The organism is Enterobacter sp. Ap-867 (assembly GCF_011752855.1).
GTDB lineage: Bacteria > Pseudomonadota > Gammaproteobacteria > Enterobacterales > Enterobacteriaceae > Cedecea.
On sequence record NZ_VWWS01000012.1, the window covers coordinates 1 to 57,671 of the forward strand.

General features: G+C 55.6%; 46 protein-coding genes, 2 tRNA genes and 2 pseudogenes (1 of these 50 running past the window's edge). 20 read left to right on the top strand and 30 right to left on the bottom strand.

All coding sequences use genetic code 11. The annotated features are described in order from the left end of the window. From F3J26_RS22620 to F3J26_RS21590, 3 genes and pseudogenes are all read left to right on the top strand, one after another. A pseudogene (locus F3J26_RS22620) lies at positions 1–267 on the top strand (hypothetical protein); the annotation flags it as partial. Positions 268–846: 579 nt separating this feature from the next. Next, on the top strand, positions 847–2,136 hold the full coding sequence (locus F3J26_RS21585; RefSeq protein ID WP_166995908.1) for a serine/threonine transporter: 1,290 nt from the start codon (positions 847–849) through the stop codon (positions 2,134–2,136). A gap of 65 nt (positions 2,137–2,201) precedes the next feature. Then, on the top strand, positions 2,202–3,569 hold the full coding sequence (locus F3J26_RS21590) for an L-serine ammonia-lyase (RefSeq protein WP_166995909.1): 1,368 nt from the start codon (positions 2,202–2,204) through the stop codon (positions 3,567–3,569). A 191-nt stretch (positions 3,570–3,760) separates the two neighbouring features. On the opposite strand, the gene F3J26_RS21595 is transcribed toward F3J26_RS21590, so the two are convergent. Then, positions 3,761–4,945 (bottom strand): aminotransferase class I/II-fold pyridoxal phosphate-dependent enzyme, encoded by a 1,185-nt coding sequence (locus F3J26_RS21595; protein WP_166995910.1) that lies wholly within the window; start codon positions 4,943–4,945, stop codon positions 3,761–3,763. A 182-nt stretch (positions 4,946–5,127) separates the two neighbouring features. Between F3J26_RS21595 and xni the strand changes: the two genes are divergently transcribed. Then, on the top strand, positions 5,128–5,898 hold the full coding sequence (gene xni, locus F3J26_RS21600; RefSeq protein WP_008458422.1) for a flap endonuclease Xni: 771 nt from the start codon (positions 5,128–5,130) through the stop codon (positions 5,896–5,898). A gap of 43 nt (positions 5,899–5,941) precedes the next feature. Here the strand turns inward: xni and rlmM are convergent, their stop codons facing one another. The 4 genes from rlmM to F3J26_RS21620 all read right to left on the bottom strand — a co-directional run bounded on the left by rlmM (position 5,942) and on the right by F3J26_RS21620 (position 8,966). After that, positions 5,942–7,042 carry a 23S rRNA (cytidine(2498)-2'-O)-methyltransferase RlmM gene (gene rlmM, locus F3J26_RS21605; protein WP_008458424.1) on the bottom strand — a complete coding sequence of 367 codons (1,101 nt, stop codon included), beginning with the start codon at positions 7,040–7,042 and terminating at the stop codon, positions 5,942–5,944. Continuing rightward, positions 7,035–7,430: a DUF423 domain-containing protein gene (locus F3J26_RS21610; protein ID WP_008458426.1), complete on the bottom strand. Its 396-nt coding sequence runs from the start codon at positions 7,428–7,430 to the stop codon at positions 7,035–7,037. Before F3J26_RS21610 ends, rlmM begins: the two co-directional genes overlap by 8 nt. A gap of 45 nt (positions 7,431–7,475) precedes the next feature. Beyond that, positions 7,476–8,393 (bottom strand): glycine cleavage system transcriptional regulator GcvA, encoded by a 918-nt coding sequence (gcvA, locus tag F3J26_RS21615; protein ID WP_008458428.1) that lies wholly within the window; start codon positions 8,391–8,393, stop codon positions 7,476–7,478. 345 nt (positions 8,394–8,738) lie between these two features. Further along, positions 8,739–8,966 (bottom strand): YgdI/YgdR family lipoprotein, encoded by a 228-nt coding sequence (locus F3J26_RS21620; protein ID WP_008458430.1) that lies wholly within the window; start codon positions 8,964–8,966, stop codon positions 8,739–8,741. A gap of 196 nt (positions 8,967–9,162) precedes the next feature. Between F3J26_RS21620 and csdA the strand changes: the two genes are divergently transcribed. Both csdA and csdE read left to right on the top strand, forming a co-directional pair. Beyond that, positions 9,163–10,368, top strand: coding sequence for a cysteine desulfurase CsdA (gene csdA / locus F3J26_RS21625; RefSeq protein WP_166995911.1), 1,206 nt, complete (start codon positions 9,163–9,165; stop codon positions 10,366–10,368). Then, complete coding sequence (csdE, locus tag F3J26_RS21630) at positions 10,369–10,800, top strand: cysteine desulfurase sulfur acceptor subunit CsdE (protein WP_166878328.1); 432 nt, start codon at positions 10,369–10,371, stop codon at positions 10,798–10,800. Here the strand turns inward: csdE and tcdA are convergent, their stop codons facing one another. Both tcdA and mltA read right to left on the bottom strand, forming a co-directional pair. After that, positions 10,801–11,610: a tRNA cyclic N6-threonylcarbamoyladenosine(37) synthase TcdA gene (gene tcdA / locus F3J26_RS21635; protein WP_166995912.1), complete on the bottom strand. Its 810-nt coding sequence runs from the start codon at positions 11,608–11,610 to the stop codon at positions 10,801–10,803. It lies immediately after the preceding gene. A 71-nt stretch (positions 11,611–11,681) separates the two neighbouring features. Beyond that, complete coding sequence (gene mltA / locus F3J26_RS21640) at positions 11,682–12,779, bottom strand: murein transglycosylase A (protein WP_008458439.1); 1,098 nt, start codon at positions 12,777–12,779, stop codon at positions 11,682–11,684. Between the two features lie 211 nt (positions 12,780–12,990). Here mltA and F3J26_RS21645 point away from each other — a divergent pair. Further along, a tRNA-Met gene (locus F3J26_RS21645) sits at positions 12,991–13,067 on the top strand. A 63-nt stretch (positions 13,068–13,130) separates the two neighbouring features. Continuing rightward, a tRNA-Met gene (locus F3J26_RS21650) sits at positions 13,131–13,207 on the top strand. Positions 13,208–13,295: 88 nt separating this feature from the next. Here the strand turns inward: F3J26_RS21650 and amiC are convergent. Beyond that, positions 13,296–14,546: an N-acetylmuramoyl-L-alanine amidase AmiC gene (amiC, locus tag F3J26_RS21655; RefSeq protein ID WP_166995913.1), complete on the bottom strand. Its 1,251-nt coding sequence runs from the start codon at positions 14,544–14,546 to the stop codon at positions 13,296–13,298. Positions 14,547–14,774: 228 nt separating this feature from the next. Between amiC and argA the strand changes: the two genes are divergently transcribed. Beyond that, positions 14,775–16,106, top strand: a complete 1,332-nt coding sequence (gene argA, locus F3J26_RS21660; RefSeq protein WP_166995914.1) for an amino-acid N-acetyltransferase — start codon at positions 14,775–14,777, stop codon at positions 16,104–16,106. Between the two features lie 37 nt (positions 16,107–16,143). On the opposite strand, the gene recD is transcribed toward argA, so the two are convergent. From recD to rppH, 13 genes and pseudogenes are all read right to left on the bottom strand, one after another. Next, the gene (gene recD, locus F3J26_RS21665; RefSeq protein WP_166995915.1) at positions 16,144–17,985 is read right to left on the bottom strand and encodes an exodeoxyribonuclease V subunit alpha; all 1,842 of its coding nucleotides are present in this window, start codon (positions 17,983–17,985) and stop codon (positions 16,144–16,146) included. After that, positions 17,982–21,527, bottom strand: coding sequence for an exodeoxyribonuclease V subunit beta (recB, locus tag F3J26_RS21670; protein WP_166995917.1), 3,546 nt, complete (start codon positions 21,525–21,527; stop codon positions 17,982–17,984). Before recB ends, recD begins: the two co-directional genes overlap by 4 nt. After that, positions 21,527–24,412 (bottom strand): pitrilysin, encoded by a 2,886-nt coding sequence (gene ptrA / locus F3J26_RS21675; protein ID WP_166995919.1) that lies wholly within the window; start codon positions 24,410–24,412, stop codon positions 21,527–21,529. Before ptrA ends, recB begins: the two co-directional genes overlap by 1 nt. Before the next feature lie 149 nt (positions 24,413–24,561). Beyond that, positions 24,562–27,933 carry an exodeoxyribonuclease V subunit gamma gene (recC, locus tag F3J26_RS21680; protein WP_166995921.1) on the bottom strand — a complete coding sequence of 1,124 codons (3,372 nt, stop codon included), beginning with the start codon at positions 27,931–27,933 and terminating at the stop codon, positions 24,562–24,564. Positions 27,934–27,940: 7 nt separating this feature from the next. Then, positions 27,941–28,078: pseudogene (locus F3J26_RS22800) on the bottom strand (prepilin-type N-terminal cleavage/methylation domain-containing protein); the annotation flags it as partial. A gap of 27 nt (positions 28,079–28,105) precedes the next feature. Continuing rightward, complete coding sequence (locus tag F3J26_RS22805; RefSeq protein WP_353621178.1) at positions 28,106–28,282, bottom strand: prepilin-type N-terminal cleavage/methylation domain-containing protein; 177 nt, start codon at positions 28,280–28,282, stop codon at positions 28,106–28,108. Next, positions 28,264–28,698, bottom strand: a complete 435-nt coding sequence (locus tag F3J26_RS21690) for a DUF2509 family protein (RefSeq protein WP_008458454.1) — start codon at positions 28,696–28,698, stop codon at positions 28,264–28,266. Before F3J26_RS21690 ends, F3J26_RS22805 begins: the two co-directional genes overlap by 19 nt. Beyond that, positions 28,695–29,255 carry a prepilin peptidase-dependent protein gene (locus F3J26_RS21695; RefSeq protein WP_166995924.1) on the bottom strand — a complete coding sequence of 187 codons (561 nt, stop codon included), beginning with the start codon at positions 29,253–29,255 and terminating at the stop codon, positions 28,695–28,697. The genes F3J26_RS21690 and F3J26_RS21695 overlap by 4 nt, the downstream gene beginning before the upstream one ends. Further along, positions 29,249–29,716: a prepilin peptidase-dependent protein gene (locus F3J26_RS21700; RefSeq protein ID WP_166995926.1), complete on the bottom strand. Its 468-nt coding sequence runs from the start codon at positions 29,714–29,716 to the stop codon at positions 29,249–29,251. Before F3J26_RS21700 ends, F3J26_RS21695 begins: the two co-directional genes overlap by 7 nt. A 185-nt stretch (positions 29,717–29,901) precedes the next feature. Then, entirely contained in the window at positions 29,902–30,696 is a 795-nt protein-coding gene (gene thyA / locus F3J26_RS21705) for a thymidylate synthase (RefSeq protein WP_008458459.1), read from the bottom strand. Positions 30,697–30,702: 6 nt separating this feature from the next. Beyond that, positions 30,703–31,575 carry a prolipoprotein diacylglyceryl transferase gene (lgt, locus tag F3J26_RS21710; protein ID WP_008458462.1) on the bottom strand — a complete coding sequence of 291 codons (873 nt, stop codon included), beginning with the start codon at positions 31,573–31,575 and terminating at the stop codon, positions 30,703–30,705. Positions 31,576–31,907: 332 nt separating this feature from the next. Continuing rightward, positions 31,908–34,154: a phosphoenolpyruvate--protein phosphotransferase gene (gene ptsP / locus F3J26_RS21715; protein WP_008458464.1), complete on the bottom strand. Its 2,247-nt coding sequence runs from the start codon at positions 34,152–34,154 to the stop codon at positions 31,908–31,910. 12 nt (positions 34,155–34,166) lie between these two features. After that, entirely contained in the window at positions 34,167–34,697 is a 531-nt protein-coding gene (rppH, locus tag F3J26_RS21720; protein ID WP_008458467.1) for an RNA pyrophosphohydrolase, read from the bottom strand. Between the two features lie 687 nt (positions 34,698–35,384). Between rppH and mutH the strand changes: the two genes are divergently transcribed. The 3 genes from mutH (at position 35,385) to F3J26_RS21735 (ending at position 37,634) form a co-directional block, all read left to right on the top strand. Then, positions 35,385–36,071, top strand: a complete 687-nt coding sequence (mutH, locus tag F3J26_RS21725; protein WP_008458468.1) for a DNA mismatch repair endonuclease MutH — start codon at positions 35,385–35,387, stop codon at positions 36,069–36,071. A 158-nt stretch (positions 36,072–36,229) separates the two neighbouring features. Further along, the gene (locus F3J26_RS21730; RefSeq protein WP_008458470.1) at positions 36,230–36,448 is read left to right on the top strand and encodes a YgdI/YgdR family lipoprotein; all 219 of its coding nucleotides are present in this window, start codon (positions 36,230–36,232) and stop codon (positions 36,446–36,448) included. 142 nt (positions 36,449–36,590) lie between these two features. Then, the gene (locus tag F3J26_RS21735; protein WP_008458473.1) at positions 36,591–37,634 is read left to right on the top strand and encodes an NADP(H)-dependent aldo-keto reductase; all 1,044 of its coding nucleotides are present in this window, start codon (positions 36,591–36,593) and stop codon (positions 37,632–37,634) included. 33 nt (positions 37,635–37,667) lie between these two features. On the opposite strand, the gene lplT is transcribed toward F3J26_RS21735, so the two are convergent. Then, positions 37,668–38,864 carry a lysophospholipid transporter LplT gene (lplT, locus tag F3J26_RS21740; protein ID WP_166995928.1) on the bottom strand — a complete coding sequence of 399 codons (1,197 nt, stop codon included), beginning with the start codon at positions 38,862–38,864 and terminating at the stop codon, positions 37,668–37,670. Further along, positions 38,857–41,016, bottom strand: coding sequence for a bifunctional acyl-ACP--phospholipid O-acyltransferase/long-chain-fatty-acid--ACP ligase (gene aas, locus F3J26_RS21745; protein WP_166995930.1), 2,160 nt, complete (start codon positions 41,014–41,016; stop codon positions 38,857–38,859). Before aas ends, lplT begins: the two co-directional genes overlap by 8 nt. A 661-nt stretch (positions 41,017–41,677) precedes the next feature. On the opposite strand from aas, the gene galR reads away from it, so the two are divergent. Continuing rightward, positions 41,678–42,688, top strand: a complete 1,011-nt coding sequence (gene galR / locus F3J26_RS21750) for an HTH-type transcriptional regulator GalR (protein WP_008458479.1) — start codon at positions 41,678–41,680, stop codon at positions 42,686–42,688. On the opposite strand, the gene F3J26_RS21755 is transcribed toward galR, so the two are convergent. Then, positions 42,685–43,134, bottom strand: a complete 450-nt coding sequence (locus tag F3J26_RS21755) for a GNAT family N-acetyltransferase (RefSeq protein WP_166995932.1) — start codon at positions 43,132–43,134, stop codon at positions 42,685–42,687. The two genes, galR and F3J26_RS21755, sit on opposite strands and share 4 nt — an antisense overlap. A gap of 150 nt (positions 43,135–43,284) precedes the next feature. On the opposite strand from F3J26_RS21755, the gene F3J26_RS21760 reads away from it, so the two are divergent. Further along, positions 43,285–44,316 (top strand): LacI family DNA-binding transcriptional regulator, encoded by a 1,032-nt coding sequence (locus F3J26_RS21760; RefSeq protein ID WP_166868188.1) that lies wholly within the window; start codon positions 43,285–43,287, stop codon positions 44,314–44,316. Here the strand turns inward: F3J26_RS21760 and lysA are convergent. After that, a complete protein-coding gene (gene lysA / locus F3J26_RS21765; RefSeq protein ID WP_166995934.1) occupies positions 44,308–45,570 on the bottom strand; it encodes a diaminopimelate decarboxylase in 1,263 nt (420 codons plus the stop codon). The genes F3J26_RS21760 and lysA overlap by 9 nt on opposite strands. Before the next feature lie 230 nt (positions 45,571–45,800). On the opposite strand from lysA, the gene F3J26_RS21770 reads away from it, so the two are divergent. Continuing rightward, entirely contained in the window at positions 45,801–46,724 is a 924-nt protein-coding gene (locus F3J26_RS21770) for a LysR family transcriptional regulator (protein WP_166878279.1), read from the top strand. 1 nt (position 46,725) lies between these two features. On the opposite strand, the gene F3J26_RS21775 is transcribed toward F3J26_RS21770, so the two are convergent. The 4 genes from F3J26_RS21775 to F3J26_RS21790 all read right to left on the bottom strand — a co-directional run bounded on the left by F3J26_RS21775 (position 46,726) and on the right by F3J26_RS21790 (position 51,311). Next, on the bottom strand, positions 46,726–47,892 hold the full coding sequence (locus F3J26_RS21775) for an MFS transporter (protein WP_008458489.1): 1,167 nt from the start codon (positions 47,890–47,892) through the stop codon (positions 46,726–46,728). A 203-nt stretch (positions 47,893–48,095) separates the two neighbouring features. After that, positions 48,096–48,794 (bottom strand): aspartate/glutamate racemase, encoded by a 699-nt coding sequence (locus F3J26_RS21780; RefSeq protein WP_166878276.1) that lies wholly within the window; start codon positions 48,792–48,794, stop codon positions 48,096–48,098. A 93-nt stretch (positions 48,795–48,887) separates the two neighbouring features. Then, on the bottom strand, positions 48,888–50,009 hold the full coding sequence (gene wzz(fepE), locus F3J26_RS21785) for an LPS O-antigen length regulator Wzz(fepE) (protein WP_166995936.1): 1,122 nt from the start codon (positions 50,007–50,009) through the stop codon (positions 48,888–48,890). Between the two features lie 351 nt (positions 50,010–50,360). Beyond that, the gene (locus tag F3J26_RS21790) at positions 50,361–51,311 is read right to left on the bottom strand and encodes a LysR family transcriptional regulator (protein WP_286180347.1); all 951 of its coding nucleotides are present in this window, start codon (positions 51,309–51,311) and stop codon (positions 50,361–50,363) included. A gap of 242 nt (positions 51,312–51,553) precedes the next feature. Between F3J26_RS21790 and F3J26_RS21795 the strand changes: the two genes are divergently transcribed. The 4 genes from F3J26_RS21795 to F3J26_RS21810 are packed head-to-tail and all read left to right on the top strand — an operon-like array spanning position 51,554 to position 55,940. Next, positions 51,554–52,915: an MFS transporter gene (locus tag F3J26_RS21795; protein WP_166995939.1), complete on the top strand. Its 1,362-nt coding sequence runs from the start codon at positions 51,554–51,556 to the stop codon at positions 52,913–52,915. Positions 52,916–52,941: 26 nt separating this feature from the next. Then, positions 52,942–53,445 carry a formaldehyde-activating enzyme gene (gene fae / locus F3J26_RS21800; protein WP_008458495.1) on the top strand — a complete coding sequence of 168 codons (504 nt, stop codon included), beginning with the start codon at positions 52,942–52,944 and terminating at the stop codon, positions 53,443–53,445. A 9-nt stretch (positions 53,446–53,454) separates the two neighbouring features. Continuing rightward, on the top strand, positions 53,455–54,498 hold the full coding sequence (locus tag F3J26_RS21805; RefSeq protein WP_166995941.1) for an aldo/keto reductase: 1,044 nt from the start codon (positions 53,455–53,457) through the stop codon (positions 54,496–54,498). After that, the gene (locus F3J26_RS21810; protein WP_166995943.1) at positions 54,495–55,940 is read left to right on the top strand and encodes an NAD-dependent succinate-semialdehyde dehydrogenase; all 1,446 of its coding nucleotides are present in this window, start codon (positions 54,495–54,497) and stop codon (positions 55,938–55,940) included. The genes F3J26_RS21805 and F3J26_RS21810 overlap by 4 nt, the downstream gene beginning before the upstream one ends. 49 nt (positions 55,941–55,989) lie before the next feature. Here F3J26_RS21810 and F3J26_RS21815 read toward each other — a convergent pair whose 3' ends face one another. Beyond that, a complete protein-coding gene (locus F3J26_RS21815; protein ID WP_502706590.1) occupies positions 55,990–57,117 on the bottom strand; it encodes a multidrug effflux MFS transporter in 1,128 nt (375 codons plus the stop codon). A 93-nt stretch (positions 57,118–57,210) separates the two neighbouring features. Between F3J26_RS21815 and F3J26_RS21820 the strand changes: the two genes are divergently transcribed. Further along, positions 57,211–57,671, top strand: the 5' portion of a protein-coding gene (locus F3J26_RS21820) for an AraC family transcriptional regulator (protein ID WP_008458499.1). It continues 313 nt past the right edge of the window; 461 of the gene's 774 nt are visible here — the first part of the coding sequence; the start codon lies at positions 57,211–57,213; its stop codon lies beyond the right edge, outside the window.

Consider the following 57,671-nt stretch of genomic DNA (forward strand, 5'->3'; position numbering starts at 1 on the left):
ACATCCCCCACCGGAGAAAAAATACCGCTGGAGGTTTCTCTCACCTTACCGGGTTATAAAACGGAAAACGGAAGAGAAGCCAGAAATCTGCTGTTGAATTCGTTACCGGCTGGCCATGTTATTTTACCTCCCGGCGAGTTTGTTGTTCATCGTCGCTCACAGGTTGATTTTAAAGTCCGGAAACCCGGCGTTGAAACGATGGTGAAATCCCCAGGTTCAACCTGGAAGGGAGTCGTGACGCTATTGTTTGATGCTCAGGCGGACTAGGGAACGGGAAACCGAACGTTCTGTCGAAGATGGGTTATTCGGCGTATTGCGCGATAGCGCTGCTGAAGGATCCGTCTTCCTTTTCCCCCCACAAACTTGATAAACAGATCTTCTCTGCCAACCGCCTGCGTTTGAAGCCATCCCTCGGTACCGATACTAAGCTGCCATTTAATCGATTGCGCTCACACTTAAAAGCACAAACATTGCGACCTGAAGCAAATACTCGTTGAAAAATGCTGTTTTAGGCACTTTCTTTGGCAAAAACCGAGTTATTTGGTCAGGTTTAATTTATTGCATCATCCACAAGTGCTAGGCTTCGCGACCATAAATGTCATGTTGATGTCTATGAACAGATTGTTATGCGGATTTGTTGCTTAACAAACGTAGATTATCGCATTTGGGATCGCGATCACTGATACAGTGATGACATAAATGTATCTTTCCGCCCGCCGATAGTTACGGGCCACAACTACTTCAAAAACGCGCCCGGCCAGAATTTAGTTTCAGCAGTTAAGCCACACACATCGCGTTAACTGCGAATTTTTAAACATTGCACGAAACTTTCCTTTGGAGATGTAGATGGAAACCACTCAAACCGGCAGTATTGTCTCTGCTGAGAAAAAAGGCGCATGGCGCAAGACCGACACCATGTGGATGCTGGGCCTGTACGGTACAGCTATCGGTGCAGGCGTCCTGTTCCTGCCAATCAACGCCGGCGTTGGTGGCCTGATCCCGCTGTTCATCATGGCGATTCTGGCTTTCCCAATGACGTTCTTCGCACACCGCGGTATGACCCGCTTCGTGCTGTCCGGTAAAAACCCGGGCGAAGATATCACCGAAGTTGTAGAAGAGCACTTTGGTGTTGGTGCAGGTAAGCTCATCACCCTGCTGTACTTCTTTGCTATCTACCCGATCCTGCTGGTTTACAGCGTGGCTATCACCAACACCGTGGACAGCTTCATCACCCACCAGTTGGGCATGACTGCACCGCCGCGCGCTATCCTTTCTTTGATTCTGATTGTCGGCATGATGACTATCGTGCGCTTCGGCGAGCAGATGATCGTCAAAGCGATGAGCATCCTGGTGTTCCCATTTGTTGCGGCTCTGATGATTCTGGCGCTGTACCTGATTCCAAACTGGAGCGGTGCGGCGTTTGAAACCCTGTCCTTCAGCGCAAGCCCGGCAACCGGCAGCGGCCTGTGGATGACCCTGTGGCTGGCAATTCCGGTCATGGTGTTCTCCTTCAACCACTCCCCTATCATCTCCTCCTTCGCCGTGGCTAAACGCGAAGAGTACGGCGATGGCGCTGAGAAAAAATGCTCCAGCATCCTGGCTCGTGCACACATCATGATGGTGCTGACCGTCATGTTCTTCGTGTTCAGCTGCGTGCTGAGCCTGAGCCCTGCTGACCTGGCCGCGGCAAAAGCGCAGAACATTTCTATCCTGTCTTACCTGGCTAACCACTTTAATGCACCGGTTATCGCCTGGATGGCGCCAATCATTGCGATGATTGCCATCACCAAATCCTTCCTCGGCCACTACCTGGGTGCACGTGAAGGCTTTAACGGCATGGTCATTAAGTCTCTGCGCGGCAAAGGTAAGAGTATTGAAATCGGTAAACTGAACAAAATTACCGCGCTGTTTATGCTGGTGACGACCTGGGCAGTGGCGACGCTGAACCCAAGCATCCTCGGGATGATTGAAACCCTGGGCGGCCCGGTTATCGCGATGATTCTGTTCCTGATGCCGATGTATGCTATTCAGAAAGTACCGGCGATGCGTAAGTACAGCGGCCATATCAGCAACGTCTTTGTTGTGATTATGGGCCTGATCGCTATCTCCGCTATCTTCTACTCGCTGTTCAGCTAAGCAAGCTAAAGAGTCGCCCGCCAGGGCGACTCTCCTCCCCCAAGTCACTTACGCAGGGAAATCTTATGATTAGCGTATTCGACATTTTCAAAATCGGTATTGGCCCCTCCAGCTCACATACCGTCGGCCCGATGAAGGCCGGTAAACAATTTTCCGATGACCTGATTGAGCAAGGGATCCTGCGCGATGTCACTCGTGTAGTTGTGGATGTCTATGGCTCTCTGTCCCTGACAGGTAAAGGCCACCATACCGATATAGCCATTATTATGGGCCTGGCGGGTAACCTGCCGGATACCGTCGATATCGACGCTATTCCGCACTTCATCCAGGATGTAAACACCCACGGGCGCCTGATGCTGGCCAACGGTCAGCATGAAGTTGAATTCCCGGTGGACTGCTGCATGAACTTCCATGCCGACAACCTGGCGCTCCACGAGAATGGTATGCGCATCACCGCTCTGGCTGGCGACAACGTGCTGTATTCTCAGACCTATTACTCTATCGGCGGTGGCTTCATCGTTGATGAAGCCCATTTTGGTGCGCAGAGTGAAAACCCGGTCAGCGTGCCGTATCCGTATCAGAATGCTGCAGACCTGCAAAAACACTGCCGTGAAACGGGCTTATCGCTTTCCGGCCTGATGATGCAGAACGAACGAGCCCTGCATAGCCAGGAAGAGATCGACGCCCACTTTGCGGCGGTCTGGGAAGTCATGAGCAGCGGAATTGAACGCGGTATCACTACAGAAGGCGTGCTGCCGGGTAAAATGCGCGTTCCGCGCCGTGCTGCAGCCCTGCGTCGTATGCTGGTGACCACCGATAAAAACAACTCTGACCCGATGGCAGTTGTGGACTGGATCAATATGTTCGCGCTGGCGGTGAACGAAGAAAACGCAGCCGGTGGCCGTGTGGTCACCGCGCCAACAAACGGGGCCTGCGGTATTGTTCCGGCTGTGTTGGCTTATTACGACAAGTTCATTCGTCAGGTGAACGCTAACTCCTGCGCCCGCTATTTCCTGGCCGCCGGTGCTATCGGTTCTCTGTATAAAATGAACGCATCTATCTCCGGCGCGGAAGTAGGTTGTCAGGGAGAAGTCGGCGTAGCCTGTTCAATGGCTGCGGCAGGCCTTACTGAGCTGCTGGGCGGTAGCCCTACTCAGGTGTGTATCGCTGCGGAAATCGGCATGGAGCATAATCTGGGGCTGACGTGTGACCCGGTTGCAGGCCAGGTTCAGGTTCCGTGCATCGAGCGTAACGCCATTGCGGCAGTTAAAGCCGTGAATGCTGCACGTATGGCTATGCGCCGCACCAGCGAGCCTCGCGTCTGTCTGGATAAGGTTATCGAGACAATGTATGAAACGGGCAAGGACATGAACGCCAAGTATCGCGAAACCTCTCGCGGTGGCCTGGCGCTGAAAATTGTCGCCTGTGACTAAAAATTAAGGCTCCCGGCTGGGAGCCTTTCAGACGACTGACCAACTTCCGGTGAAAAAGAAAGATCCGCCGACTGGTTAAAGAATAGGAAAATCACTTCATTGATTTTCGGCTGATAACCACAAAGAGGGAAAAACCACGCTTTTTCCTCTTTGTCAGCAACCTTTAAGGCTCCCGCTTGGGAGCCTTTTTCTTAGAGCGCCGCTTTCAAACGCTTCACGGCTTCCACCAGTTGCTCATCCGTTGCCGTCGCGTAGGAGAAACGCAGCGTGCGTTTATCCGCATGATCGCTAAAGAAGAACTCTCCCGGCACGTACACCACGCCTTTCTCCAGCGTTTTTTGTAGCCAGGCCGTGGTATCAAAGTCGTAGCGGAAAGCGGCCCAAAGGAACATCCCACCCTGCGGCTGGTTAAAGGTAATGTGCTCGCCAAGCTCTTCTTCCAGCAGACGCGACAGCGTCAGGCACTTCTGCTTATAAGCCTCACGAATCAGCTCAATCTGCGGCTCAAGACGCCCCAGTTTCAGGTAAGCCGCCGCCAGCGCCTGTGTAAACGAGTTAGCGTGTAAATCAGTCGCCTGCTTAATGATGGCGACCTTTTGCTTCATCCACTCCGGGAGAATAATCCAGCCGACACGCAGCCCCGGAGCCAGAATTTTCGAGAACGTTGAGGTATAGACCACGTGATCTTCATGCCCTAACTCTGTGGCGACCTGAATCAGAGTCTTCTCGCGGCGATCGGTAAAGCTAATCGCCCCGTACGGATCGTCTTCAATAATCACAAAATCATGTTCGGCAGCCAGTTTCACCAGCTTTTCACGACGCTCAGCGCTCAGCGTTGTGCCGCTTGGGTTACCAAAGGTTGGCACCAGATAAACGCCTTTCACTCGCGTGGTTTTCAGCAAAGCTTCCAGCTCATCGACAATCATGCCGTGCTCGTCCCCACCTACGGATTCAACCTTCGCGGCGGTCAAACTGAGGATTTGCAGCGTGGCCAGGTAGGTCGGGCGCTCAACGACGAAAACGTCACCTTCGTCTGCCAGCGCACGAATCAGCAAATCCAACGCCTGCTGGGAACCAGAGGTGATGAGCAACTGGTCGCTGCGCGTAGTAATCCCGCGAGCCTTGCACAGCTCAACTAGCTGGTCCCGCAGCTCGGAATTGCCTTCGGTCAGGCCATACTGAAAAGCGTCGTTAAAGTTCTCTTCCAGCACTTTACGGGTCGCCAGCTCCAGCCCTTGTCTGTCAAACAGCTCACTGGAAGGAATGCCGCCAGCCAGTGAAATCACGCCGGGCATTTTGCTGTGCTTAAGAAGTTCGCGGATGGCCGAGGGTTGCAGGTTTTGAATGCGTTGCGCGAGGTGTTTAGTATTACTCATATTGATGTTCTCTATTTTTTTATGCGTTAGAAATATACATAGCCCGCTAACAACTACGCAATGGCTTTCCACCCGGCCCCGATAAGGTTTTGCGAGAGGCATTCCTGAATGCTGCGATGAGAATAGCTCATCATGGCGGGAAGTGTTAGGGTAGGCCCATCAGAGTGACGAGTTAATTTCTTATGGCTATTCATTTACTTATCGTCGATGCCCTGAACCTGATTCGCCGCATACATGCGGTGCAGGGTTCGCCCTGTGTCGATACATGTCTGCATGCGCTGGACCAGCTTATTGGCCACAGTCAGCCTACTCATGCGGTGGCAGTGTTTGATGACGAAGAACGTCGCGAAGGCTGGCGGCATCAGGTTCTGCCCGACTACAAAGCGGGCCGTTCGCCAATGCCAGACGACCTGCATGCCGAAATGCCGGCTCTGCGGGATGCTTTTACCCGTCGTGGCGTTCAGTGCTGGCATTCAAAAGGCAACGAGGCGGACGATCTTGCGGCTACGCTGGCGGTGAAAGTCGCCTCCGGCGGCCATCGGGCAACCATTGTGTCCACCGACAAAGGCTATTGCCAACTGCTGGCCCCAACGCTGCAAATTCGCGATTACTTCCAAAAACGCTGGCTGGATGCGCCCTTTATTGCTCAGGAATATGGCGTTCAGCCGGAACAACTGGGGGACTTCTGGGGGCTGGCGGGCATCAGCAGCAGCAAAATTCCCGGCGTGCCCGGTATTGGCCCGAAAAGCGCCACACAGCTCATTAACCAGTTTTCTGACCTGGAAACGCTCTATCAGCGGCTCGATGAAGTCCCGGAAAAATGGCGTAAGAAGCTGGAGCTGCACAGAGAAAGTGCGTTTATCAGCCGCCAGGTGGCAAGGCTTGAGACGGATTTACAGCTCGACGGGAACTTACAGCAGCTAAGGTTGCCTGGTGCATTGCCTTCTGCATAACGCAAAAGAACTCCCCTTGCCCGGATGAGCAAGGGGTTGGTCATTAACGCTCGTCGCGACGGCCACCCACGGCCGCCCACCAACGGCGGATGTGAACGGTCACTTCTTCACGATCGTGGTAAAGCTGGCGGGCTTTGATTTCCGCGTTAATGCCGTTGCTCTCGAGGATTTCGCGGATCTGCGCCAGGTTTTGCGACACCTCTTCGTAGCGCTTTTTCATCGGCAACTTGAGGTTAAAGATAGTCTCACGGCACCAGCCGTTTACCAGCCAGGTTGCCATTAAATGGGCTACTTTCGCCGGTTTTTCCACCATGTCGCAGACCATCCAGGAGATGTTGGTGCGGGTCGGGCGGTATTTGAAGCCATCTTCGCGCAGCCAGGTGACCTGTCCTGTGTCCATCAGGCTCTGCGCCATCGGGCCGTTATCGACGGACGAAACCCACATATTGCGTTTTACCAACTGATAGGTCCAGCCGCCCGGGCAGGCACCCAAATCCACGGCGTACATGCCGTTGGCCAGACGCTCGTCCCATTCATCGGCGGGAATAAAGACGTGAAACGCCTCTTCCAGCTTCAGCGTGGAGCGGCTTGGAGCATCCGCCGGGAACTTGAGGCGCGGGATGCCCATATAGAACGGCGAATTGTTGGTGGTGTAGGAGTAACCTGTGTAACAGCAGCCGGGGGCGATAAAGAACACATGCACAACCGGACGCTTCGGCGTTTCGTAGTTGGTCAGCACTCCGGCTTCGCGCAGGCTGGCACGCAGCGGCACGGTAAACTTACGACAGAACTTCATCAGCTCTTTGCTTTCGTTGGTGTCGGCCACTTCAACCCGCAGGTCGCCGCCCTTTTCCACCACGCCCTGCAGCATGCCGACAATAGGCGTGATGCGGTCTTCCGGCGGCAAATCCTTTAGCAGCTCGCCGGCAACAAACATCTGGCGGGCAAAAATCAGGTCGCTGAACGGCAGCTCGCGCGCCAGCTTTTCCGCCTCTTCCGGCTGATAGCATTCAAATATGACATAACCGCTGTGCTCTTTAACGCGGGCAAAGCCGTAGACACCGCGCTGACCCGCTTTGTCGGTTATCTCTGCCGCACACTCTTTCTCGAATCCCTGGCGGCAGTACAAAATCACTTTATTCATGGCTTACGCCCTTACGTTTCAGGCGCACAGCACCAATTAACATCAATATCCAACCGGCCAGGAAGCTGACGCCGCCCACCGGGGTAACAAACGCCCACAGCCGCAGGTGCGACAGGGCCAGGCAGTACAAACTGCCGCTAAACAATACGGTGCCTAACGCCATAAAGACGCTGCTCCAGTAGAACCAGATGCTGATGCGACGCTGCATTGCCACCGCAAGGCCAAAAATCGCGAGCGTGTGAAACGCCTGATACTCAAGCCCGGTCTGGATCCATCCCATCTCTGCAACACCCAGAGACTTGCTCAATACGTGCGCCCCAAAGGCGCCCAGGGCAACAAAAACAAAACCGCTGATGGCGGCAAAAATCAGCATGAATCGGCTGGTCATGGTGTAACCCTAAAGTAAGGCGTGGCCGCGCCACGCGAAGGTTGCTTATTGTTCGTAGCGAAAACGGAATTTTTCTTGCTCACTGGCCGCCTTTGCCAGGATCCACTGTCGAAACGCGGCTATTTTACCCAGTTCTGCCTGGCTGTCATGACAAACCAGATAAAAGGCGTTTTTACTTACCAGCACATCATTGAACGGGCATACCAGACGGCCCGCTTCGATTTCCGTTTGGGCCATGACGTTATTGGCCAGCGCAATCCCCTGCCCGTGAATCGCGGCCTGGAGTACCATTGCGCTGTGGCTGAAAATGGGCCCTTGCTGGACATTAATATGGCTCACGCCAAGCTGGCGGGTATAAGTCTGCCAGTCGCGGCGCGAAGCGTCATGCAATAAAGTGTGCCTGGCCAAATCTTCCGGCGTTTTAATCGGTTTGTCGCCGGTTAGTAGCATAGGCGAGCAAACCGGCAGCAAATACTCAGCATAAAGTTTTTCGACTCTTAGCCCCGGCCAGTTTCCCCGCCCATAGAATATCGCCACGTCCACGTCGTCAGACAGCTTGTCTTCCTGGCGGTCCACCGCCTGAATTCGCACGTCGATGCCCGGATAAGCTGAGTTAAAGCTTGTTAAGCGAGGCACCAGCCAGTGAATCGCAAAACTGGGCAATAAACTCACCGTCAGCGCGCCTTTTGCACTGCGCGCCTGCAGCTTGCGGGTGGCTTCCGTCAGCTGGGAAAAAATCTCTTTAATATCCTGATAATAACTCTGCCCCTCCTCCGTCAACAGCAACGATCGGTTACGGCGGCGGAACAGCTTCAGGCCAAGAAAATCCTCCAGGGACTTGATCTGGTGGCTTACCGCGGCCTGAGTAACGAACAGTTCCTCAGCCGCTTTAGTAAAACTCAAGTGACGAGCCGCAGCGTCAAAAACGCGCAGCGCATTCAGAGGGGGTAATCGCTTAGACATGGGGTTATTTGGCTTAAGTGTTAATAAGAGTTAACAAACAGATAGCGTTTGTTTACCTATTAGTTTTTTTTATCTGAGCCATTATAAATTGTCCGTTGAGGATGCACCAGCAAATACCTATAGTGGCGGCACTTCCTGAGTCGGAACGAAAAGTTGTCTGGAATGCGTGTTCTGGAGGGCTTTTGGCTTACGGTTGTGATGTTGTGTTGTTGTGTTTGCAATTGGTCTGACATTTCGGACCACGGTAGCTAAGCTACCCCTTTTCACTTCCTGTACATTTACCCTGTCTGTCCATAGTGATTAATGTAGCACCGCCGAATGCGGTGCTTTTTTTTGCCTGCAGTTTTACTTCTTCAGCTCAACCATCTCTTTCACGTCCGAACGGTTAATCTGCTGCATATTGCCGTTAGCATCTTTGTACTTGATCATTCCTGTTTCGTCATCGGTTTTTGGCTTACCTTCAGAGACAATCGCGCGTCCATCGTTGGTGTGCATGATGTAGTTCGGGCTGGAACAAGCTGCAAGTGCAAAGGTCATCATACAGGCAGAAACAATAGCGATAGATTTGTTCATTATTCTTCTCCTTGTGGATAGCGTTTAATGCTGTTTAAGTCTTTCCTACTAACATGCTTAAATATTAGTCCAACAATAATTAGCATAACCTGCTTCTCACATTCTGCCAGGAGAAACAGACAATTCCGAGAAAGACGGAAACCTTGTGCCAACGCCAGTTTTGCGCGACGATCTGTGCATTGAACTGAGGATCCCCATGACAGCATTTAACCCCGCTCATTTTCGCGCGCAATTCCCCGCGCTGTCAGATGCAGGCGTCTATCTCGACAGCGCGGCCACGGCGCTAAAACCCCAGGCCGTGATCGACGCTACCCAACAGTTTTACAGCCTGAGTGCCGGGAACGTTCACCGCAGCCAGTTTCCAGAAGCGCAGCGTCTGACGGCGCGTTACGAAGCGGCACGTGACCAGGTAGCACGTTTGATCAACGCCGAAAGCGGTAGATCCGTGGTCTGGACCCGGGGCACAACCGAAGCCATAAACCTGGTTGCGCAGTGCTATGCCCGCCCTCGCCTCAAAGACGGGGATGAAATCATTGTGAGTGAGGCAGAACATCACGCCAATTTTGTGCCGTGGCTGATGGTGGCTGAGCAAACCGGTGCGAAAGTGGTGAAACTGCCGCTGAATGACCAGGCTCTGCCCGATCTTAACCAGCTTCCTGCATTGCTGAATGACCGCACTCGTATCCTGGCGCTTGGGCAAATGTCTAACGTCACCGGGGGCTGCCCCGATCTGGCAAAAGCTATCAAGCTTGCCCACGAAGCAGGCGCCGTCGTGATGGTTGATGGCGCGCAGGGCATTGTTCACTGCCCGCCGGACGTCCAGGCGCTGGATATCGACTTTTACGCCTTTTCCGCCCATAAACTGTATGGCCCGACCGGCATCGGCGCGCTCTATGGCAAAGCAGATCTCCTTGAGCAGATGTCGCCGTGGCTCGGCGGCGGGAAAATGATTACCCATGTCTCATTCGACGGGTTTAAGACTCAGCCAGTGCCCTACCGCTTTGAAGCCGGGACGCCAAACGTCGCGGGCGTCATTGGCCTTAGCGCTGTGCTGGAATGGCTTGAAACTGTCGATTTACAGCAGGCGGAAAACTGGAGCCGTAGCCTGGCCACGCTCGCGGAGTCCGGGCTGGCAAAACGCCCCGGTTTCCGTAGCTTCCGCAGTCAGGACTCCAGCCTGCTGGCGTTTGACTTTGCGGGCGTTCACCATAGCGATATGGTCACGCTGCTGGCCGAATCAGGCATTGCGCTGCGGGCGGGCCAGCACTGCGCGCAGCCCTTGATGGCCGCATTAGGCGTTAGCGGAACGCTGCGCGCCTCTTTCGCCCCTTACAACACACAGCAGGATGTGCACGAACTGCTCGCCGCAGTCGATCGCGCCCTCGATATTCTGGTGGACTGAATGCAGGCTAATCATCCCTTTGGCACAGAAATTAACGCAGATATGCTGCGTACCACCTTCGAAGCGCAGCGGCAGTGGGAAGACAAATACCGCCAGCTGATTTTATTGGGTAAGAAGCTGCCGGCGCTGCCGGAGGCATTAAAAACCGAGAGTATTGAAATCAGCGGCTGCGAAAATCGCGTTTGGCTGGGCCACGAGCGCCTGCCGGACGGAACGCTGCACTTTTACGGTGACAGTGAAGGACGCATCGTTCGTGGCTTATTGGCGGTGCTGTTGACCGCGGTAGAGGGGAAAACCGCCAGGCAGCTATTGGAAAACGATCCGCTAAGTCTGTTTGACGATCTGGGGCTTCGCCATCAGCTAAGCGCTTCCCGCAGCAGCGGGCTTACGGCCCTTGCCGCGGCCGTTCAACAGGCCGCGCACGAGGGTTAATCAGGCGGAGGTTCTTGCCGCCTTCGCCATCATCTTCTTCAGCACATGAGACACCGCCACAAAACCAAAGCTGGCGGTTACCATGGTCGCCGCCCCAAAGCCCGAGGCACAGTCCATCCGTTTTGGGCCTTCGGCGGTGCTTTTCATCGCGCAAACTGAGCCGTCAGCCTGCGGATACACCAGCGCTTCAGTTGAAAATACGCAGTCTACGCCAAGCTTCCCTTTGCTGTTTTTCACCACGCCGAAATCACTTTTCAGGCGTTCACGCAGCTTCGCCGCCAGCGGATCCTGAATAGTTTTTGCCAGATCGCTAACCTGAATCTGCGTCGGATCGATTTGCCCACCGGCTCCCCCCGTGGTCACCATCGGGATCTTATAGCGGCGGCAATACGCGATCAGCGCCGCTTTTGGCCGCACGCTGTCAATGGCGTCGATAACATAGCTGAATCCCTGGCTAAGCAGCTCAGCAGCGTTGTCAGCGGTAATAAAGTCATCCACCACCGTAACCCGACATTCAGGATTGATCTCCTTGATGCGTGCGGCCATGACTTCCGTTTTGGCCTGGCCTACGCTGTCTTTCAGGGCATGGATTTGGCGGTTGGTGTTGGTGACGCAAACGTCATCCATGTCGATTAGCGTAATGGCCCCAATCCCGGTTCGCGCCAGCGCCTCTGCCGCCCACGAGCCCACCCCGCCGATGCCAATCACGCAAACGTGCGCTTCTGCAAAAAGCTGAAGCGCCGCCTGGCCATACAGACGAGCGGTGCCGCCAAAGCGTTGCAGCCAGGCATCAGAGAGAACAACAGACATCGGGGAAATCCTCAGAAATAAAAAACGGGCTGATTATACAGCCCGTAGATAAAGGTGGAAACGCTGCAGCATTAACCGTTAAAAACGCTGCCCGTGCCAGGGGCCGCTTTCAGCACCCAGACTCGCCCGTAATGGTTGTACCAACCCGCGCGGTGCCCGGCATCCGGGCCAATGCCCTGATAGATGTCGAAGTGCTGGCCTTTGATCGCGCCCCCAACGTCGAGCGCCACCATCACGCGCAGCTCGTACTGGCCGGTGAACTTCCCGTTATTGTCCAGTAGCGGGACTTCGGTCAGCAGCGTGGTGCCAGCAGGAATGATGGAGCGGTCAGACGCCACGGAGGCACGTCCAATCAAAGGTACCGCGCTCGCGCCTTTCACCGGCGCATAGCTTGCAGGCTTAAAGAAGACAAAAGAAGGATTCTGCTCAAGCAGCTCCCGTACTGCCGCTTCGCTATGGGTTTCACCCCAGTGGCGAATCGCCTGCATCGACATGTCTTCTTTCTTCACTTCACCGCGGTCGATCAACACCTTGCCGATGCTGCGATAAGCGTGGCCGTTTTTACCGGCATAGCCGAAGAAGGTCAAAGGCTGACCATCGCCAAAATCAATGTAGCCGCTGCCCTGCACATCCATGATGAAGTTATCCATCAGAGAGTTGCTGTAGGCCAGCACATAGCTGTCGCTCAACCCACCGGCGTAGATTTCCGCGCGGGACGGTAGACGCCCACGTTTTGGCGGCATGCGGTAAATAGGGTACTGGAATTCGCCCTGGCGAGTATGACGAGCCTGAATCACCGGGGTGTAGTAGCCGGTAAACTGCACGTTGCCGTAGTTGTCAGCCCCCTCCATCTGCCAGGCATCAAGGCCGAACTGCTTCAGCTGGCGGGTATCGCCGCCGGCCCGCAGCCACTGCTGCACGGCATTATAGATATCGCTGCCGTTATTATAGAGGCGGGGAGAAGCAGAACGAATCTGGTTAACCTGCTCGGCATAGTCGCCGCCGTTGATAGGCGCGCCAACCGCATCAGGCTGATTCACCAGTGAGAAAGGCTGGGAGAATTTCCCGTCTTTATATTGCTGACCGCGATCGGTCGGTTTTGATGAACAGGCGGCCAGCATCGCTAACATGGCCCCCGCCGCTGTGTACTTAATCCAACGTCCTTTCATTTACCTTTCGCCCTGCTCGTTGCCTCTGTATGCCTCGCCGAAGATAGCAAACGCGCCGCCAGAATTAAACGAGTTGCACACCCCTCACAGCAAAAACGTCTGTTTTATGGCCACTGTGCGGGTTAATTCAACAACCAAGGGGAAATTCAGGTATTTACTTGAAAAAAGGGTTGCATCAAAAAGCGAGCGGAGTATAGTGCGCATCCACGGACGCGGGGTGGAGCAGCTTGGTAGCTCGTCGGGCTCATAACCCGAAGGTCGTCGGTTCAAATCCGGCCCCCGCAACCAATTAAAAGTCGCTGATTTAACAGCGCAATGATGAAAAATCATTAAAAAGAGTAGTATGACGGACGCGGGGTGGAGCAGCCTGGTAGCTCGTCGGGCTCATAACCCGAAGGTCGTCGGTTCAAATCCGGCCCCCGCAACCAACATTGAGAACACCCTTACGGGTGTTTTTTTGTTTCTGCCGTTTGTAAAAAAATAAGGCAGGTTTATCTCCCGCCTTTATCAGCCATTTTAGCCTCGTCTTGCCAGCCTTGAGCTATCCGAGAAGTACGCCTTAATCCCCGCCAGAATTGACTCCGCAACTTCCTGCTGGAATTTGGCCGTACGCAGCTTGCGCTCTTCTTCAGGGTTACTCAGGAACGCTGTCTCCACCAGAATAGATGGAATATCCGGCGCTTTTAGCACCGCAAACCCGGCCTGATCGACGCTGTTTTTATGCAGCTTGTTCACTTTCCCCAGCCGGTTAAGCACCTCTTTCCCGAACTTCAGGCTGTCGTTAATGGTCAGCGACTGCACCATGTCGAACATCGTGTGGTCGAGATAGCGATCCCCACTTTTGCCCACGCCGCCAATTAAATCCGAGGCGTTCTGCGTTTGCGCGAGATATTTCGCCGCCGTACTGGTCGCCCCTTTGGTGGACAACGCAAAGACCGACGATCCGCGCGCGGCAGCGGTCGTAAATGCATCCGCATGAATAGAAACAAACAGGTCGGCTCGCTGTTTTTGCGCCTTGGCAACGCGCACTTTCAGCGGGATGAACACATCTTCATTACGCGTCATGTAGGCCTTCATATTGCCCTCTTTATCGAGCAGGGCCTTCAGCCTGCGCGCAATGCTGAGCACAATATCTTTTTCGCGGGTCTTGTTTGGGCCTATCGCACCGGGGTCTTCACCGCCGTGGCCTGGATCAAGCATGATGACAATCGGCCGGTCCCGCCCGGCTTTACCCGGCTTCGGCCCTTTTTCCACCGGCATTTTCTTGTCTAACTGGCCGTTGTTGTAATCTTCCAGTAATGCCAGCAGCGGATCTTGTTCGCTATTCATATTGGCGGGATAAAGATCCATCACCAGGCGCTCTTTAAATTCGGCGACCGGGGCCAGCGCAAACAAATGCGGGGTCACGTTTTGCTTCAATTCAAAAACCATGCGCACAGTCTTGGGATCGAACTGCCCCACGCGGGCGGATTTAATGAAGGGATCGTCGCCGCGAACCTGGCTGCCAATGCCTTTTAAAACTGAATTTAAATGCGCCCCTTCAATATCCACAACCACCCGCTCCGGGTTGCTGAGCGCAAACTGGCGGTACTTCAGCTGATGGTTAGATTCCAGCGTCACGCGGGTATAAGACGAGGCCGGCCAGACGCGCACGGCGATCACCTGGCTTGAGGCAGCAAAACCGACCTTGCTGACGCTCAACAACCACATGGCTCCGGCACCCTGAAGCAGACGGCGGCGACTCATTAACGAACTGGAATCTGGCATGGCTCCCCTGAGCGATAAAATCACTGAATAGACGAATTTATTTTTTGAGCCAAAAACTTTAGCGAAACACGCGGTTACTGTCATCTATAAAAGGGTAAACGTTCGGAAAAGGTCATCAAAAGTCAGGGGGAAGGAATTTTATCCTGGATGAAAATTGGCACTTGCACCAGACACCATAAAAGAATAAAAATACACAAATTACGAATAATCATGCAATGAGGGTGTGCCGTGGTAAAGGAACGCAGAACTGAACTGGTCCAGGGATTTCGCCATTCTGTTCCCTATATTAATGCCCACCGGGGAAAAACGTTTGTCATCATGCTCGGCGGCGAAGCCATTGAACATGAAAACTTTTCCAGCATCGTCAACGATATCGGCCTGCTTCACAGCCTGGGCATTCGCCTGGTCGTGGTGTACGGCGCACGCCCGCAGATTGACGAAAACCTGGCTGAGCACCACCATGAGCCGGTTTACCATAAACATACCCGAGTCACCGACGCAAAAACCCTCGAACTGGTAAAGCAGGCGGCAGGGCTACTTCAGCTCGACATCACCGCGCGGCTTTCCATGAGTCTGGGTAATACGCCGCTTCAGGGCGCCCATATCAACGTGGTCAGCGGTAATTTCATTATCGCGCAGCCTCTGGGCGTGGACGATGGCGTGGACTATTGCCATAGCGGTCGCGTCCGCCGGATCGATGAAGAAGCCATTCACCGCCAGCTGGACAGCGGCGCGATTGTGCTGATGGGGCCGGTTGCGGTCTCCGTCACGGGGGAAAGCTTCAACCTCACCTCCGAAGAAGTCGCCACCCAGCTAGCGGTTAAGTTGAAGGCAGAGAAAATGATTGGGTTCTGCTCCGCTCAGGGCGTGACCGACGACCAGGGAAACGTGATTTCCGAACTGTTCCCGAACGAGGCTCAGCAGCGCATTGAAGCCCTGGAAAACAGCGGCGACTATCATTCCGGCACAGTGCGCTTCCTGCGTGGAGCGGTGAAGGCCTGCCGCAGCGGCGTGCGCCGCAGCCACCTGCTCAGCTATCAGGAAGATGGTGCCCTGCTGCAGGAACTGTTCTCTCGCGATGGGATCGGCACGCAGATTGTGATGGAAAGCGCCGAGCAGATCCGCCGCGCTACCATCAACGATATCGGCGGTATTCTTGAGCTGATCCGCCCGCTGGAACAGCAAGGGATCCTGGTGCGCCGCTCCCGTGAGCAGCTGGAAATGGAGATCGACAAGTTCACGATTATTCAACGGGATAACCTGACCATCGCCTGCGCTGCGCTTTATCCGTTCCCGGAAGAAAGCATCGGCGAAATGGCCTGCGTCGCGGTGCACCCTGACTACCGTAGTTCGTCCCGGGGCGAAGAGTTGCTGAACCGCATAGCCAACCAGGCGCGGCAGATGGGGCTGAGTAAATTGTTCGTGCTGACCACCCGCAGCATCCACTGGTTCCAGGAGCGGGGCTTCCTGCCGGTGGACGTGGAGCTGCTGCCGGCGAGCAAAAAAGAGATGTACAACTATCAGCGCAAATCAAAAGTGCTGATGGCCGACCTGACCTGAAAAAAGGGAAGGCATAAAGTGTGCCTTCCCTTGTCTTTTATTCTCCAGAGAAAATCGCCATAAGCCCGCTGCGGCGCTCCGTACGCGTGGCTATCGCTTTATTCAACACGCGTTCATCGGCATACAGCGACAGCTGCTTACGGGCTCGCGTGATCGCGGTGTACACCAGCTCACGCGTCACCACCGGCACAAACTGATTCGGCAATACCAACGCGGCGTGGTCAAATTCAGAACCCTGAGATTTATGCACGGTCATGGCGAAGGCCGTATCGTGTACAGGCAGGCGGCTGGGCTGAACGGATTTTACTGAACCATCCGGCATTGAAAACCACACGCGAAGCCCTTCCTCACGCTGCAAAGCAATACCGATATCGCCGTTAAACAAGCCAAGCGAGCTATCATTGCGGGCAATCATCATCGGACGCCCGTCGTACCAGCGGGACAGCGCCTGCGAAGGCCGCTGAATCAAACGCGCCTGTACCAGCGCCTGCTCAATACGCTCATTCAGGCCGCTGACGCCGAAAGGTCCTTCACGTAAGGCACACAGCAGCTGATAACGGCCAAAGGCATCAATGATCTCCGCAGGCGCGGCTTTCTGACGCACCAGCTGCAAATACTCGCCGTAGCCGCTGACCACGTCGGCAATCATCGCCGTATAATCTTCCGGCTCCAGCAGCGGCTGCAGTGAGATGTCCGTAAACCCTTGTCCAAACGCAGCTTTCACCTGCCTGCTATCGCTGGCATTAACGGCAAAGGCCAGTTGACCGATGCCGGACTGACTGTCGAACCGATAGCTCTTACGCAGCAGGCAAAGCCCGTCACGCAGCGCGCTCGCCCGGGTACTCTCCCCCACGGGTACCTCACAGCCCGTGAGCCGTTTTAATTGCTCCGCACGCTCAGCCGAATACCCGTCGTTCACGTAATGGCAGATATCGCCCAGCACCGCCCCCGCCTCTACGGAAGCCAGTTGATCTCTGTCTCCGAGGAAGATGACGCGGGCCTGCTCCGGTAAAGCATCAATCAGCCGGGACATCATCGGCAGATCCACCATTGACGCCTCATCCACCACCAGCACATCCAGGTGCAGAGGATTCCCGGCATGGTGGCGCAACCGCTGGCTGTTCGGCTGCGCGCCTAAAAGCCGGTGCAGCGTCGAAGCCTCTTCAGGCAGGCGCTTTTTCTGCTCATCGCTGAGCGGCAGCTGGCGCAGCGCACTTCCCAACGATTCCGTCAGGCGTGCGGCCGCCTTGCCCGTAGGCGCCGCAAGCTGAATGCGCACGGGCTGGCCATCGGAAAGCTGAACCAGCGCGCCCAACAGCTTTGCCACCGTTGTGGTTTTACCTGTTCCCGGCCCGCCGGAAATAACTGAAATACGTCGGGTCAATGCCACCGCCGCGGCCACTTTCTGCCAGTCCGTCTGTGGGCTGTGACCAAACAGCGCGTCGAGGATTTCGCGAAGCCGGGCCTCATCCACCGCAACAGGCTGGTTATGTTCACCGAAGAAGGCCGCCACCCGATGCTCGTTGCTCCACATACGGTTGAGGTAAAGGCGGTTATCAATGAGTTTCAGCGGCGTGGGTTCGTCGCCCGAACTGACCGAATGGGAAGCCAGTAATGCGCTGTGCCAGCCCGAAGAAGGCTCCGCCTCGGTAAAAAGCTGAGCCACAAGTTCAGGATGTTTGCCAGCGAAGGCATATTCGGGCCTGATGCGCTCCAGCGGCAGGCAGACATGCCCCTCGCCTGATTCTCGGCTCAACAGCGCTGCGGCCAGCATAACGGCGGGCTGCTCATCGTTAGCCACCATCATGGCAAACTGTGAATCCAGCGGCCTGAGAGCTTTCAGCACCACCGCCTGGTTGAGTAGCTGAGACATACTCACTGTGGGATCTCCTCTGCTGCCCCGGCGAACAGCGCATCCATAGCTTTAACCAGTCTGACGTCCGGTCGCGTAGAAAAAATACCCTGCTCGGGCTTACCCTGCTCCACGCCTCGCAGGAACAAATAGATAACCCCACCAAAGTGCTGCTGGTAGTTATACCCGGCCATACGGTGGCGCAGGTAGCGATGCAGCGCCAGCGTGTAGAGCTGGTACTGCAAGTCGTAGCGGTGAGACTGCATCGCCTTCGCCATCGCCTCCTGGGTGTAGGCGCTGCTGTCTTCACCCAGCCAGTTAGATTTATAGTCCAGCAGGTAGTAACGCCCCTGCCAGCGGAACACCAGGTCGATAAAACCTTTCAGCATTCCCTTCACCTGACGGAAGTCCAAAGGCGGGCAGCCAGCAGACAGCGGGTCGTAATGACGAACCAGACCGTCTAACGCCGGCGCCTGTAGCTCATTGTCGATAGGTAAATAAAATTCCAGCTCCACCTGTCTCTCCTTCGCAGAAAGCAGGTTCAGGGCAACGCCGGTGTCATTGAGCGGCGCAGCAAGCACCTCTTCCAGCCAGCGGCTCACCACCGGCTCCCACTCGCCGCTAAACCCATTGGCAAGCAGGTGTTTTTCTGTCTCTTCAGGCTGTACTGGCTGTGTAAAATCAACCTCTTCGAAAAGGCTGTGTAAGAAAGTACCCGGTGAAGCCCCGCGCGGGAAAGTATGCGGCGTAAGTAACGGCTCACTTTGCTCCGGGGCTTCCCCAACGGCGTCAACGTCCAGGCGTGGCACGAAATCCAGAACCCGACTGCTGCCGTGCTGCTGCAGACCAGAATAACTGGTCACGCGCCAGTTATCGGTGATTCGACGCTTGAGCTGGCGGGCGGCAAGCTCGGGCAAAGCATCGGGCCGCGGCTGCCACGGAGTATCGTCCCCGGAAGAGAGTGTTTCAACGTCGATGGCTTCGCTTTTCAGATCATCAAGCGCCTGGCGCAGTCCCTCTGCATCGAGCGCTTCCCCTTTTTGCAGCAAATAGCCCAGCGCACTGAGGTGCAGGTCGCTGTTGCCTTTTTTGGCTCTCGAACCGCGGAACAACGGCGCAACGCCCAAGCTGCAGTGCCAGACGGAGCGGGTCAATGCCACATAGAGCAGACGCAAGTCTTCCGCCAGACGTTCTTCTTCGGCCAGCCCCAGGCTTTCCGCATCGTTGCTCAAATCCAGAAGTGAGGTAAAGGTGGTTCGGTCGTGATAAAGGCCGCTGCTCTGTGGGCGATAGTTGGCCACGAACGGCAGCCAGACCAACGGATACTCCAGCCCTTTGGATTTGTGGATGGTCACCACCTGCACCAAATGTTTATCACTTTCGAGCCTCAACTGCTGACTGGAAGCGTTGCTGTCCGGCTCGGCAATCCTCTGCGCCAGCCAGCGCACCAGCGCATGCTCGCTCTCCATTTCTGCTGAGGCTTCCTGTAACAGTTCGCTGATGTGCAAAATATCGGTCAGCCTGCGCTCTCCGCCAGGCGTGGCCAGCAGGTTTTCAGCTATATTTCTCGCCCCGATTAAGGCTCTTAACATGGGCATCACGCCCCGCTTAAGCCACTGCTCGCGGTAGCCAAAGAATTCGTCAACCAGATGATCCCAGGCCAGTTCGTCGTTGTTCAGAGACTCGATAGCATGGGCATCCAGCCCTAACATGGCTGTCGCAATCGCGCTGCGCATGGCCGTCTCAATTTCAGGCGTCAGTACGGCCTGTAGCACCCACAGCAGCTCACGTGCCTCAACGGTAGCAAACACCGAATCGCGGTTAGAGAGATACACCGAAGGAATATTCAGCGCGCCCAGCGCATCACGTACGATGGCCGCTTCTCCGCGGCTACGAACCAGAATCGTCATATCCGATGCCCTGAGCGGCCGGGCGTCATCCCCCAACCAAAGCAGCGCATCCCCCCGTTGCCCGGCGGTGAGCCAGTCTCGAACTTGCCGTGCACACTGCGATGCCATCGCTTGTTGGTAATCACTTACACCGACGCCATCCCCCGGCTGGAGCCACATTTTCACCGCCGACTGGCTTTCACCCTGGACCGTAAACCGTAGCCCACCGTTGCGGGGCGCTGATTTAACCGGCAGGAACGGGATCTGCCGGAATAAGAACGGATTCTCAACCTGCTGGAACAGCGTGTTTACGCCGTGGATCATTGAGGGAGACGAGCGCCAGTTAGTGTCCAGTGTGTAGTGGGCACTAACTTCCTGACGAGCCCTCATATAGGTAAAAATATCGGCGCCGCGGAAAGCGTAAATAGCCTGCTTAGGGTCACCAATCAGCAACAGCGCGGTGCCCTGCTGCTTGATATACAGGCGGCGGAAGATACGGTACTGCTGCGGGTCGGTATCCTGGAACTCATCGATCATCGCCACCGGGAAACGGCTGCGGATCGCCGTCGCTAAGGCGTCGCCGCCGGGCTGATGCAGAGATTCATCGAGCCGACTCAGCATATCGTCAAAGCCCAGTTCGCCGCGGCGGCGCTTCTCTTGTTGAACAATATAGCGAATTTCCGCCATGGCTCTGGCAATCACCAGGTCACGCAGCGTTAGCGGCTCTGCAAGCAATGCGTCGATGGCGGTGAACAGGCTGTGCCGGGGCACTTCGCCTTTTTTGGTTTTCTCTTCAAGCGTGCTTTGCGCAAACTTCGCCAACGCCTCAGGGAGCTGATAACTGGTGGTTTCCAGCTGCGCCCACTGGCCAACAATTTCCAGCCAGTTTGGCAAATGTTTACTGCTGTAGCTGCGTTTATCCACGCCAGAATCGCTAATCAGGCTTACCAGCTCACCCGCGGCTGCTCTCCACTGAGCTTTGACCTCGTCGATAGCGGAGATTATTTTTTCATGGCGAGCCAGCAGCGTTTCGTCATCCGCCGGGGGCTGTTTCAGCTGGGGTTGTTCCCCCTGAAGCCAGCTATTGATGTCTTTTAAAAGCGCTTCCGGGCCAGACCACTCTTCACTCATCGCTTGAGCGACTGGTTTTGGCAACGGGTAGCAGTGACGCCGCCAGAAGTCAGCACACGCGTGGCGGCGCAGCACGGATTCATCCTCAAGGAGCTGTTGCTCGAACAGCATTCCGGACTCAAAAGCATTGAGGCTGAGCATTCGCTGGCAAAAGCCGTGGATCGTGAAGATAGCGGCCTCATCCATCTGCTGTTCGGCTAACAGCAAGGTACGGGCAGCAAGCTGCTTGTCCGCTATCTGGGCAAGCAGGTTTTGCAGAAGTGGGTTTTTGGTGCGGTTACGAATACAGGCGATGCGCAATTCGTGGATATTTGCCCGAATACGACCACGCAGTTCTTCGGTGGCCGCTTCGGTGAAGGTCACCACCAGCAGTTCTTCAACACCTAGCGGGCGGGGGAAAGCATTCTCTCCCCCTAAGCCCAATAACAACCGCAAATAAAGCGCGGCAATGGTAAAGGTCTTACCGGTCCCCGCGGAAGCTTCTATCAACCGTTCGCCGAACAGCGGCAAACTTAAAGGATCAAGGGGCTGCGCGGTTACATCGGTCATTATTTCTCGCTTACTAGTGGTAACGTCTGCTGCAGACTGCGTGCCCCCTCCCAGGTTTTCCACCCTTTTGGAGCCGCATACTCTGCTTTGCCGTTATGGCTGCCGGAAATCTGTGACAGCACCGCCATCCCCTGGGGAGCTATCACCGCCTGATGGAAGAAATCAGCCAGCTTCTGTGGCGTTAATTTCTTAATTTCAGCTATCACTTTATCACGGGAATCAAACGCCATGTTTCGGCGATCGAAATCTTTGCTAAGCTGCGCCGCCTCTTCCGCAAGCGTTTGAGGCGCCTGCTGCATCTGGGCAATCATCCCCTGCTGGATTTGGGCAAATTCGGCGTCGCTCATGCCGCGCAGTTTTTTCTCGATAACCGGGTAAAACGCTTTAAACCGCTCGTACAGGTAAGCAGGCTGCTTATCACTGCTTTGCAGCAGGAAGCCCACGCCCCACTGGCGACCAATAGACATAGGGAAAGCAAACACCGCATAGCCAAGCTGCTCTTGTGTCCGCAACTGATTATAGAACCAGGGCTGAACGATTTGACCCAGCATTGAACCGTAAGCCGTGCTGGTGGCTTCGCTATAGCCTTTTGGTACATAAACTGCCGCCAGCGCTGAGTCGGTGCTGCTTCCGGCCTTTTCAAACATCGCCAGATGCCGCTTATTGATCAGCACATCGTCATTGCGGCACCATTCGCTGCCCTTCGGCGCCAACTGCGTTTTGACGTTTTCCGTCAATTGTTTGGTCTGCTCCGGAGACATATTACCAATGACCATAAACTCAGGTCGGGAATTGGTTTTCAGCCGTTCACGGTAATCCAGCACGTCCTTAAGCGTCAGCTCCGGCAGCAGCGCCCGGCGGGTACTACGCTCATAATAAGGCACCTGCGAAACCATCTGCACCGGCGCAATCGCCTGCTCAAAGGCTTTACCTTTTTCCGCCGAGTCCATCATCTGCGCATACCAGGACTTAGCCTGATCCAGCTGTTCCTGCGTTGGGGTATAGCTGAAATAGCCCTTCAACAGCGCTTCGAACAGCTGCGGCAGCCGCTGCGTATAGCCGTTGGCGTTAATCATCAGCCCGCTATTCGCGTTAGATGAGAAACTGATGCCGCCAACCGATGCCTGATTGCTGAGTTCATCCAGCGCAATGCCCGCAAGGTAATCATTGATGGCAAACAGCACCTGATTCTTCGCACTGTTCATCACCTGTGGATTACGCAGCACAAGCGTCACGTCCGCTTTTGGCTCGTTGCCAAAATAGCGGCTCGGCATATATACCACGCGCAGATCCGGTTCGTGGATCAGCAGCTCAGGATGCTGGTACTCCTTCTGCGGTTTATAAAGCGTGAAGTCATCGGGAATGTAAGGGTTCAACTGAGGCAGCTCAAGCTTGATGGCATCTGCCTTCTGCTGCCAGTCGGCAAAAGTCTGCGCAGGGATTTTGTCAACTTCGTAAGGCGCATCAACGAAATAGGCCGTTTTATTGTGCGGCTCCTGCGGGCTGATGTACCACACACGGGCATTCTGCGGCGTCATCATATCCAGACGTGCTTTAATCGCATTAGGATCGTACTGGTCAGCAATGTTCGCGGAATCCAGCGTATGGCTGACCGGAACGCGCAGCATGGTATCCGCCAGCCATTCGATGTAGTCCATATCACGGGTGATGGACGGGTAACGGAAGTCGAGATCCAGCACGTGTGCAAGCTCGTCAAAGTAACGTTTATCGATACCTTTGGCGCGCAACTGATCGAGATAGCTGAATATCGCCGCAACCACCTGGTCACGATTGGCCAGGCCTTTATCCGTCAGGGAGACGGAGATGGCGAAAACACCGCTGTTACCGGCCACCATCGGGTCAGAATCCGCGCGAATGCTCTCCGCAAGCCCCTGCTTTTGCAGCCAATCCGACAGCGTATCGTGACTGCGGTTACCGATCAGGTACCCAATCAGCTCATCGGTTTTGCTGCGGAATTTATCGCTATTGTTATCAATGCGAAACTCAACGCGAACCACCTTGCGCGGCATGACCGGCACATAGTGGATGAAGATCCCTTTTTGCGCGTCAGTCACCACCGGTACATCGATAACCGGCTTTTCGATATTTTTGTCAGGAACGCGGCCGTAAGTTTCAGCGGCAATCTTCGCCAGTTCAGGCAAAGGCTTGTTGCTGTAGATAACGGCTTTCATCAGGTTTGCCGAGTAGTACTTATTTCTGAATGCCACCAGCGCGTCGAGCAACTTGCTGCCGGGTTTGTCACGCAGGGTTTCAAGGTTGCCGCCGGAGAAACGCGCCGCCGGGTGTAAAGGGTTGATGGTTTCGGCGCTAACCTGTGCCATGCGCATCCCGTCACGCGCACGGGCCATCGTCAACTCGGCGTTTACCGCGTTACGTTCACGCTCGGCATATTGTGCCGCGAGGTTAGGTTCAGCAATGGCGTCGGCCAGGCGGTCTACGGCACCGTCGAGCGCATCGTTTTCTACTTCAAGATAAAATGCGGTTCGATAGGTGGCGGTACTGGCATTGTGGCTGCCGCCATGTTTTTTGAGGAATTCAGACAGGCTATCCGGGTCCGGATATTTTTTAGACCCCATCAGCGTCATATGTTCCAGAAAATGGGCAAGCCCAAGGTGAGCATCTGGATCTTCCAGTGAGCCAACCGGCACCACCAGCGCTGACAGCGACTTCACCGCCTGCGGATCGGAAACCAGCAGCACGGTCATACCGTTATCTAAACGAATAGCCTGATACTGACGAGGATCTTTTTCACTTTTACGGATGGTGTCCTGAATCGGTTGCCATCCGTTATCTGCCTGACTGCAGGGTGCCCAAAGAGCAACGAACAAGAAAAGCGCGGTAAACCAGGTGCTGCATTTAGGCATTCACAAACCTCGTCTTCACTAACTTACTCATCATTAACAACTTTTCGAAGCTATCCGTCGAACGCCGTTGTTATACTTCGCCAGCCCTGAGCAAGAAATCGCATCATAATTGAACTCACCGGGCTGTGCAATTTTTATACAACCCTTGTTCAGGATTGGTTGAATCTGAACAGAGGCAGCAGGTAGCGCTCGGCCTCTGCGATAATCGCTTCGTAATACTCGGCATCAAGGGTACGGTACAAACGTTGCAGCCAAATATCAGCCCCTTCCCCTTCCACCATATGGTTTCCTTCCCAGGCAGCAAGCAGCTTAGTCCGGGCTTTCTGCTGCGTCTCCTCATCCCATAAAATGGCATCATTTTGTGGGTCATAACAGGTTTTTATCCACGCGCCACCGCTGTTATGCAGCAGCAGCAATGGCTGACGGAGACCTTCTTTATAACCCTCAATCAGTTGCAACAACCAGGCTTTAGCTTCGTCCTGTGCCATATGAGGGAAACGCCACTGTGAATCTTTGCGCCCGAACATTCGGCTTTCGCCCGAATAGCCGCTCGCACAGTAAACCAAATGTTCAATCCACAGCTGCATGCCATGAGCCACATTCAGCACCGAAGGGCGCCAGCGCAGCAAACCATCAGCCTGTACGTCCGACAGCCAGCCCGTCACTCTGGTTCCGTCTATGTGAAGATCCACTTCACAGCTTTCCCCTTTTTGCCGTTCGGCCAGCACTTTTTCAGCCAGAGTTTGCATTTCATTCCGCTGGTTTTCCCACAAGATTTCACCGAAGGCCCCGTAAGGTAAAACGCCAGCTGCCCGGTAACGCACAAACAGCTGGTGCGGATCATCTTGCTGAACCAGAGCATTAAGCAGGTGCTGGTTTAACTGAAAACGGTCGAGTACATCGAGGGTAAAAGGCTCTTCATCCGGCAATTCGGTATCTTCCAGGCGGAAGTTAATGCCGAGACGCATTTGGAAAAATGCCCGCACCGGGTGCCGCCAAAAGCGCTGGAGCTGCTCAAGGGAGATGTCGTCCCAGGGATCCGCAATCAAAGGCTGAATAAAGTGGGCATGCGCTACGCCGCTGCCGCTTGCCGCTGGCAGCCACTCCTGAGCAAAGCTTTGCCCATCGCCTCCGGCAAGGTAGTTGGTGCTGTCAAAAGGTGTTCGGGCATGAAGCGTGACCAGATGCTTTCTCACATGCTCACTGCTGTCATCTGCATTACATTCAGCATCTCCGGGGAGGTAGTGACTGCGAGCGATATAATCCAGCAGTTCTTCCACCAGCACCGACGGGTAACGCCTGCTGTTGTCCTGAATCGAACGGCCGATATAGCTGATGTACAGCCGCTGCTGGGCCGAAATAAGCGCTTCCAGGAACAGATAGCGGTCATCGTCTCGGCGGCTGCGGTCCCCACGCTGCGGGTGCTGGCTCATCAGGTCAAAGCCCAATGGCGCAAGCGTTCGCGGATAGACACCGTCATTCATGCCCAGCAAACAAACGACCTTAAAGGGAATGGCGCGCATTGGCATCAGGGTACAGAAGTTTACCGGCCCGGCGAGGAAGCGCTGGCTGATGCGCTCCTGGTCAAGACGCTGGGCCAGTTCATCACGCAGCAAGGTTAATGACACGGGCTGCTGGTAGGCTGCATCAGTGCCTTTTTCAATCATCTCCTGCCACTGCTGCTCAATCAGCGCCAGTGCGGCTTCTGTTTCACCATCAGGCAGGAAGAAGCTGTTCAGCATGTCCCTGCATAGCGGCAACCATTCGTCTAAAGGGCGCTCCTGAGTTAACAGCTGACGCCAGCGGTTCAGCTGCATCAGCAACTCCGCAAGCTGCCCCACCAGTTCGGCAATCAGGCCGCTGGACTCATCATAGGGCAGCACAGAATCCCAGACCCCAGCCTGGCTTTCCATCGCATAGCCAAGCAGCATCCGGGTCAGGCCAAACCGCCACGTATGCTGCCCGGTCGCAGGCAGATCCAGTTCTCGAACGTTGTCATCATCAATGCCCCAACGTACACCTGATTCATTCACCCATTTACGCAGATAGCGCAGCCCTTCTTCATCAATAGAGAAACGCGCCGCCAGGGCAGGCACTTCCAACAATGAAAGCACATCTTCTGCTGCGAAACGGCTTTCCGGCAAGCCAAGCAGTAAAATGAACGCCTGCAGGGCCGGGTGAGCCTGGCGCGCCCGACGGTCAGAAATGGCAAACGGCAGCCAACGCTCGTCCTTCGCGCTACCAAACACCGCCTGGATAAACGGACTGTAGCTATCAATATCCGCAACCATCACGATGATATCGCGCGGGGTAAGTTCTGGATCGGCCTCCAGCATCGCCAGCAGTTGATCGTGCAGCACTTCAACTTCTCGCTGCGGGCTATGGCACTCATGGAATGTCAAAGAACGATCGTTAAGATCCAGCAGCCGTTTACCGTCACTGTGTTCGTACTCCTCAGCCGTCAGCCCCAGCACCTGCGAATCTTTCAGCTCTAACAGGTCATTTTGCAGGCCGTGGAGAAGGTTATCGGGTTCTAAATCGACAAAAACATCGATCTCTTCAAAACGCTCCAGCTCGGAAAGCAAAAACGCGTAGTCGCGCCCTAATTTCCCCCAAGAGGCCAGCAAGGAATTCCCCACATCCTGCTCACCAAGCTCATTGAACAACGAAGAGGCATTGTCGTTGTCCTTAAACAAGGTCTGCTCTTGTTCTGTCTGATGCCGACGACGACGACGGCTGACAAGACGAGCAAGGAACGCGGGATCTTTAATATCCCCCCAGTAGTAGCGGCAGGGGTTGGTAAATAGCACATGGACGTCGATATGCTTACCCAGCGCCTGCAGAGCCTGGAGGTACACCGGTGGCAGAGCGGAAATCCCACAAATAAAGACGCGAGATGGGAGTCCCGCCGGGCAAACCTCGCTTTTCTCAAGAGCGCTAATAAAGCGCTGGTAGAGATTGGCTCGATGCCATTCAGGCTGCCCCAGCTCAGCGGTGTAGCGCACCAGTTCCGCCCAGAGTGGAGCCTGCCAGAGCTGAGACTCTCCCACGCCTTCGACAAGCTCGCCCTTCTCCCAGCGGCTTAGCCAGCCGGGACGATAGACAAGATACTGGTCATAAAGGTCGGCAATCCGGGAAGAAAGCTGAAACAGCTTACGGCTGCTGTCGTCTACCTGCAGATAGTGGCCAAGCATCTCGAACTCTGGCTTGTGGAGCATATTGGGGATAAGCGTCATCAGCTTCCAGCTCATGCTCTGCTTGTTGAAAGCGCTCACTTCCGGGATATCGGGCAATACCTTCACGAACATGTCCCAGATAAAGCTGGCGGGCAGCGGAAACTCGATGTTCGCCGCAATACCAAACTTCTGTGCCAGCGTCATTTGCAGCCACTGCGCCATCCCGGTGCTTTGCACCAGCACCACTTCCGGCTCAAAAGGATCCGGCAATGGCTGGTGCTCCACAATGAACTCCATAATGGCTTCCAGCACATCAAGGCGGTTGGAATGGTAGACACGCAACATGAAATCGCTACTCCTGACGTTGTTCTGACCGTGGGCAATCGAGCCTCGAAAGCTGCGCTATCCGGCCCTCTGGACTTGTTACAGTAACGTCGATGCTGACACATCCCAAAGACGATGTCTGCTGTTGATGCACATTCCATGCATCTGAAAGTGGAGGAACTTCTGGCTCGGTCTACTCACGCGCGACTCGCCACAGCTGCCTTAGCTGCCATTGGCTGGTGAAACCCTGCTGCAATACACCGTGGTACCCCAGCAATGCGGTCATCACTATCGCAAACAGCGCCAGGGCACATAGCACCTCCGGGAGGCTGAACCCATGCTGCCGGGAAACTATCGAGGCAGTTTGCATAAGTCATCGTCCAATAAAGGGCAAAAATCCAGCCAGCCCTGCGCGGAGGCCACTAATTTATTCCCCTGAAGTCCCCCCCAGCGCCACAATGTGAACGGTAGCGTGGGCCCTGCAACAGAACCGGAAGCAGCCAGTAAGGCCTCACCTTTATCGGTTAGATGCAGGCAGGCGTGCCACTGATTACGCGACTCAAACTGACATTGCCAGGTTCTCTGGGGTTGCCAGCTTTGTTTTTCCCCCCATGCCAGCGCAGATCTTGCAGCCGTCTGATTTTTAATAAACTGAATTTCGGCGGCAACCTCAAAGCGCTGGGCGCTAAGTTGCCGGGAAAGCCCACTCAGCATCAGAGAACCAACTGCAAGCAGCATCAATACCATCAGCAAAGAGGTGCTCCCTTTCTCTTGCTTGCCGCTCATGAATTTTCTCCACTCACCGTGTAGCTAAGCTCCACAGGACGCCCACCTTGCTTCAGATATGCAGCAAGACTCACGAGGAATAAAGGCCTGCCGGTTTTGCGATTCAGGCGAACCACGGAAAAATGCTGCACCACCAATTGCGTCGGGTCAGACATTCTTTCCCAGCCGGTACCTTCACAATGCTCTACGCCCTTTTGAGTCTCCAGGCTGCCGTTACGCAAGCGATAGCCCGTCTGTTCATTTTGACTACCAGGGGTCGTGTCCCACCGGCCATTACCGTTGGCATCCCACTGCAATACCACGCAGTTTCCGTTGTTCATAAGCTTTACAGCCTCCCCCTGACACTTCCCTCGGCAATAACCCGCACGCTGTAAATTTTTTCCAACGGTGAACGCCATTTGCCAAAGCGCTTCCTGCTGAGCAACGTAGCTGTACTGGCGTAAAACCTCGCCCTGCAAAGCGGGGAAAAGCCTTGAAGTGCCTAGCAGCAGCACGCTGCTCAAGGCCATCGCAATAAGCGTTTCGAGTAACGTAAACCCTCTCTGAGCGCTCAACATGACTTGTCTCCGGACATTTCGCACAGCCGGATGCGCCCCCAAACCGAGAGCGTCACTTTCCAGCGCCCGACCTGACTTTTCACAATAAGGTGGCCTGGCCAGGCTGTGTTGCGAATACCGTAGAAACCTAACCCGGCAGTCATATCCTCCACGACGATATCGTCAAACTCGGGGGTAAACGTCAGATTTGAGTTTCCCGAACAGTTTTCTTCAGCGGCACGGCTTGTCAGGCACCAGCTTTTCCCCAATTGATGCAGCGCCAAAAGATGGGTTTGGTTGTGCCAGTTGGCATCATTTCTTAGCCGCGAGAGAAAGTGACTCAGTTGCTGAGCCGTTTGCCGCAACTGCACTCTCTGCTGCCACTCGTGCCAGCCGTGAAGCCCACCAGCGCTGAGTACGGCAACAATGGCTATCACCACCATCACCTCAATAACGCTAAAACCACGTTGGTTGATTTTCATGGGAGGAGTGTGGGCCACAGAAGTTGAATCAGCCAGTTCGCAAATCAGATGATGCGACACATATCGGAAGATAATTAAGGCGTTACGGAGAGTTGCATACGCTCTGGAATCAATGCCGAAGAAGCAAAACCAGGGCAAAAAAAACCGGCGCACTCAGGCACCGGTTCTGTCACTCTGTCAGCAGGTTAAATGGCGACAGGCGCTTTGATCGCCGGATGCGGATCGTAGCCTTCAATCTCGAAGTCTTCGAAACGGTAGTCAAACAATGACTCCGGCTTACGTTTGATAACCAGCTTAGGCAGCGCGCGCGGTTCACGGGTTAGCTGCAGACGTGTCTGTTCCAGGTGATTGCTGTACAGGTGCGTATCGCCCCCGGTCCAGACAAAGTCGCCCACTTCCAGGTCGCACTGCTGCGCCATCATATGCACCAGCAGCGCATAGCTGGCGATGTTGAACGGCAAACCAAGGAAGATGTCGCAAGAGCGCTGGTAGAGTTGGCAAGAGAGTTTGCCGTCTGCCACATAGAACTGGAAAAACGCGTGGCAAGGGGCCAGCGCCATTTTATCCAGCTCGCCCACGTTCCACGCAGAGACAATAATGCGCCGAGAATCGGGATCGTTTTTCAACTGGTTGAGCACGGTGGTTAGCTGATCAATATAACGCCCGTCAGGGGTTGCCCAGGAACGCCACTGCTTGCCGTAAACCGGGCCGAGATCGCCGTTTTCATCCGCCCATTCGTCCCAAATCGTCACCTTGTTTTCCTTCAGGTACGCGATATTGGTATCGCCATTAAGGAACCACAGCAGCTCATGAATGATCGAACGCAGGTGACATTTTTTGGTGGTAACCAGCGGGAAGCCTTCCTGCAGGTTAAAGCGCATTTGATGTCCAAAAATCGACAACGTGCCGGTACCGGTACGGTCCGCTTTTGGCGTGCCCTCTTCGAGCACTTTTTTCATCAAATCAAGATACTGTTTCATGTCACCTCACGAAAGTTGCTGCTGCGGACGGCGGTAAGCCCAGACCATCATAATGATACCGGCAACAATCATCGGAATCGACAGGATCTGCCCCATGCTGATGTACTGTACCCAGGTGCCGGTGAACTGCGCATCCGGCTGGCGGAAGAATTCGACGATGATACGGAACGCACCGTAGCCAATCAGGAACAGGCCAGAGACGGACCCCATTGGGCGAGGCTTACGAATAAACAGGTTCAGGATGATGAACAGGACAACCCCTTCCAGCGCCAGCTCATAAAGCTGAGACGGGTGGCGAGGCAGTACGCCGTAGGTATTGAACAGCGATTGCCATTCCGGGTGCGTTGCCAGCAGGCCAACGTCTTCACTGCGTGAACCAGGGAACAGCATGGCGAAGCGGAAGTTCGGGTCAACGCGGCCCCACAGTTCGCCATTGATAAAGTTGCCGAGGCGCCCAGCACCTAAACCAAACGGGATCAGCGGAGCAATAAAATCAGAGACCTGGAAGAAAGTACGCTTGGTGCGGCGCGCAAACCAAATCATCACGCAGATAACACCGATCAGGCCGCCGTGGAAGGACATACCGCCGTCCCAGACTTTGAACAGGTAGAGAGGATCGGCAAGGAAGACCGGCAGATTGTAGAAGAAGACATAGCCCAGTCGTCCCCCCAGGAACACGCCAAGGAAACCTGCATACAGCAGATTCTCTACTTCATTTTTCGTCCAGCCGCTGCCCGGACGGCTGGCGCGGCGCCCGGCAAGCCACATGGCAAACACGAACCCGACCAGGTACATGAGCCCGTACCAGTGCAGGGAAACCGGCCCGATGGAGAAAAGCACCGGATCAAATTCAGGGAAACGCAGATAGCCACTATTCATCTGTCACCACAAGCTATTGTTACCTCACCCAAAATAGAAGGTGAGTGGCAAGTACGCACCACTCTCGATGCGCTCCGAAAGCAGCGGATCATAGCACAAACAGCCAGAGTGATTGATTACGGAAGTTGTAAAAGATGTGTAATGTCCCGGTGGTACCGGGGCATCCAGGGCGTATCCGGGAGTGTGAACCAACACCAGGCATAGAAGAAAACGAACAGGGAAACCCCTTCGGGGTTTTCGGAAGATGAGCCACAACAAGGGAAAAACCACGCTTTTTCCCTTGTTGTCAGACGGGGAAAATGTCCCGGTGAGATCGGGACATTGAGAACGGATCAGCGCCCACCGCGAATCAGGCCACCCATGCCGCGGCGCTCCATAAACGCAGCGACCTGGTGGCGTACTTCCGTCGCCATTTGAGCCTCAAGGGTACGCTGAGCAAGCACTTCGGCTTCTTCAAGCTGAATATGGCGTAACAGGTATTTAATGCGCGCGACGGAACGGCCGTTCATTGAAAGATGACGGTACCCCATGCCCACAAGAATCGCGACGCACATCGGGTCACCGGCCATTTCGCCGCACAGGCACAGATCGAGGTCATAGCGCTCGGCCTCACGGGCAATCAGGTTCAGCGTACGCAGCATCGCCGGATGCAGGCTATCGTAAAGGTTAGCCACCCGCGTGTTGTTACGGTCAACCGCCAGCAGATACTGAGTCAGGTCGTTTGTACCAACGGAAATAAAATCAATACGCCCGGCCAGATGCCCCAGCATGAACACCATGGAAGGCACTTCAACCATCACCCCAAGCCTGAACTTCGGCAACTGGTAGCCTAATTCCTCTTCGACTTCCCGGCCCGCACGATCGATAAGTCTGCGCGCATCATCGATTTCATCAATGCTGGTGATCATCGGCAGCAGGATACTCAAATTCCCCGTAGCCGCATTCGCACGCAGCATGGCGCGGACCTGGATCAGAAAGATCTCTGGCTGATCCAACGTAATACGAATGCCTCGCCAGCCAAGACAGGGATTCTCCTCGCTGATAGGCATATACGGAAGCTGTTTATCCGCCCCGACGTCCAGCGTTCGCAGCGTCACAGGTTTGTCGTTAAACATCTGCAACATGCCCTGATACTGTGCAACCTGCTCTTCTTCGGACGGGAAACCGCTTTGCAGCATAAAAGGTATTTCGGTGCGGTACAGCCCGATGCCGTCGATACGGCTACCAAGCTGTTCTTCATGCTCAGGACTAAGCCCGGCATTCAGCATGACCTGCACCCGCTCGCCGCTTTTTAACGCCGCGGGCTGCTCCACATCATCTTCCGCCAGGCGACTAAGTTCGTTCTCCTCGGTCACCAGGCGCTGGTATTCCTGCAGCAAAACCGGCTCAGGATCCACCAGCAATTCACCGCGATAGCCGTCCACGATCAGCATTCGGCGATGCAGAGCCGATGGCTGAATATCAGCGCCCATGACGGTTGGGATACCGAGCGCACGGACCATAATGGCGGCATGAGAGTTTGCCGCACCATCGCGCACGACAACGCCCGCGAGACGGTTTTGCGGCAGTTCGGCAAGCGTGGTGGCTGAAAGTTCGTCGGCAACCAGCACAAAGCGCTCAGGCCAGGTATTCGGGCTTTGAATCGTGTCATCGAGATGGAACAACAGGCGCTGCCCCAGCGCTCTGAGGTCGCCCGCGCGCTCTTTCAGGTAGCTATCTGAAAGGCTGGCAAACTGTTCAGCAAACTTCTCCACCACCGTTTTCACGGCCCATTCAGCGACCAGGCCTTTATCTACCTCAGCAAAAAGCTCACGCCGCAGGCGGGCGTCGGTCAGCAGGTGAGAGTAAAGGTCGAAAATCGCCGCAGTCTCTTTCTGAGCCCCGGCGGCAAAACGCTTGCTGTAGCGGCGGAATTCCCCGGAAGCCTCTTCCAGCGCGGCGGTCAGACGCTCGCGCTCAAGCGCCGTGTCCAGGGTCGACGCTTCAAAAACTTGCTCCATCAGCGGGACGGTTGTGTCCATCCAGCCTTCGGCAATCGCCACGCCTGGCGATGCAGGCAGCGCACGGATACGGGTCTGGCGATACTGTCCAAACAGGGCCGCTAACTGAGACTGCGATAATATCCCGGCCATTTGCGTTGCCAGCGTAACGAGGAAAGACTCTTCGCTCTCATCGTACTGCCGGTGTTCACGCTGCTGAACAACCAGCACTCCCAGAAGCTGACGGCGCTGGATAATAGGCACGCCGAGGAACGCACGAAAACGCTCCTCTTTTACGGCGGGCACATATTTAAAGCTGGGGTGTTTTTGCGCATCTGCAAGGTTAATCGGCTCCGCGAGCCGCCCAACCAGGCCAACAATACCTTCATCAAAGGCAAGCGTGACGGTGCGACCGCGCGGTTTCTTTAACCCGCGCGTCGCCATAAGGTAAAAACAGCGGCGCTCGTGGTCGGCGAGATAAACCGAGCAAACCTCGGTATCCATCGCAAGGCAGATGTCAGTCACCAAAATGTCCAGCGCCTCATTGAGACGCGGGGCACTGGCGACCTTTTCGACTATTTCTCGCAGACGGGTGAGCATTTTTCGCGTGACTTAACCTCTTTTACGTCGCCATGCCGGCGAGTTATTGCGTGGTGGCGTAACTTCCTGCAGTGGCATCACCACGCTGGCAAACTCTTTCATTACCCGGCGATAGACATCGCGCTTGAATGAAACAACCTGACGGACCGGATACCAATAACTGACCCAGCGCCAGCCATCAAATTCCGGCGTACTGCTGGTTTGCATGTTGATCTCACCGTCGCTGCTCAGCAACTGCAAAAGAAACCATTTTTGTTTTTGGCCGATACAAACCGGCTTTGTGTCCCAACGCACCAAACGTTTAGGTAATTTGTAACGCAACCAGTTTCGGGTCGAGGCAAGAATGCGAACATCTTTTCTTTGTAGACCGACTTCTTCGAAAAGCTCCCGGTACATTGCCTGTTCAGCGGACTCGCCAGGATTAATACCCCCCTGGGGAAATTGCCAGGAATGTTGGCCAAAGCGTCGCGCCCACATCACCTGTCCCTGCCGATTACATATTACGATCCCAACGTTGGGGCGGTAGCCATCATCATCGATCACCGGACTACCTCAAAACAAACTTAGATTGCATCGATTGTTTCATACAAGTGTCAGGCGGTAAACCACTCTCTCGGCGGCGCTCGCATGGAATAACATTTGAATAACTCACAAAAGAGAGCCGGGTTATAAACAGGGGACGGTCAAAACCGGCGGTTTTATTCACTTTTTCTGTGGATATAACTGTGAAGAACTACCGAATTACATCGGGACAACTCAGGACAACTAAAATAAGGAGCAATCCTGCCACACATTAAAGCCTTTAAATTTCATAATCATAATACTATAAAAATGACACACGAGTTTCATAATGTGATGATCGTCACATATGAAGATCGCCTACTGATGAAAGATCGCACAATGTTGTTTTTATCCACAGATTGTGCCAACAAGTTAGTCACAAATCGGTGATAAATTGTATTTTAGCGCCTCGTCAAGGCTGTAAATGGAACCAGTAGTCATGCTTTTTCCCAGTTATCCCACTTTTCTGTGGATAACATGGTGTAAGATCCTGTTCATTGTCAGTGACCAGATTTGGAAAAGCCTTTTTAATGTTGCTGCAACGAAACGGCTGCCTTTAAAAACTCATTATAAATCAGAATATTGTTAATCTTATCCTCAGACGACTAAACTAAGCTTTCGCTGTGCACAAAGTGCGTTCATTTTTTAACCAAAAAACATCAACGAGTTATGCAACCAATACGTCCGCTCATCACGCCCCCACGCAGTGAAGCCGAGCTGCTCCAACAGGCGCAAAGCGTCGCCGGTTATACTCTGGGCGAGCTGGCCGCCTGCGCTGGCTTACAGACGCCGAAAGACCTGAAGCGCGATAAAGGCTGGATTGGCGTGCTGCTGGAGCTGTGGCTGGGTGCCAGCGCGGGCAGCAAGCCCGAACAAGACTTTGCCGCGCTCGGGATCGAACTGAAAACGATCCCGGTGGATAGCCTTGGCCGCCCGTTGGAAACCACGTTCGTCTGCGTCGCGCCGTTAACCGGTAATAGCGGCGTCATTTGGGAAACCAGCCATGTGCGGCATAAGCTCAAGCGCGTGCTGTGGATCCCGGTTGAGGGAGAAAGGCAGATCCCGCTTGCCGAGCGGCACGTGGGTTCTCCGCTATTATGGAGCCCTTCAGAAGAGGAAGAACAGCAGCTGCGCCTGGACTGGGAAGAACTGATGGATTTGATCGTGCTGGGCCAGGTCGAGCGCATTACCGCCCGTCACGGCGAAGTGCTGCAGCTGCGGCCAAAAGCCGCCAACAGCCGGGCGTTAACAGAGGCTATTGGCGCGGACGGCTCACCTATTCTCACGTTACCTCGCGGCTTCTACTTAAAGAAGAATTTCACCGCAGCTCTTCTCGCACGGCACTTCACGCTCTAATAGCCGCCGCAGAGAACGGAATCCAGGGTTCTGTCAGTAAGTACCGGGGAATGTTACATTTCCCTCGTCCTATTAAGAATTTACCGCTTTCTTTCCCCTGTTCATCAGGTTATTACTAAACTTATTAACAAGATCCCTTCCTGACGAGGAACATACCGATGACTAAATGGGCAGTAGCAATCTCCGCCATTGGTCTTGCCTTTGCCGTTTCAGGCTGCAGCAGTGACTACGTAATGGCCACCAAAGATGGACGAATGATTTTGACCGAGGGCAAGCCGAAGGTCGATGAAGATACAGGTCTGGTAAGCTATCGTGACCAGCAAGGTAATGAAATGCAGATCAACCGCAACGACGTTTCCCAGATTATTGAGCGCTAATCTCGCAGGGTCAGCCCCTCGGCTGGCCTGATGATTTTTCTTCTTTCCCCCTCTTTCGCTTTGCTCCGGCCTCTGCCATGTTTATAGACCTTTTGTCGGGTAACGATGCCTGACGAGTCAAAAGAACAACAGGAAGCCGGCTATGCACTATCACCGTATCCCCCACAGTTCACTTGAAGTCAGCACGCTGGGGCTGGGAACCATGACCTTTGGTGAACAAAACAGCGAGGCCGATGCCCACCAGCAGCTCGACTACGCCGTCAGTCAGGGCGTGAATCTGATTGATGTCGCGGAAATGTACCCGGTGCCGCCGCGCCCGGAAACCCAGGGCTTAACCGAGAGCTATGTCGGCAGCTGGCTTAAAGCTCGCGGCAACCGCGAAAAACTGGTTGTTGCTTCCAAAGTCACTGGCCCCACCCGCAACAACGACGCGGGCATCCGCCCAAACCAGATCCTCGACCGGAAAAACATCCGCGAGGCGCTGGATGCCAGCCTCAAACGCCTGCAAACCGATTACCTCGACCTCTACCAGGTTCACTGGCCGCAGCGTCAGACCAACATGTTTGGCAAACTGGGCTACACCTGGAGCGACACAACCTCGCTGCCGGTAACGCTGCTGGAAACCCTTGAAGCGCTGACCGAGTGCCAGCGTGCCGGGAAAATTCGCTATATCGGCGTCTCGAACGAAACCCCGTGGGGCGTGATGCGCTACCTGCAGCTTGCGGAAAAACACGATCTGCCGCGCATCGTGACCATTCAAAACCCTTACAGCCTGTTAAACCGCAGCTTTGAAGTTGGCCTGTCTGAAATCAGCCAGCACGAAGGCGTTGAGCTGCTCGCTTATTCCTGCCTCGCCTTCGGCGTGCTGTCGGGCAAATACCTTAACGGAGCCAAACCGGCCGGCGCTCGCAACACGCTGTTTAGCCGCTTCACCCGCTACAGCGGCGAGCAGTCGCAAAAAGCCGTTGCGGCCTACGTAGAAATAGCTAAACGCCATAATCTCGACCCGGCGCAAATGGCGCTGGCCTTCGTTCGCCGTCAGCCGTTTGTGGCCAGCACGCTGCTCGGCGCCACGACGCTGGAACAGCTGAAAACCAACCTTGAAAGCCTGCATTTGACGCTAAGCGAAGAGGTGATTGAGGAGATTGAAGCGGTGCATCGCCTCTATACTTACCCGGCACCGTAAAAAACTAAGGCCCTCCAAAAGAGGGCCTTTTTGCTATTTATGTTTGATTTGCCACAGCCACAGGGCACTAATCGCCAGCGCAAACACCGCCCCAAATCCAATGCCAATGCCAACGATGGACGCCCCGGTTTTCACCGCCAGTGAGAACAGACCCAGCATCAAAAGCATGGCCGTGTTTTCACCAAGGTTTTGCACGGCAATGGCGTTACCTGCCCCGACCGTGTGCTTGCCGCGCTCCTGGAGCAGCGCGTTAAGCGGCACCACAAAGAAACCGCCCAACAGGCCAATCAACACCAGCAAAGCGTAAGACGGCAACAGAGAATGCTGTAGAGCAAAAATCAGTACGCCAACGCCGATTAAAATCCCGGCGGGCATGCAGCGGGCGACGGTTTCCAAAGTCACCAGCTTCGCGGCTGCTCCGGCCCCCACCACAATCCCAACCGCAACCATCGCATTAAGGTAAGTCGGTGTCGCGTTATCCGTGATCCCTAACGCCACCGGTACCCACAGCACCAGCAGGAATCGAAGCGTCACGCCCGCCCCCCAGAATAGGCTGGTGCCTACCAGCGAGAAGCGCGTTTCTCCGCTGCGCCAAAGGCTGCAGCAGGCGGAAAAGAAACTGTGCGTCATCGGCTTGAAACGCCACGACTGGCCGGGGCGCGCGGCGGCAAGTTTAGGGATAAAGACGTTGGCAACCACCGCCCCGCCGTAAACCAGCGCGCAGACAACCAGCGCCGCCGTCAGATTCCAGTCTGCCAGCACGCCGCCGGCAACGGATCCCAGCAGGATCGCCGCAATGGTAGAAGACTCCATCAGGCCGTTGGCCTTCACCAGCCGATCGCCAGTGGTCAGCTCGCCGAGAATGCCGTATTTAGCCGGTGAATAGGCTGCCGCGCCAATGCCCACCAGCGTGTAACCGACAAAAGGATTCAGCCCCAGCGCAATCACCGCCGCACCCACAAGCTTCATGCTGTTCGCCAGCATCATCACTCGCCCTTTGGCGAAACTGTCGGCCACCTGTCCCACAAACGGCGCAAAGAGGATGTACGCGCCAACAAACACCATTTGCAGCACGGGCTGGCTCCAGTCCGGGTAGAACTGCTGCTTGAGCACCGCGAGCGTGGCGAACAACAGCGCGTTATCGCCAAAAGCCGATAAAAACTGCGCCGCGGTGACCGCCATCATGCCCCGGGACCACAACGAACCGCTATTGCCAGCCTGTTCAGCCATGGGCTTTCTCCGCTTCATCAACCTGTGCTTTCAGGGTGACAAAATCTGGTTTTCCGCTGCCTAGCACAGGCAGCTGTTTGAGGAAGCGAATATCGCGTGGCACCGCCAGCTCAGGCACGCCGTGCTCACGCGCATAATGCAGAAGTTTTTCGCGGTTAAGCTCGCTGTCGGTGGTAAACATCACCAGCGCCTCGCCTTTGGCGGCGTCGAGCTTAACGACCGTAGCATGCAATTTGTCCGGCGAAATGCCGATCGCCATCTGTTCGACCATCTCAAGCGACACCATCTCCCCAGCGATTTTGGCAAAGCGCTTCGCACGCCCCTGAATCACGCAATAGCCCTGCTCGTCAAAGGTCACGATATCGCCAGTGTCGTACCAGCCGGGTTCCATCTCACCCAGGCCATTTTCAGCCTCAGGCTTCTCCAGCACGCCCGGATTTTCCACGCGCAGATAGCCGTTCATGATGTTTGGCCCTTTTAGCTGCAGCCTTCCGCCCTGTTCAATACCGGGCACCGCCAGCAGGCGAGCATCCATTGCCGGAAGAATGCGGCCCACGGTGCCCGGTTTCGCCGCCATCGGCACGTTGATAGACACCACCGGCGCGCACTCGGTCACGCCGTAGCCTTCCAGAATTCGCAGGCCAAACTTGTCCTGCCACAGCTGCTTCGTGCTTTCCTGCAGCTTTTCTGCCCCGGCAACTACATAGCGCAGGCGGAAGAAATCATACGGGTTAGCAAAACGGGCATAGTTGCCGAGGAACGTCGAGGTGCCAAAGACCACCGTGCAATTGCGGTCGTAAATAAGCTCCGGCACCACGCGGTAATGCAGCGGGCTGGGGTAAAGGAACACTTCCGCCCCGGTCAGCAGCGGCGTGAACAGCCCGACCGTCAGGCCAAAAGAGTGGAAGAGCGGCAGCGCGGACATAAACCTGTCATCGGCGGTGAAGTCCGCGATGGTGCGAATCTGCTCTACGTTGGCCAACAGGCTTTTATGGCTGTGCACCACGCCTTTTGGATTGCCCTCCGAGCCGGAGGTAAACAGCACCATCGCCGCATCTTCCGGCTGCTGTTTCACCTGGGCCAGGCGAGGCGCAAGCAGATGAGCAAAGATCCACACTTTATCCTGCAGGGTGATGGTGGACCTTAAATCTTCCAGATACACCCAGCGCACCTGCGTCAGCTGTTCCGGCAGGTGCCACAGTTTTCCCTTATCCAGGAACTGCCGGGAGGTAAAGACCGTCTTGATTTGCGCCGCCGTAATCGCGCTGGTCAGCCCTTTTACGCCAGCCGTGTAGTTCATCATTGCCGGAATACGGCCCCGGGATGAAGCGCCAAAAATCACCGCCGCGCTGATCGCCGCATTCGGCAGCATCAAACCAATGGTTTCACCCTGTTCGCTGTATTTATCGAGGATTCGGCCCACAAACAGCGTTTTTTTCAGCAACGAACTGTAAGTATCTGGCTTGAAATTTATGTCTTCAATACAGTTTTTACTCGAACCATACCGATCCTTCGCCGCCAGCAGCGCCTCAAAAAGCGTCTCACGCGGGCGCACGGCCATACGCGCTTCCATCATGATTTGGTGCAGCATCTCGCCGGCCATTTTACGGCGATCCCTGGCCCGTGGGGCTTCTGGCATTGCAATGGAAGTTGGCGGCAGAAGATGCAGGGTAATACGCGGGAAAGCCCGGCGTTTTACTAGCCCTTTCAGGCGGCTAAAGAAAGTCAGCTCCGCGCCGTCGATGCGCAAAGGCACCACCGTGGCCTGTGCTTTGGCCGCCACAAATCCAGCTCCATCGTAGATTTTCATCAACGATCCGGTCACGCTGATGCGTCCTTCCGGGAAAATCACTACCGGGCGCCCCTGTTCCACCAGGCGCACCAGGTGCTTGATAGACATCGGTTTGGTCGGGTCCAGCGGAACAAAATCAATGAGCGGCTTAAGCCAGCGCATAAACCACTGCTGGCTTATTGAGGAGTAGACCGCAAATACGGGGCGCACCGGCAGAAAAAGTGCAACCAGGATCCCGTCCAGAAATGAGACGTGGTTTGGCACAATCAGCACCCGCTGGCGTTGAAGCACCTGCGGATCGCCGGAAAGAGTTACCCGGAACAGAATGCGAAATAGCGCACGGAAAAAAGCAAGAAGCATAGCGACTCTCTTTGTCGTCTGTCGGTCAGCATTAAGTGTAGAGTCGCAGAGTACACCAGTTGCGTTAAGTGCGGGAGGGGGCTCAAAAAATGGCAAAAAAAAACCTGCGCATCTGCGCAGGTTGGTGCAAAAGAATTGTACTCAGCAGAGTACCAGGAATTCTCACCAATCAATACCTCTGGGATCTGAATTGTCTCGTGCCGCCAGCGGCGAAACCAGCGGCAAAAAGCAAGGGAATGAGCCCAAGTGCAACCAGGTGTTTAAATTTTCGATTCTTGTTACAGGCGGCTGGATTCAGGCAAAAAAAAACCTGCGCATCCGCGCAGGTTGGTGTAATTCATAGGATCAGCAAATAATCGCTGACTTCACCTATCAATACCTCTGGGACCACAAATGTAGCAGCGGCGTCTTCCATTAAGCTATGCTGAAATCGCAACAGCCGACTGCAAAATGTAAGCAAAGATTTGGGCGGAAACGTTTAAAAATCCGCGACATGCACTAAAAAGAGGCAACCTCTTGAAGCAGGTGTAACCGTTACACGCTTTCACCTTGATTTTGCTCTACTTTGCGATATTCCCATCAGTTGTTGCCTTGCAGTCATCAGGGAATTCCGTAAAACTAAACGCAGTGTAAACGATTACCCCTAACAGGAAGGCTTTTCATGGCGACAATTAAGGATGTGGCTCGGCTGGCTGGTGTGTCTGTCGCCACGGTTTCACGCGTCATCAACCACTCCCCAAAAGCCAGCGATGCCTCAAAGCAGGCGGTGAATAGCGCCATGGAAGCGCTGAATTATCATCCCAACGCTAACGCGAGAGCCCTTGCCCAACAGGCCACGGAAACCATTGGCCTGATCGTGGGCGACGTTTCCGACCCCTTCTTTGGCGCGATGGTTAAAGCCGTGGAGCAGGTTGCCTACCGCACCGGCAACTTCCTGCTTATCGGCAATGGCTACCACAGCGAACAAAAAGAGCGCCAGGCCATTGAACAGCTTATTCGCCACCGCAGCGCGGCGCTGGTCGTTCACGCCAAAAAACTCCCTGATGAGGAGCTAATTTCGCTGATGAAGCAAATCCCCGGTATGGTGCTCATTAACCGCATTGTGCCAGGGTTTGAGCAGCGCTGCGTTGCGCTGGATGACCGCTACGGCGCCTGGCTTGCGACGCGCCATTTGATTCAGCAGGGGCACACCCGCATCGGCTACATCTGTTCCAACCACCAGATATCGGACGCAGAAGACCGCCTTCAGGGCTACTACGACGCGCTCCGCGAGCACAATATCCCCGTCAACGAGCGTCTGGTGACCTTTGGTGAACCCGATGAAAGCGGCGGCGAGCAGGCCCTGACGGAGCTGCTGGGACGCGGCAAAAACTTCACCGCCGTGGCCTGCTACAACGACTCAATGGCCGCCGGGGCGATGGGCGTGCTGAACGACAACGGCATTGATGTTCCCGGTGAGATTTCGCTGATTGGCTTTGATGACGTGTTAATTTCACGCTACGTGCGGCCCAGGCTGACCACGGTTCGCTACCCGATTGTGACCATGGCGACTCAGGCAGCAGAGCTCGCGCTGGCGCTGGCCGAAAACCTGCCGCTGCCGGAAATCACCCATATGTTCAGCCCGACGCTGGTGCGCCGACACTCGGTGGCCTCTCCGGGCGACAACGCTTAAAGCGTAAGTTGATAAAGATGTACGGGCTGGTCGGGGTAATCCAGCCCGTCGCCAATGTAGCGCCAGCCAAACCGTTCATAATAGGTCTTACAGGCCGAATACAGATACAAAGACTCAAAACCCAGCTGGCGGGCATATTCCACGACGTGTCGCTGTAAAATCTCGCCCAGTCCCTTTCCTCGCTGGCTTTCATCAATATACAGCGCCGCCAGCCAGGGCCAGAGATCCTGCCGGCTGATCAAATCACAGCGCCACAGCCCCACGGTCCCCACCATCTTTTCGCCCTCCAGCGCAATAAACGTCAGGGGCATTTCGCCTTTCCGCTGGCTGGCGGCAACAATAGACGCAAAAAATCCTCGGCTTTCCTGACTGCCAAACGCCTGCCAAAGCCACTCCGTGACTTGCTCTGCGTGCTGAGGGGCCTGGTATAACGGGACAATTTTCACAACGATATACTCCTAAAAAACCACACCAAATTCTGAAAGCGTGATCCGGGACGACAATTTGCACGGCGAAACGGCAAGGCCGCTTGCGGGCGAAACTCCTGTGATAAACTGCTGGAAAATCGCGACAGCGTCCAGATCGGGAAGGAAACAATGGTAACAATGTTAGATGTCTCGTTACGCGCAGGGGTTTCCAAAGCGACGGTATCTCGCGTGTTAAACGGCACCGGACAGGTTAAAGCAAGCACCCGCGAACAGGTATTTAAGGCCATGGAAGAGCTGGGCTATAAGCCTAATTTTCTGGCACGATCGCTGGCAAACCGCAGCAGCAACAGTATCGGGCTGGTTGTCTCCACCTTCGATGGCTTCTACTTCGGGCGCCTGCTGCAGCAGGCTTCACGCCGCACGGAATTCTACGGTAAACAGCTGATTGTCACCGACGGGCATGACACGCCTGAAAAAGAGCTGGATGCCGTACAAATGCTGGCGGACAGGCACTGCGACGCCATCGTTCTCTACACGCGTTTTATGAGCGAACGGGCGTTGATGTCGCTGATGAATGCGATTCAGGTGCCGCTGGTCGTCATTAACCGGGACGTCACCCAGGCCCGTGAACGCTGCGTCTTCTTCGAGCAGCAGGATGCCGCCTTTCAGGCCACCGAATACCTGATCCAGCAAGGTCACAGGGAAATTGCCTGCATTACCGTGCCTATTTCCACGCCAACCGGCAAGGCGCGCCTGATGGGGTACCGGAAAGCACTGCAAAAACATGGTATTGCGTGGGATGAGAACCGGGTGAAATACGGGGATTCCAGCATGACCGAAGGGCACCACCTGTGCCAGGAGCTGCTGACCAGCGGCGTGACCTTCAGCGCGCTGTTTTCCTGTAACGATGATATGGCGCTGGGTGCTTCGAAAGCGTTGCACCAGGCCGGGATCCGTATTCCACAGGATATTTCGCTGTTCGGCTTTGACGACGCGCCGAGCGCCCAGTGGCTGGAGCCAGCACTGTCATCCGTCTATCTGCCCATCGACAACATGATCATTACCGCCATCGATCAGGCCATTAAGCTGGCGAGCGGCGAACCGTTAGCCCCCATCCCGCCATTTGTGGGGACGCTGGTACTGAGGGACTCCGTTGCGCCCGGCCCCTTTTTCGAGGCCGGACGGAAAGTCTCAAAGTAGCTCGAGCGCCAGCAGCTCCTGAATCGTCTGGCGGCGGCGAATCAGGCGCGCGCTGCCGTTATCAAACAGCACTTCCGGCAGCAGCGGACGACTATTGTAGTTAGAGGACATAGAAGCCCCGTATGCGCCGGTATCGTGCAGCACCAGGTAATCACCCGGTTTTACCGGCGGCAGCAGGCGGGTTTCTACCTTGCCGCCTTCCTGCTGGGTAAACACATCCCCGGACTCGCACAGCGGCCCCGCCACCACGGTTTCTTTCGGCTCCAGTGCGGACAGATCCCTCCCGTCACACGCCAGCGCAGAAATATGGTGGTAGCTGCCGTACATAGACGGACGCATCAGATCGTTAAAACCAGCGTCGATCAGCACAAAGTGGCGGGATCCCATATCTTTCACCGCGCGCACCTGCGAAACCAGCACCCCGGCTTCCGCCACCAGGAAACGCCCCGGCTCGATCTCCAGCTTCACCGGGTGCCCCAGATGAGCGGCTATTTTTTCACGCGCGGTATTCCACAGGCCGAAATAGTGATCGGTATTGATCGTTTCCTCACCTTCACGGTAAGGAATGGACAGCCCACCGCCCGCAGAAATCGCCTCAAGATCCTGACCGAAGTCGATGACCTGCTGCACCATCGCGCCGCACACCTGTTCGAGATGGCCATAATCCACGCCGGAACCAATGTGCATATGGATACCCACCAGGTGGATACCGTAGCGCTGCATCGCTTCCAGCGCTTTCGGCATATCGCTCAGCCAGATGCCGTGCTTACTGTTCTCGCCGCCGGTGTTGGTTTTCTGGCTGTGCCCGTGCCCAAAGCCCGGGTTAATACGCAGCCAGACGCGGTGTCCCGGCGAGACTTCGCCGAGCTGATGCAGCATATCCACAGATCCGATATTGACCGGGATTTTCTGCTCGGCCACCAGCGCCAGCGTGGCGTTGTCGATCACGTCGGCGGTAAAGACGATATCATCCGGGTTTTCCAGCGGCTTGTAGCCTGCCGCCAGCGCGCGCTCGATTTCCCCCTGCGACACCGAATCCACCTTCACGCCCTGCTCACGCATCAGTTTCAGGATGTGGATATTCGAGCAAGCCTTTTGGGCAAAGCGAATCACATCGAACTGGCGCAACTGGGCAATTTGCTGGCGAATGATCTCCGCGTCATACACCCAAACCGGGCAGCCAAATTCAGCGGGCAGGGTCAGCAAGTTTTGCGCGTTCAGCGCGGTGGTGGTGTCGTGCAGCGAGCGTGGCATGGTGAACTCCGGTAAACGTCATTTTCCCTATTACGCCACAGAAAGTGAGGGATAAAAAATATCGTTTTCTAGCGAGTCTATTCAAATATGATATGGTTTAGAAAATGCCCCTCACCCTAACGCTCTCCCCAGAGGGGAGAGGGGACAGTTTAATGCCCAATGCAATTTCTGTTTCCCCCTTCCAGGGAGAGGGCCGGGGTGAGGGTAATCAACATCAGCGGAACAACACCATGCCAGCCATCAACCTGCGCCACATCGAAATCTTCCACGCCGTGATGACGGCCGGCAACCTCACCGAAGCCGCAGGCCTGCTGCACACCTCCCAGCCCACGGTCAGCCGGGAGCTGGCGCGCTTTGAAAAGCTTATCGGCCTGCAGCTGTTCGAGCGCAGTCGGGGCCGCCTCTACCCCACCGTTCAGGGACTGCGGCTGTTTGAAGAAGTTCAGCGCTCCTGGTACGGACTGGATCGTATTATTAATGCCGCCGAAAGCCTGCGTGAGTTCCGCCAGGGCGAACTGTCTATTGCCTGCCTGCCGGTATTTTCTCAGTCATTTCTGCCGCGCCTGATACACCCTTTCCTGGCCCGCTACCCGGAGCTCAGCCTGAACATCGTGCCGCAGGAATCCCCGCTGCTGGAAGAGTGGCTTTCCGCCCAACGCCACGACCTGGGGCTGACGGAAAACATCACCACGCCTGCCGGGACGGAACGCCAAACCCTACTCACTCTGAATGAAGTTTGCGTGCTGCCCGCCGGGCACAAACTAGCCGCGAAAGCAGAACTCACACCGCAGGATTTTGCCGGGGAAAATTACATCAGCCTGTCTAGAACCGACAGCTATCGGCAACTGCTGGACTCGCTGTTTCAGGAATATGACGTAAAACGAAGAATGGTGGTGGAAACGCACAGCGCCGCGTCCGTCTGCGCAATGGTTCAGGCGGGGGCTGGCGTGTCTATCGTCAACCCTTTAACCGCGCTGGATTACCACGAACGCGGCGTGGTGGTACGCCCGTTCAGCGTGGCGGTGCCTTTTACCGTCAGCCTGATTCGGCCCCTGCACCGCCCGGCATCAGCCCTGGTCAGCGCGTTCAGCGACCACTTACAGCACAACATGCATCTGTATAGCGACCCGCTCAACGCGCTGCTCAACCGCTAGCTTATTGCCCGGTCACCGGCTGCTGATGCCCCGTGCCGTTGCTAAAGTTAATCAGGCAAAGTATCAGGCCAACCACTGCCAGCGCAGCCGCGGCGACCGGCACCGCCGTCAGGCCGAAGCCACGATCAATGACCGTGCCGCCAACCCAGGCACCGAGCGCATTGCCGACGTTAAAGGCCGCAATATTCAGCGTGGACACCAGATTAGGTGCTTCTTTGCCGTGCAGCACCACGTTGATTTGCAGCGCCGGTACCGTGGCAAACGCCGCCATCGCCCACAGGAACAGCGTGATTTCCGCTAGCCATGCGGCATGGCTTGTCCAACTGAACAGTAACGAGAAGACCGCAATCAGGCTGAAGCTGAGGATCAGGCTGAACGAGACTCGCCAGTCCGCCAACCGCCCACCCAGAATGTTACCCACCGTCAGCCCCGCACCGATCAGGAACAGCGTCCAGCTCACGCCCTCTGGCGTAATGCCTGTCACCTGTAGCAGCATCGGTGCAACATAGCTGAACAGCGCGAACATCGCCGCAGAGAAGAACACCGTCATACTTAGCGATAGCCAAAGCTTGCCGTGCGCCAGCGCTTTGATTTCGCTTTTTAAGTCAGTGGCTTCTTCATCTTTCTGCGACGGCAGGCTCACTCCCAGCGCCAGAAACGCAATCACCCCAATAACGGCCACGCCCCAGAAAGTCGCTCGCCAGCCGTAAAGCTGTCCGAACCAGGTGCCAATCGGCACGCCCAGCACGTTAGCCAGCGTCAAGCCGGTAAACATCAGCGCCACCGCCGAAGCCTTGCGCCCGGCAGGTACGAGGCTTGCCGCGACGACTGCGCCAATCCCGAAGAACGCGCCGTGGCACAGCGCCGTAATAACGCGCGCCAGCATCAGGAAGTTGTAGCTCAGCGCGAGGGCGCACAGCAGGTTGCCAACAATGAAAATCACCATCAGCAAAATTAACGACAGCTTGCGCGGCAGTCGGGCGGTCAGCAGCGCCATGATAGGCGCGCCAATGGCGACCCCCAGCGCATAGCCGCTGATCAGCCAGCCGGCGACGGGAATGGAGACATGGAGATCCCCTGCCACTTCGGGCAGCAGTCCCATAATCACGAACTCCGTCGTGCCGATGGCGAACGCACTCATCGCCAGCGCCAGTAAGGAAACAGGCATTGTATAACTCCGGTTGCAGACATGATGAAAAGCCATTGCTGTGCGCAATCGCCTGTAGTGTGAGGATTTCAGAGGAGCAGCTTTTTGGAATAATGTGCGCTACATAACAAATTTATAACACATTAGCGGCCGGGCATGACCCGGCTCGTCGTGGGGAAAAAACACTACTTACGCTTATTTAATTGATATATAAGGATAAACCATTACTCTTCACCGCACATAAAGCGAACTGCATCGGCGGCGTGGATGGCGGCGGTATCAAACACCGGCAGCGGGCAGTCCTGCTGGCTGAGCAGCAGGCCAATTTCGGTACAGCCGAAAATAACCCCTTCCGCCCCCTGCGCCTGCAGCGCCTGAATCACCTGCTGATAATAGCGCTTCGACTCAGGGTTGATCACCCCGAGGCACAGCTCATCGAAGATTATCTGGTTGATACGCTGACGCTGGGAGGCGTCAGGAATAATCGAGCGGATCCCGAACTGCGCCTGCAGGCGGCCACGATAAAAATCCTGTTCCATGGTGTAGCGCGTGCCCAGCAAGGCCACCTGGCTTACTCCCTGAGCCGCAATCACCCGCCCGGTGGCGTCGGCAATGTGCAGAAACGGCAGCGAGCAGCGGGATTCAATATGCTCCGCGACTTTGTGCATAGTGTTTGTACACAGCACAATGCCTTCAGCCCCGGCCTTTTGCAGCCCCAGCGCCGCCTCAGCCAGCATCTCACCGGCCTTGTCCCACTCACCGGCAGACTGGCAGGCCTCAATCTCGTGAAAATCGACGCTGTGCAGCACAATTTTGGCCGAATGCAGCCCGCCCAGACGCTGTTTGATCCCTTCGTTAATTAATCGGTAGTAAGGAATGGTGGATTCCCAGCTCATGCCGCCCAGCAGCCCAATCGTTTTCATTGTCATCCCCTTTTGCCATTTCCCTTCGGTTATAACCCTTATTCCGGTAAGAAAAAAGCCCCCGAAGGGAGGCTTTAAAAGGAATGCAGCGCGCTAAACAATTTCCAGCTTTTTCTGCCTATCGGCCATGACATTGCGCATTAGCAAGTAGCCACAGGCGCCAATCAGGCCAAGCAAAGCCGCCAGCACGACGATGAGGGATTTCCCCGGGCCTTCTTTTTTCAACGGCAAAGAAGGATTCATTTGATAGCGGAAGGGCTGGAAGTCAACGTCGTTAACCTTGACCTGCTCCAGTTTAGTTAAATAGTACTCCCGGTTTTGAACGCTGGCGTTTAATTCCGCCACATCTTTAAGCGCGGATTCAATTTTCAGTTTTTCGGCCAGCCCATCAGCCCCCAGCGCAACCGAGTAATCAGGATCGTCTTTTACCGCTTGCCCATTGCTGTATACCGGCTTTTTAATTCCCGCCGCGTTAGCAACTTCAAGCGAGTAGCCCAGACGCTGAATATTCACTTTATGCTGGTTTTCGAGGTTTCTCTTATCCAGCTCGAGTTTATCTTTCTCTACCGCGCTTTTTAATTCAACGCTATAGCGTAAATTTTGCACAATGTCTTGATTAACTCGCTGCGCAATAAAGTGAATATAACCGCTCAGCACATCCCTGGCCTCTTCTGGATTCGGTCCAGTGAAGCTTAAAGCCCATGAGGTATAGGGGATGGCATCCGGCAGTTTAGAATCTGCGGTATTTACCGATTTGAATTTTGCAGCCGTTTCCTGAATAGCCCGGTGTAGTTTTACGCTATCGTCCGAGTTAACGGCATTAACAAGCTTTTTAACATACTCAGAATTGGCCAAATACTCTTCACGCAACGCCTGCGAGTCAAAGTCTTTCAGGAAGGCTTGATAAACATGCCCGGCGTCGACATTAGGCGCTGCATCCAGAACCGTCAGCTCAACCATCGCGCGGTGCAACTCGATTAGCTGAGAGGATTCTGGCGGCGTAATAACGGCCTTACTTGACCATTTCTGCGGCATCAAAAAGCTAACGCCCAACCCGGCTAATGCAGCAGCAAATGTGATGGCAATTATCGTTTTTTTTGCCGCGAAAAGGGTACTTAACAGATGAATCAAATCAATTTCCTGACTCGATTCAGTTATCACCGAAAACGTACGGATATCTTCCACAGGAGCATTTTTTAATTCAATTGCGGACATGTTAACCAACTCATAATAGATGCCAGACGAAACTATACCGACAGGAAACTAATGGATTGAGCACAGAGCTAAATAACAACAAAATAATCAATGATATTTAACACCACGCATTCATAGAACCGAGCATGGTTGAAGAGAAGCAAAGCGTTGCGCCATTATTCCCAAGAATAATCCTAAAAACAACCACCAAATATTGAGATTTGTTTTTTTTTCAGAAATAGAAATGCGATCCAACTCACTTTTCATGGCGTGTCAGGTCAGAGACTGCGTTGAGTTTGGCGAAGCATACTCTCAGCACGTTGTGGAAATTAATCGAATGAAAAATATATGTTAACTCTCATTAAGATCACATTAGAGAGAAAGGGCTATCGGTTCTTCACGGGAAAGAAGCAGCTTTGCCCGGGAAGATTCCCCCTCTTCTTCGTGCCAAAAACGGGCGATCTCGGCCTGAACCCAGTCGCTAAAATAGCCCACTCGCGGCAGCTCCCGCTTGCCCTGGGGGATCTCCAGCCAGTAACCATTTCCGCTTTCAAGCTCCAGCTCCGCCAGCGGCACCAATAACCCGCCACGCAGCTCGTTGCGGATCATCATCCTGTCGAGCACCGCATAGCCTGCCCCGGTCACACAGGCGTTGATCACCTGATCCTCGGTGCTGAACTCCAGCCCGCCGGAAAGCAGACTGTCATTTTCTCCCGTCGCAGCAAGCCAGCGCGACCAGTTATCCAGTCGGATGTCGCCGTTAAGAATATGCAGCTGTGACTGCGAGGCCAGCGAGGGAAAGACGCCGTCAATCATCAGCAGCGGGCTGGCCACCAACAGCAGTTTTTCATGGCACAGCCACTGCCCCCGTCCTTCACTTTCCTGGCGGGTGCCAAAGCGGATGGCGCAGTCAAAATCGCTGTATTTCTGCCGGGTTTCGCTGATAAGGGCAATTTGTAGCTGGCCGTTGCGCTGGCGAAGCGCCACCAGCCGCGGTGCCAGCCAGCGGGTGGCAAAGGTCGGAGCAACCTGCAGGCGAAGATGCTGGAGAGGATTGCGCAGTTGAACGTGGCACACGCCCTCTTCAAGAATATCCAGCGACTGGCGTACCACCGGCAACAGCAGCATAGCGTCCTGGGTCAACTCCAGCCCGCTGTGGGTACGCACGAACAGCAGCTTGCCGAGAAACGCCTCGAGCTGTTTGATTTGCCGACTGGCCGCGCTCTGGGTAATGCACAAGGCCTGCGCCGCTTTGCTAAAGCTAAGCGTCCGGCAAGTCTCTTCAAAGACCCTTAACATACTGAGTGACGGGAGTTTTCTCATTGTTGTCATTATCCGCGGGCGAGCGCCAGTCATGTTAATAATATGTTTCTAACCTGCCCTGAAACACCATCCCCCGCCGCAGCTATTTCTGCAAAACAGGAGGAGGATCACATGCGTTTTTTGCCTGGGGGTATGACTAAAACGCACTCGCCTGCTGAGGCGCTTTACTGCCAAATTGTTAACGTACTTGAAACATAAAAAATACAAATACCCTACAAAACCACCTCGCGGGAGGAGGCATCATGTCCCACCTGACACAACAGTACACCCGTATGGATGACGTGCCGTTAAACCGTTTCCATATCAAAATCGCCGGCCTGACCTTCGGCGCACACTTTACCGACGGCTACGTGCTCGGCGTCATCGGCTTCGCGCTGGCCCAAATCAAACCTCAAATGGGGTTAACGCCCTTCTGGGAAGGGATGCTCGGCAGTTCGGCGCTGATCGGCCTGTTTCTCGGCAGCCTAGTGTTGGGCTGGATCTCCGATTACGTTGGCCGCCAGAAGATCTTCTGCTTCAGCTTCGTGGTGATAACCCTCGCTTCGGCGCTGCAGTTTTTCGCCACCACGCCAGAACAGTTGTTCTTCTTGCGGGTAATGGTCGGCATCGGCCTCGGCGGCGACTTCTCCGTCGGCCACACTATGCTGGCCGAGTTTTCCCCCCGAAAACATCGCGGCGTCCTGCTCGGCTCATTCAGCGTGATCTGGACCTTTGGCTACGTGGCCGCAGGCTTTGCCGGGCACTTCCTGACGGCGCTAGGGCCGGACGCCTGGCGCTGGCTGCTCTCTTCTTCCGCCCTGCCCGCGCTGATTATTCTGCTGATGCGCATCGGCACGCCGGAATCCCCGCGCTGGCTGATGGGCAAAGGGCGACGAGAAGAAGCGATGGCGATTGTCCATAAACACTTCGGCCCTAACGTGCTGCTGGTGGATGAAGCCCCCGTCGCCTCAAAACAGCGCTTTATGTCGCTGTTCGGGCCGAAATACCGCCGCCGCACCGCCTTCAACAGTCTGTTTTTTGTCTGCCTGGTGATCCCGTATTTCGCCATCTACACCTTCCTGCCGTCGATTCTGCAGGTGATGGGGCTGAACAATAACTTCACCACCGACCTGCTGCTGAACGCCCTGCTGATCGTCGGCGCGCTGCTCGGGATCCTGCTGACGGTGGTCTGCTCGCGCCGTGGCTTCCTGATCGGCTCGTTCGTCTTCCTCGCCGCCTGCCTGGTGATGCTCAGCATCATTCCGGTCAGCCAGTCCGGCTGGTTAATTCTGTTCTTTGCCGCCTTCACGCTGGTGATGTCGGCGGTCAGCAATCTGGTGGGCGTCTTCCCAGCTGAAAGTTTCCCGACGGAAGTACGCTCGATGGGCGTCGGCTTTGCCACCTCCATGAGCCGCCTCGGCTCCGCCATCGGCACCGGCTTACTGCCGCTGGCCATTCTGAATTACGGCATGCAGGCCACCACCGGCATGCTGGCGCTGATCCTCGTCATCGGTGCCGTTGTCTCTCTCGCCTGGGCGCCCGAAACCAAAGGGTTAACCCTGGTCGATGCCGCTCACGATCCGGCCCAGCGTCACGGCAATGCCGCCGCTGAACCGGCTAAATAACGCTCACGCTTAACAGGAGAAGTCTCGTGGAAATGTATATCGGAGAAGGGTTTGAAGGTAACGGCGTTAACGCCTCGCACATCAACATCATGATTGGCCCACGCAGCGGCGTGGTTGGCCAGGCGTTTTCCAGCAGCCTCGCTTCGCCAAGCCAGGGTCATTGCCCGTTTATGGTGGTGATCAAACCTAACGTTCCGGCCAAACCGATGACGCTGTACGTCAACAAAGCGGAAATCAGCGGCGAGCTGCACGGCAATGCCACCTGGGGAGCCTCTCAGGCCGCCATCGCCAAAGCGGTCACCGAAGCACTTCTGGACGGCACGCTGCCGCCGGAAGCAGAAGACAACTGGTGCATCGTCACCGCCAACTGGGTCAATCCCGGCTGCAACGATATCGACGAGGTGTACCACAACAACTACCGCGCCTGCCGCCAGGCCATCCGCGCGGCCATGGGCAAACTGCCGCAGCGCAGCCAGATTGCCGACGCCCTGCCGCAGCTCGGTAACCCTTTCTACACCCCAAAAGCCTGAGGAGGCGAAATGGAATACGTCAATCTGGGCCAAAGCGGCCTGAAAGTCTCTCGCCTGTGCCTCGGCACCATGAACATGGGCAGCAAACAGTGGAAACCTTGGATTTTTGACGAGTCGCAAAGCGAGCCGCTGATCCGTCACGCGCTGGAATCCGGCATTAACTTTATCGACCTCGCGGACTTCTACTCCAGCGGCGCGGGGGAGGAAGTGGTCGGCAACGTGTTAAAACGCATTGCCCGCCGCGATGACCTGGTCCTCACCACCAAAGTCGGCTACCCCATCGGCACCGGCTTTAACAACCAGGGCCATTCACGCAAACACATCATGGAAAGCATCGACGGCAGCCTGAAGCGCCTCGGCACCGACTACGTCGATATCTACATGCTGCACTACTTCGACGTGAATACGCCTGTCGAAGAGACCTGGGCGGCGATGAACGACATCGTGCGCAGTGGCAAAGCGCGCTACGTCGGCGTTTCCACCATGTACACCTGGCAACTGGCGAAAATCCTTTGGTGCTGCGAGCGCTATGGCTACGCGAAACCCATCAATATGCAGTTGCAGCTGAACTGCGCCTACCGCGAAGAAGAGCGGGAAATGATCCCTTTCTGCCGCGACCAGGGGCTTGGCGTGTCAGTCTTTAGCCCGCTCGCCCGCGGCCTGCTGAGCTGTGACTTTACCTCCGTGCGCAACCAGACCGACTTCTTCACCCAGGAGATGTACGCGGACATCACTTCCCGAAACGTTGCGCAGTCCGTCAGCCATGTAGCTCAGCTGCGCGGCCTGCCTCCGGCACAAATTGCTCAGGCATGGGTCCTGAACCATCCGGGCGTGGACTGCATGCTGGTTGGCGCAGATTCTGTACAGCAAATTGACAGCGCAATTGCCGCACTCGGCACACCGCTGGATGAAGATGAGCGCTACGAACTGGAGCGTAACTACACGCCGTGCGACGTCATCAACGACTACACCGCAGGCAAACGTATTGCGCGTGAGAGCCGCGCCGCTCGCGGCCTGTTTATCGACAACGTAACCACAAGGAACATCGCATGAGCAGCTTTGACGCACTGGTTCGTACCGGCTGGTACTGCAACGGTGAATGGCGGGACGCCGACGAGCTCTATGCCGTATTAAACCCGGCAACCGATGAAATAGTGGCTCAGGTAGCCAACGCCGGAGCAAAAGAAACCGAGGCAGCCATCGCTGCCGCATACGCCGCCCTGCCCGCCTGGCGAGCATTAACCGCCAAAGCCCGCTCGCAGATCCTCCAGCGCTGGTTCGCGCTGATCATGGAGCATCAGGCCGAACTGGCAGAACTGATGGTCACCGAACAGGGCAAAGTACTGGCAGAAGCCAAAGGCGAAGTGGCCTACGCCGCCAGCTTTATCGAATGGTTTGCCGAGGAAGCCAAACGCGCCAACGGCAAAACCATTCCTTCCACAAAAGCGGGTAACCAAATCCTCACCTTCAAGGAGCCCGTTGGCGTGGTCGCGGCTATTACCCCGTGGAACTTCCCGCTGGCGATGCTGACCCGCAAACTCGGCCCCGCGCTGGCAGCGGGCTGTACCGCCGTGATTAAACCGGCGAACGAAACACCGCTATCGGCCTTCGCGCTTATCGTGCTTGCCGAACGGGCAGGCGTCCCGGCTGGCGTGATTAACGCCGTCACCGGTGATACCGTGGCAATCGGCAGCACGCTGATGGCAAGCCCGACGGTGCGTAAAATCTCCTTCACCGGCTCCACGCCAACCGGCAAGCTGCTGATGCGCCAGGCGGCGGATACCGTGAAAAAACTGTCGCTGGAGCTGGGCGGTAACGCACCGTTTATCGTCTTTGACGATGCGGACATTGACGCCGCCGTAGAGGGTGCGATGGCGGCCAAATTCCGCAACAGCGGGCAAACCTGCGTGTGCGTTAACCGTTTCTACATCCAGGCCGGCGTGTATGAGCAGTTTGTTGAGAAACTCGCTGCCGCCGCGCGGGCGCTGAAAGTTGCCCCTGGCCTGACACCGGGTGCACAGCAGGGGCCGCTGATTCACCAGAAAGCGGTTGAGAAAGTGGAAGCCCACGTGAAGGACGCCCTTGAGCACGGCGCGCGCCTGCTGTGCGGCGGCGAGCGTCACGCCCTCGGCGCATCGTTCTACCAGCCTACCGTGCTGGCCGACGCTACCGAAGCCATGCTGCTGGCCCGCGAGGAAACCTTTGGCCCGCTGGCGGCCTGCTTCCGCTTCAGCGATGAACTGGAGGCGATTGAACGCGCTAATGGCACGCCGTTTGGCCTTGCCGCCTATCTTTATACCCGCGATCTCGCCCGCGCCTTCCGGGTGACACAGCAACTGGAAAGCGGCATGGTCGGCGTTAATGAAGGGATTATCTCCACGGAAGTCGCGCCTTTCGGCGGTGTGAAGGAGTCCGGCCTCGGCCGCGAAGGCTCCGACTGTGGACTAGAAGAGTACCTGGAAACCAAGTATGTGAATCTGGGTGGACTGCTGTAACTGTTGCCTTAGCGATGCGGCCCTCTCCACGAGGAGAGGGCGCAGAGTATTATCTCCGTAAATGTTTCCAACCGATAAGCGTAATGCCCACGGCACATACGATCAGCGTCATATCCAGCCGTTGTCCCCAGCCGGCAACGAAAAGCCCGGCGCCAATCAGCACATAATAGACCAGGCCGAAAAGTGCGCCTGCCGTCCCCCGGCAATCTGAGTAGGCGCTGAGCGCAGTGCCAAGCACCACCGGAATTGCCATCGAAAAAGCCAGCATCACCATAAACATCGGTGCCAGGAACCACGGGCTGGCCGACAGCAGACCAACGCCCAGGCTCCCGATCAGGCCGCAGATACAGGCGAGGCGTAAAAGCTTGGCTGAACTCGTGCCGCGCTGGATGAGTTGATGGTTAAGCTGCGCGCCAGCCAAAGAGCCAAGCGCCAGCAGGACACCGCTTAATCCAAATGTACCGGGCTCCATGCCAAACCGCTCAAACATAAACGGCGCCAGGCCGTAATAGCTGAACAGGCTCACGTTAAACAGCGCGACCAGCGCCGTTGCACGCCAGATCTGCATATCTTTCAGCATTCGCACCGCGACGCTGGCGATGGGCTGACTCTGATGCTGCGCAGAGCGAGTTTCTTCCAGCCGCCAGGCGCTCCAGATAAAGAGCAGCAGGGCAAGCGCCACAAGAGCATCAAACACTCCCCGGAAACCGCCCCAGGAAACAAGCATCCCGCCCGCCCACAGGCCTATCGCCGGGCTTACCGCCAGAGCAATGCCCATAAAAGCGAAGATCTTTGCCAGCGTCTGCCCGCTAAAGCGGTCCCGGAGTATCGTCTGGGTGACAACCGACCCGGCCGCCGCACCAAAGGCCGCGATAACGCGTGCCGCGAGCAGCAGTCTGAAATCGTGCGCCAGCAGCGCAAGGACCGACCCTACTGTGTAGCATGCCAGGCCCAGCAACAGGGCTGGCTTACGGCCGGCCAGATCGCATACCCGTCCCCAGACCAGAACGCCGAGGGCAAAGCCCGGGAAATAAATGGACAGCGTCCAGGATGCATCCTGCGCGCTGACCGCGAAATACCCGGCAATATCGGTCAGTGCCGGGCTATAAAAGGTTTCCACAATCTGCGGAAACATCAGTAGCGTCGTTAAGAGCGCCATACCGCGATGTGTTTTCACAATACGTCCTCCTCAAAAAGAGGCGCTATTGTAGGAAAACGTCAGATGAATCATTATAAACATTATGACATTTAATATCGGAAATCAGACATTATGAGCTGGCTAAGTGCGGATGCAGAATTTAACCCTGACGCGCTGCATAACGGCGTGATTGGCGTGCAGGCTGAACTTGGGGATCATGATTCCGGGCTACATCGACACCGGATGGGGCAGTTGCTGTTTACCCGGGAAGGCTGCGTGAAGCTCACGCTGGATGAAGGCCAGGTACTCTCTTTGCTGCCGCCGGGTAAAGTCGCCTGGCTCCCCGGCGGCGTCAGCCATCGGGCAGAAATGAAAAGTAGCGTGGCCTACCGCTCAATCTGGTTTGATATAAAACGTTACCCCACGCTGCCCGCCACCGCGCTGGTGCTCAACGTGACGCCGTTGCTCAACGAACTGCTGGAGAGGATTTCGGCCAGCGCCTGGGAAACGGACTGGGAACAAGGCGCCCCGATGCACATGGCCGCCCTGTGCGTAGCGGAACTGAATGCCGCACAAGAAGTCCCGATGACGCT

What these genes read in the sequence shown, in the direction of transcription:
- F3J26_RS21585 (WP_166995908.1), top strand. Translation starts at nt 847, where the DNA reads ATGGAAACCACTCAAACCGGCAGTATTGTCTCTGCTGAGAAAAAAGGC.
- F3J26_RS21590 (WP_166995909.1), top strand. Translation starts at nt 2,202, where the DNA reads ATGATTAGCGTATTCGACATTTTCAAAATCGGTATTGGCCCCTCCAGC.
- F3J26_RS21595 (WP_166995910.1), bottom strand. Translation starts at nt 4,945, where the DNA reads ATGAGTAATACTAAACACCTCGCGCAACGCATTCAAAACCTGCAACCC.
- xni (WP_008458422.1), top strand. Translation starts at nt 5,128, where the DNA reads ATGGCTATTCATTTACTTATCGTCGATGCCCTGAACCTGATTCGCCGC.
- rlmM (WP_008458424.1), bottom strand. Translation starts at nt 7,042, where the DNA reads ATGAATAAAGTGATTTTGTACTGCCGCCAGGGATTCGAGAAAGAGTGT.
- F3J26_RS21610 (WP_008458426.1), bottom strand. Translation starts at nt 7,430, where the DNA reads ATGACCAGCCGATTCATGCTGATTTTTGCCGCCATCAGCGGTTTTGTT.
- gcvA (WP_008458428.1), bottom strand. Translation starts at nt 8,393, where the DNA reads ATGTCTAAGCGATTACCCCCTCTGAATGCGCTGCGCGTTTTTGACGCT.
- F3J26_RS21620 (WP_008458430.1), bottom strand. Translation starts at nt 8,966, where the DNA reads ATGAACAAATCTATCGCTATTGTTTCTGCCTGTATGATGACCTTTGCA.
- csdA (WP_166995911.1), top strand. Translation starts at nt 9,163, where the DNA reads ATGACAGCATTTAACCCCGCTCATTTTCGCGCGCAATTCCCCGCGCTG.
- csdE (WP_166878328.1), top strand. Translation starts at nt 10,369, where the DNA reads ATGCAGGCTAATCATCCCTTTGGCACAGAAATTAACGCAGATATGCTG.
- tcdA (WP_166995912.1), bottom strand. Translation starts at nt 11,610, where the DNA reads ATGTCTGTTGTTCTCTCTGATGCCTGGCTGCAACGCTTTGGCGGCACC.
- mltA (WP_008458439.1), bottom strand. Translation starts at nt 12,779, where the DNA reads ATGAAAGGACGTTGGATTAAGTACACAGCGGCGGGGGCCATGTTAGCG.
- amiC (WP_166995913.1), bottom strand. Translation starts at nt 14,546, where the DNA reads ATGCCAGATTCCAGTTCGTTAATGAGTCGCCGCCGTCTGCTTCAGGGT.
- recB (WP_166995917.1), bottom strand. Translation starts at nt 21,527, where the DNA reads ATGACCGATGTAACCGCGCAGCCCCTTGATCCTTTAAGTTTGCCGCTG.
- ptrA (WP_166995919.1), bottom strand. Translation starts at nt 24,412, where the DNA reads ATGCCTAAATGCAGCACCTGGTTTACCGCGCTTTTCTTGTTCGTTGCT.
- recC (WP_166995921.1), bottom strand. Translation starts at nt 27,933, where the DNA reads ATGTTGCGTGTCTACCATTCCAACCGCCTTGATGTGCTGGAAGCCATT.
- F3J26_RS22805 (WP_353621178.1), bottom strand. Translation starts at nt 28,282, where the DNA reads ATGCAAACTGCCTCGATAGTTTCCCGGCAGCATGGGTTCAGCCTCCCG.
- F3J26_RS21690 (WP_008458454.1), bottom strand. Translation starts at nt 28,698, where the DNA reads ATGAGCGGCAAGCAAGAGAAAGGGAGCACCTCTTTGCTGATGGTATTG.
- F3J26_RS21695 (WP_166995924.1), bottom strand. Translation starts at nt 29,255, where the DNA reads ATGTTGAGCGCTCAGAGAGGGTTTACGTTACTCGAAACGCTTATTGCG.
- F3J26_RS21700 (WP_166995926.1), bottom strand. Translation starts at nt 29,716, where the DNA reads ATGAAAATCAACCAACGTGGTTTTAGCGTTATTGAGGTGATGGTGGTG.
- thyA (WP_008458459.1), bottom strand. Translation starts at nt 30,696, where the DNA reads ATGAAACAGTATCTTGATTTGATGAAAAAAGTGCTCGAAGAGGGCACG.
- lgt (WP_008458462.1), bottom strand. Translation starts at nt 31,575, where the DNA reads ATGAATAGTGGCTATCTGCGTTTCCCTGAATTTGATCCGGTGCTTTTC.
- ptsP (WP_008458464.1), bottom strand. Translation starts at nt 34,154, where the DNA reads ATGCTCACCCGTCTGCGAGAAATAGTCGAAAAGGTCGCCAGTGCCCCG.
- mutH (WP_008458468.1), top strand. Translation starts at nt 35,385, where the DNA reads ATGCAACCAATACGTCCGCTCATCACGCCCCCACGCAGTGAAGCCGAG.
- F3J26_RS21730 (WP_008458470.1), top strand. Translation starts at nt 36,230, where the DNA reads ATGACTAAATGGGCAGTAGCAATCTCCGCCATTGGTCTTGCCTTTGCC.
- F3J26_RS21735 (WP_008458473.1), top strand. Translation starts at nt 36,591, where the DNA reads ATGCACTATCACCGTATCCCCCACAGTTCACTTGAAGTCAGCACGCTG.
- lplT (WP_166995928.1), bottom strand. Translation starts at nt 38,864, where the DNA reads ATGGCTGAACAGGCTGGCAATAGCGGTTCGTTGTGGTCCCGGGGCATG.
- aas (WP_166995930.1), bottom strand. Translation starts at nt 41,016, where the DNA reads ATGCTTCTTGCTTTTTTCCGTGCGCTATTTCGCATTCTGTTCCGGGTA.
- galR (WP_008458479.1), top strand. Translation starts at nt 41,678, where the DNA reads ATGGCGACAATTAAGGATGTGGCTCGGCTGGCTGGTGTGTCTGTCGCC.
- F3J26_RS21760 (WP_166868188.1), top strand. Translation starts at nt 43,285, where the DNA reads ATGGTAACAATGTTAGATGTCTCGTTACGCGCAGGGGTTTCCAAAGCG.
- lysA (WP_166995934.1), bottom strand. Translation starts at nt 45,570, where the DNA reads ATGCCACGCTCGCTGCACGACACCACCACCGCGCTGAACGCGCAAAAC.
- F3J26_RS21770 (WP_166878279.1), top strand. Translation starts at nt 45,801, where the DNA reads ATGCCAGCCATCAACCTGCGCCACATCGAAATCTTCCACGCCGTGATG.
- F3J26_RS21775 (WP_008458489.1), bottom strand. Translation starts at nt 47,892, where the DNA reads ATGCCTGTTTCCTTACTGGCGCTGGCGATGAGTGCGTTCGCCATCGGC.
- F3J26_RS21780 (WP_166878276.1), bottom strand. Translation starts at nt 48,794, where the DNA reads ATGAAAACGATTGGGCTGCTGGGCGGCATGAGCTGGGAATCCACCATT.
- F3J26_RS21790 (WP_286180347.1), bottom strand. Translation starts at nt 51,311, where the DNA reads ATGAGAAAACTCCCGTCACTCAGTATGTTAAGGGTCTTTGAAGAGACT.
- F3J26_RS21795 (WP_166995939.1), top strand. Translation starts at nt 51,554, where the DNA reads ATGTCCCACCTGACACAACAGTACACCCGTATGGATGACGTGCCGTTA.
- F3J26_RS21805 (WP_166995941.1), top strand. Translation starts at nt 53,455, where the DNA reads ATGGAATACGTCAATCTGGGCCAAAGCGGCCTGAAAGTCTCTCGCCTG.
- F3J26_RS21810 (WP_166995943.1), top strand. Translation starts at nt 54,495, where the DNA reads ATGAGCAGCTTTGACGCACTGGTTCGTACCGGCTGGTACTGCAACGGT.